The 55,973-nt window shown below is 63.4% G+C and carries 53 protein-coding genes and 3 pseudogenes (1 of these 56 running past the window's edge); 18 read left to right on the top strand and 38 right to left on the bottom strand.

What is annotated here, in order from left to right; genetic code table 11:
- Both tdh and NKI97_RS27345 read right to left on the bottom strand, forming a co-directional pair.
- Positions 1-43: the 5' portion of an L-threonine 3-dehydrogenase gene (gene tdh, locus NKI97_RS27350; protein WP_352452270.1), read on the bottom strand. The gene continues 992 nt to the left of window position 1, outside the view; only the first 43 of its 1,035 coding nucleotides appear in the window; its start codon is at positions 41-43; its stop codon lies off the left edge, out of view.
- Between the two features lie 96 nt (positions 44-139).
- Positions 140-1,327 (bottom strand): glycine C-acetyltransferase, encoded by a 1,188-nt coding sequence (locus NKI97_RS27345; protein WP_352749505.1) that lies wholly within the window; start codon positions 1,325-1,327, stop codon positions 140-142.
- A gap of 265 nt (positions 1,328-1,592) precedes the next feature.
- Here NKI97_RS27345 and NKI97_RS27340 point away from each other — a divergent pair, with 265 nt between their 5' ends.
- Complete coding sequence (locus NKI97_RS27340; protein WP_352837679.1) at positions 1,593-3,665, top strand: putative bifunctional diguanylate cyclase/phosphodiesterase; 2,073 nt, start codon at positions 1,593-1,595, stop codon at positions 3,663-3,665.
- A gap of 5 nt (positions 3,666-3,670) precedes the next feature.
- Here NKI97_RS27340 and NKI97_RS27335 read toward each other — a convergent pair whose 3' ends face one another.
- Together NKI97_RS27335 and NKI97_RS27330 are read right to left on the bottom strand one after the other, a co-directional pair.
- Complete coding sequence (locus tag NKI97_RS27335; RefSeq protein ID WP_352452273.1) at positions 3,671-3,913, bottom strand: type II toxin-antitoxin system Phd/YefM family antitoxin; 243 nt, start codon at positions 3,911-3,913, stop codon at positions 3,671-3,673.
- A 20-nt stretch (positions 3,914-3,933) separates the two neighbouring features.
- Positions 3,934-4,362, bottom strand: coding sequence for a MarR family winged helix-turn-helix transcriptional regulator (locus NKI97_RS27330; RefSeq protein ID WP_023674397.1), 429 nt, complete (start codon positions 4,360-4,362; stop codon positions 3,934-3,936).
- A gap of 117 nt (positions 4,363-4,479) precedes the next feature.
- Between NKI97_RS27330 and NKI97_RS27325 the strand changes: the two genes are divergently transcribed.
- Positions 4,480-4,887: a hypothetical protein gene (locus tag NKI97_RS27325; protein WP_352837677.1), complete on the top strand. Its 408-nt coding sequence runs from the start codon at positions 4,480-4,482 to the stop codon at positions 4,885-4,887.
- 139 nt (positions 4,888-5,026) lie between these two features.
- Here the strand turns inward: NKI97_RS27325 and NKI97_RS27320 are convergent, their stop codons facing one another.
- A complete protein-coding gene (locus NKI97_RS27320) occupies positions 5,027-7,072 on the bottom strand; it encodes an oxidoreductase (protein ID WP_352452274.1) in 2,046 nt (681 codons plus the stop codon).
- Positions 7,073-7,186: 114 nt separating this feature from the next.
- On the opposite strand from NKI97_RS27320, the gene queF reads away from it, so the two are divergent.
- Complete coding sequence (gene queF / locus NKI97_RS27315) at positions 7,187-7,648, top strand: preQ(1) synthase (protein WP_352452275.1); 462 nt, start codon at positions 7,187-7,189, stop codon at positions 7,646-7,648.
- Between the two features lie 14 nt (positions 7,649-7,662).
- Here queF and NKI97_RS27310 read toward each other — a convergent pair whose 3' ends face one another.
- The 6 genes from NKI97_RS27310 to NKI97_RS27285 form a co-directional block, all read right to left on the bottom strand.
- On the bottom strand, positions 7,663-8,448 hold the full coding sequence (locus NKI97_RS27310; protein WP_352837675.1) for an alpha/beta hydrolase: 786 nt from the start codon (positions 8,446-8,448) through the stop codon (positions 7,663-7,665).
- A 110-nt stretch (positions 8,449-8,558) separates the two neighbouring features.
- A complete protein-coding gene (locus NKI97_RS27305; protein ID WP_352837673.1) occupies positions 8,559-9,743 on the bottom strand; it encodes a mandelate racemase/muconate lactonizing enzyme family protein in 1,185 nt (394 codons plus the stop codon).
- An 11-nt stretch (positions 9,744-9,754) separates the two neighbouring features.
- The gene (locus tag NKI97_RS27300) at positions 9,755-10,288 is read right to left on the bottom strand and encodes a hypothetical protein (protein ID WP_352837672.1); all 534 of its coding nucleotides are present in this window, start codon (positions 10,286-10,288) and stop codon (positions 9,755-9,757) included.
- Positions 10,289-10,292: 4 nt separating this feature from the next.
- On the bottom strand, positions 10,293-10,772 hold the full coding sequence (locus tag NKI97_RS27295) for a DUF3828 domain-containing protein (RefSeq protein WP_352747026.1): 480 nt from the start codon (positions 10,770-10,772) through the stop codon (positions 10,293-10,295).
- Positions 10,773-10,877: 105 nt separating this feature from the next.
- Positions 10,878-12,527 (bottom strand): ABC transporter substrate-binding protein, encoded by a 1,650-nt coding sequence (locus NKI97_RS27290; RefSeq protein WP_352747024.1) that lies wholly within the window; start codon positions 12,525-12,527, stop codon positions 10,878-10,880.
- Between the two features lie 41 nt (positions 12,528-12,568).
- Entirely contained in the window at positions 12,569-14,119 is a 1,551-nt protein-coding gene (locus NKI97_RS27285; RefSeq protein WP_352837670.1) for a trimethylamine methyltransferase family protein, read from the bottom strand.
- 91 nt (positions 14,120-14,210) lie between these two features.
- Between NKI97_RS27285 and NKI97_RS27280 the strand changes: the two genes are divergently transcribed.
- The gene (locus NKI97_RS27280; protein WP_352616948.1) at positions 14,211-15,113 is read left to right on the top strand and encodes a LysR substrate-binding domain-containing protein; all 903 of its coding nucleotides are present in this window, start codon (positions 14,211-14,213) and stop codon (positions 15,111-15,113) included.
- A 17-nt stretch (positions 15,114-15,130) separates the two neighbouring features.
- Here NKI97_RS27280 and NKI97_RS27275 read toward each other — a convergent pair whose 3' ends face one another.
- Entirely contained in the window at positions 15,131-16,120 is a 990-nt protein-coding gene (locus NKI97_RS27275; RefSeq protein WP_352837668.1) for a zinc-dependent alcohol dehydrogenase family protein, read from the bottom strand.
- A 103-nt stretch (positions 16,121-16,223) separates the two neighbouring features.
- On the opposite strand from NKI97_RS27275, the gene NKI97_RS27270 reads away from it, so the two are divergent.
- Together NKI97_RS27270 and mutL are read left to right on the top strand one after the other, a co-directional pair.
- Complete coding sequence (locus NKI97_RS27270) at positions 16,224-17,126, top strand: LysR family transcriptional regulator (RefSeq protein ID WP_352837666.1); 903 nt, start codon at positions 16,224-16,226, stop codon at positions 17,124-17,126.
- A gap of 615 nt (positions 17,127-17,741) precedes the next feature.
- Complete coding sequence (mutL, locus tag NKI97_RS27265; RefSeq protein WP_352837664.1) at positions 17,742-19,592, top strand: DNA mismatch repair endonuclease MutL; 1,851 nt, start codon at positions 17,742-17,744, stop codon at positions 19,590-19,592.
- A 205-nt stretch (positions 19,593-19,797) separates the two neighbouring features.
- On the opposite strand, the gene NKI97_RS27260 is transcribed toward mutL, so the two are convergent.
- Positions 19,798-20,691, bottom strand: coding sequence for a DMT family transporter (locus NKI97_RS27260; RefSeq protein ID WP_352749479.1), 894 nt, complete (start codon positions 20,689-20,691; stop codon positions 19,798-19,800).
- Positions 20,692-20,780: 89 nt separating this feature from the next.
- Here NKI97_RS27260 and NKI97_RS27255 point away from each other — a divergent pair, with 89 nt between their 5' ends.
- From NKI97_RS27255 to NKI97_RS27245, 3 genes are all read left to right on the top strand, one after another.
- A complete protein-coding gene (locus tag NKI97_RS27255; RefSeq protein ID WP_352749476.1) occupies positions 20,781-21,707 on the top strand; it encodes a LysR family transcriptional regulator in 927 nt (308 codons plus the stop codon).
- 79 nt (positions 21,708-21,786) lie between these two features.
- Positions 21,787-22,020 carry a DUF2093 domain-containing protein gene (locus tag NKI97_RS27250; RefSeq protein WP_031211156.1) on the top strand — a complete coding sequence of 78 codons (234 nt, stop codon included), beginning with the start codon at positions 21,787-21,789 and terminating at the stop codon, positions 22,018-22,020.
- A 302-nt stretch (positions 22,021-22,322) separates the two neighbouring features.
- Positions 22,323-22,742 (top strand): NUDIX domain-containing protein, encoded by a 420-nt coding sequence (locus tag NKI97_RS27245; protein ID WP_352749473.1) that lies wholly within the window; start codon positions 22,323-22,325, stop codon positions 22,740-22,742.
- A gap of 142 nt (positions 22,743-22,884) precedes the next feature.
- On the opposite strand, the gene lpxK is transcribed toward NKI97_RS27245, so the two are convergent.
- From lpxK to epmA, 7 genes are all read right to left on the bottom strand, one after another.
- Positions 22,885-23,913 (bottom strand): tetraacyldisaccharide 4'-kinase, encoded by a 1,029-nt coding sequence (gene lpxK / locus NKI97_RS27240; protein ID WP_352452289.1) that lies wholly within the window; start codon positions 23,911-23,913, stop codon positions 22,885-22,887.
- A 1-nt stretch (position 23,914) separates the two neighbouring features.
- Complete coding sequence (gene waaA, locus NKI97_RS27235; protein WP_254817457.1) at positions 23,915-25,231, bottom strand: lipid IV(A) 3-deoxy-D-manno-octulosonic acid transferase; 1,317 nt, start codon at positions 25,229-25,231, stop codon at positions 23,915-23,917.
- A complete protein-coding gene (locus NKI97_RS27230) occupies positions 25,228-26,007 on the bottom strand; it encodes a lysophospholipid acyltransferase family protein (protein WP_023717166.1) in 780 nt (259 codons plus the stop codon). The genes waaA and NKI97_RS27230 overlap by 4 nt, the downstream gene beginning before the upstream one ends.
- A gap of 5 nt (positions 26,008-26,012) precedes the next feature.
- Positions 26,013-26,258: a DUF4170 domain-containing protein gene (locus NKI97_RS27225; RefSeq protein ID WP_023674378.1), complete on the bottom strand. Its 246-nt coding sequence runs from the start codon at positions 26,256-26,258 to the stop codon at positions 26,013-26,015.
- Positions 26,259-26,332: 74 nt separating this feature from the next.
- Complete coding sequence (locus NKI97_RS27220; protein ID WP_352569792.1) at positions 26,333-27,139, bottom strand: 3'(2'),5'-bisphosphate nucleotidase CysQ; 807 nt, start codon at positions 27,137-27,139, stop codon at positions 26,333-26,335.
- Positions 27,126-28,469 (bottom strand): TldD/PmbA family protein, encoded by a 1,344-nt coding sequence (locus NKI97_RS27215; protein WP_352747000.1) that lies wholly within the window; start codon positions 28,467-28,469, stop codon positions 27,126-27,128. Before NKI97_RS27215 ends, NKI97_RS27220 begins: the two co-directional genes overlap by 14 nt.
- A 168-nt stretch (positions 28,470-28,637) precedes the next feature.
- Positions 28,638-29,684, bottom strand: a complete 1,047-nt coding sequence (epmA, locus tag NKI97_RS27210; RefSeq protein WP_352452292.1) for an EF-P lysine aminoacylase EpmA — start codon at positions 29,682-29,684, stop codon at positions 28,638-28,640.
- Positions 29,685-29,798: 114 nt separating this feature from the next.
- Here epmA and efp point away from each other — a divergent pair, with 114 nt between their 5' ends.
- Positions 29,799-30,365 (top strand): elongation factor P, encoded by a 567-nt coding sequence (efp, locus tag NKI97_RS27205; RefSeq protein WP_352457103.1) that lies wholly within the window; start codon positions 29,799-29,801, stop codon positions 30,363-30,365.
- A gap of 132 nt (positions 30,366-30,497) precedes the next feature.
- On the opposite strand, the gene NKI97_RS27200 is transcribed toward efp, so the two are convergent.
- The gene (locus NKI97_RS27200; protein ID WP_352746995.1) at positions 30,498-31,505 is read right to left on the bottom strand and encodes an AraC family transcriptional regulator; all 1,008 of its coding nucleotides are present in this window, start codon (positions 31,503-31,505) and stop codon (positions 30,498-30,500) included.
- A gap of 226 nt (positions 31,506-31,731) precedes the next feature.
- Here NKI97_RS27200 and NKI97_RS27195 point away from each other — a divergent pair, with 226 nt between their 5' ends.
- The 4 genes from NKI97_RS27195 (at position 31,732) to NKI97_RS27180 (ending at position 35,720) form a co-directional block, all read left to right on the top strand.
- Positions 31,732-33,114: an FAD-binding oxidoreductase gene (locus NKI97_RS27195; protein WP_352452295.1), complete on the top strand. Its 1,383-nt coding sequence runs from the start codon at positions 31,732-31,734 to the stop codon at positions 33,112-33,114.
- Positions 33,115-33,579: 465 nt separating this feature from the next.
- Positions 33,580-34,620: a glycosyltransferase family 2 protein gene (locus tag NKI97_RS27190; protein ID WP_352452316.1), complete on the top strand. Its 1,041-nt coding sequence runs from the start codon at positions 33,580-33,582 to the stop codon at positions 34,618-34,620.
- Complete coding sequence (locus tag NKI97_RS27185) at positions 34,595-35,287, top strand: class I SAM-dependent methyltransferase (protein ID WP_352746992.1); 693 nt, start codon at positions 34,595-34,597, stop codon at positions 35,285-35,287. The genes NKI97_RS27190 and NKI97_RS27185 overlap by 26 nt, the downstream gene beginning before the upstream one ends.
- Complete coding sequence (locus NKI97_RS27180) at positions 35,280-35,720, top strand: GtrA family protein (RefSeq protein ID WP_352707211.1); 441 nt, start codon at positions 35,280-35,282, stop codon at positions 35,718-35,720. Before NKI97_RS27185 ends, NKI97_RS27180 begins: the two co-directional genes overlap by 8 nt.
- On the opposite strand, the gene NKI97_RS27175 is transcribed toward NKI97_RS27180, so the two are convergent.
- Both NKI97_RS27175 and NKI97_RS27170 read right to left on the bottom strand, forming a co-directional pair.
- Positions 35,717-36,349: a hypothetical protein gene (locus tag NKI97_RS27175; protein WP_352837661.1), complete on the bottom strand. Its 633-nt coding sequence runs from the start codon at positions 36,347-36,349 to the stop codon at positions 35,717-35,719. The genes NKI97_RS27180 and NKI97_RS27175 overlap by 4 nt on opposite strands.
- A complete protein-coding gene (locus NKI97_RS27170) occupies positions 36,336-37,493 on the bottom strand; it encodes a putative hexosyltransferase (RefSeq protein ID WP_352749453.1) in 1,158 nt (385 codons plus the stop codon). Before NKI97_RS27170 ends, NKI97_RS27175 begins: the two co-directional genes overlap by 14 nt.
- A gap of 308 nt (positions 37,494-37,801) precedes the next feature.
- Here NKI97_RS27170 and NKI97_RS27165 point away from each other — a divergent pair, with 308 nt between their 5' ends.
- On the top strand, positions 37,802-38,542 hold the full coding sequence (locus NKI97_RS27165; RefSeq protein ID WP_352837659.1) for a gamma-glutamylcyclotransferase: 741 nt from the start codon (positions 37,802-37,804) through the stop codon (positions 38,540-38,542).
- A 116-nt stretch (positions 38,543-38,658) separates the two neighbouring features.
- On the opposite strand, the gene NKI97_RS27160 is transcribed toward NKI97_RS27165, so the two are convergent.
- The 8 genes and pseudogenes from NKI97_RS27160 to NKI97_RS27125 form a co-directional block, all read right to left on the bottom strand.
- Complete coding sequence (locus NKI97_RS27160; protein ID WP_352837688.1) at positions 38,659-39,036, bottom strand: hypothetical protein; 378 nt, start codon at positions 39,034-39,036, stop codon at positions 38,659-38,661.
- Between the two features lie 122 nt (positions 39,037-39,158).
- A pseudogene (locus tag NKI97_RS27155) lies at positions 39,159-39,356 on the bottom strand (methyltransferase domain-containing protein); the annotation flags it as partial.
- 378 nt (positions 39,357-39,734) lie between these two features.
- Positions 39,735-40,241 carry a hypothetical protein gene (locus tag NKI97_RS27150; protein WP_352837657.1) on the bottom strand — a complete coding sequence of 169 codons (507 nt, stop codon included), beginning with the start codon at positions 40,239-40,241 and terminating at the stop codon, positions 39,735-39,737.
- 14 nt (positions 40,242-40,255) lie between these two features.
- On the bottom strand, positions 40,256-40,711 hold the full coding sequence (locus tag NKI97_RS27145) for a methyltransferase (RefSeq protein WP_352837686.1): 456 nt from the start codon (positions 40,709-40,711) through the stop codon (positions 40,256-40,258).
- 355 nt (positions 40,712-41,066) lie between these two features.
- Positions 41,067-41,237 (bottom strand): annotated as a pseudogene (locus NKI97_RS27140) (methyltransferase family protein); the annotation flags it as partial.
- A gap of 238 nt (positions 41,238-41,475) precedes the next feature.
- A complete protein-coding gene (locus NKI97_RS27135; RefSeq protein WP_352837684.1) occupies positions 41,476-42,807 on the bottom strand; it encodes an ATP-binding protein in 1,332 nt (443 codons plus the stop codon).
- A gap of 12 nt (positions 42,808-42,819) precedes the next feature.
- A complete protein-coding gene (locus tag NKI97_RS27130; RefSeq protein WP_352837656.1) occupies positions 42,820-43,992 on the bottom strand; it encodes a DAHL domain-containing protein in 1,173 nt (390 codons plus the stop codon).
- Positions 43,989-44,903, bottom strand: a complete 915-nt coding sequence (locus tag NKI97_RS27125) for a cytochrome-c peroxidase (RefSeq protein ID WP_352837655.1) — start codon at positions 44,901-44,903, stop codon at positions 43,989-43,991. The genes NKI97_RS27130 and NKI97_RS27125 overlap by 4 nt, the downstream gene beginning before the upstream one ends.
- Before the next feature lie 233 nt (positions 44,904-45,136).
- On the opposite strand from NKI97_RS27125, the gene NKI97_RS27120 reads away from it, so the two are divergent.
- The gene (locus NKI97_RS27120) at positions 45,137-45,916 is read left to right on the top strand and encodes a response regulator (protein WP_352837653.1); all 780 of its coding nucleotides are present in this window, start codon (positions 45,137-45,139) and stop codon (positions 45,914-45,916) included.
- 18 nt (positions 45,917-45,934) lie between these two features.
- Here the strand turns inward: NKI97_RS27120 and NKI97_RS27115 are convergent, their stop codons facing one another.
- From NKI97_RS27115 to NKI97_RS27085, 7 genes and pseudogenes are all read right to left on the bottom strand, one after another.
- The gene (locus tag NKI97_RS27115; RefSeq protein WP_352837651.1) at positions 45,935-47,920 is read right to left on the bottom strand and encodes a glycoside hydrolase family 127 protein; all 1,986 of its coding nucleotides are present in this window, start codon (positions 47,918-47,920) and stop codon (positions 45,935-45,937) included.
- Between the two features lie 27 nt (positions 47,921-47,947).
- Positions 47,948-48,805 carry a carbohydrate ABC transporter permease gene (locus NKI97_RS27110; protein ID WP_254817449.1) on the bottom strand — a complete coding sequence of 286 codons (858 nt, stop codon included), beginning with the start codon at positions 48,803-48,805 and terminating at the stop codon, positions 47,948-47,950.
- Positions 48,805-49,734: a carbohydrate ABC transporter permease gene (locus NKI97_RS27105; RefSeq protein ID WP_352837649.1), complete on the bottom strand. Its 930-nt coding sequence runs from the start codon at positions 49,732-49,734 to the stop codon at positions 48,805-48,807. The genes NKI97_RS27110 and NKI97_RS27105 overlap by 1 nt, the downstream gene beginning before the upstream one ends.
- A gap of 174 nt (positions 49,735-49,908) precedes the next feature.
- Complete coding sequence (locus NKI97_RS27100) at positions 49,909-51,162, bottom strand: ABC transporter substrate-binding protein (protein WP_352837647.1); 1,254 nt, start codon at positions 51,160-51,162, stop codon at positions 49,909-49,911.
- 83 nt (positions 51,163-51,245) lie between these two features.
- Complete coding sequence (locus tag NKI97_RS27095; RefSeq protein ID WP_352474416.1) at positions 51,246-52,307, bottom strand: LacI family DNA-binding transcriptional regulator; 1,062 nt, start codon at positions 52,305-52,307, stop codon at positions 51,246-51,248.
- A gap of 316 nt (positions 52,308-52,623) precedes the next feature.
- Positions 52,624-54,066 (bottom strand): DUF6600 domain-containing protein, encoded by a 1,443-nt coding sequence (locus tag NKI97_RS27090; RefSeq protein ID WP_352837645.1) that lies wholly within the window; start codon positions 54,064-54,066, stop codon positions 52,624-52,626.
- 187 nt (positions 54,067-54,253) lie between these two features.
- Positions 54,254-54,448: pseudogene (locus tag NKI97_RS27085) on the bottom strand (LacI family DNA-binding transcriptional regulator); the annotation flags it as partial.
- 224 nt (positions 54,449-54,672) lie between these two features.
- Here NKI97_RS27085 and NKI97_RS27080 point away from each other — a divergent pair.
- Both NKI97_RS27080 and NKI97_RS27075 read left to right on the top strand, forming a co-directional pair.
- Positions 54,673-55,101, top strand: a complete 429-nt coding sequence (locus NKI97_RS27080; protein WP_352452313.1) for a YybH family protein — start codon at positions 54,673-54,675, stop codon at positions 55,099-55,101.
- Between the two features lie 330 nt (positions 55,102-55,431).
- Positions 55,432-55,869: a curlin gene (locus NKI97_RS27075; RefSeq protein WP_352452314.1), complete on the top strand. Its 438-nt coding sequence runs from the start codon at positions 55,432-55,434 to the stop codon at positions 55,867-55,869.
- The last annotated feature ends 104 nt before the right edge of the window (positions 55,870-55,973 follow it).

Raw genomic sequence — 55,973 nt, 5'->3', positions numbered from 1 at the left:
GCTCGGCCTTGGCCTTGACCAGCGCCTTCATCATGTTCGACATTCTCTTGTCCCCTGAACCTTAGTCGCCTGAACCTTAGTCGCCTGAACTTAGTCGCTTGAATCTTTTGATCCGGAATCGCTTTTCGGTCCCGGCCGCTCAGGAAATCACGCCGAGTTCGCGACCGACTGCGGCGAACGCCTCAACCGCACGATCGATGTCAGCGCTGGAATGGGCGGCCGACATTTGCGTGCGGATGCGCGCCTGGCCCTTCGGCACCACCGGGAACGAGAAGCCGATGACATAGATGCCGCGCTTCAGCATCCGCGCCGCCATTTCCTGTGCCAACGTCGCGTCGCCCAGCATCACCGGGATGATCGGATGGTCGGCGCCGGCCAGTGTAAAGCCGAGCCTGCCCATCTCGGAGCGAAACCGCGCTGCGTTGGCATATAGGCGCTGACGCAACGCATCGCCATTGCGGACCAGTTCGAACACCCGAATCGAGGCGCCGGCGATCGCCGGCATCAGCGTGTTGGAGAACAGATAGGGGCGCGAGCGCTGGCGCAGCCAGTCGACTACCTGCTTCCTGCCCGAAGTGTAGCCGCCCGACGCGCCACCCAACGCCTTGCCAAGCGTGCCGGTGATGATGTCCACCCTGCCCTCGACGCCGCAATGTTCGGCCGAGCCGCGGCCATTCCTGCCGACGAAACCAACTGCATGGCTGTCGTCGACCATCACCATCGCATCGTATTTGTCGGCGAGGTCGCAGACGCCCTTCAGATTGGCGATGATGCCATCCATAGAGAACACGCCGTCGGTGGCGATCAGCCGGAACCGGCAGTCGCGCGCCTCTTTCAACCGCGCCTCCAGATCGGCCATGTCGTTGTTGGCGTAGCGGAAGCGCTTTGCCTTCGACAGCCGCACGCCGTCGATGATCGAAGCGTGGTTCAGCGCATCGGAGATGACCGCATCCTCCTCGCCGAGCAGCGTCTCGAACAGGCCGCCATTGGCGTCGAAGCAGGAGCCGTAGAGGATCGTATCCTCCATGCCGAGGAAGCCAGAAATCGTCGCCTCGAGCTGCTTGTGTTCTTCCTGCGTGCCGCAGATAAAGCGCACCGACGCCATACCGTAGCCGTAGCGGTCAAGCGCCTGCTTGGCCGCTTTCCGCAGTTCGGCGCTGTCGGCGAGGCCGAGATAATTATTGGCGCAGAAATTCAGCACCTTCTCGCCGCCGACCTCGATCTCGGCCGATTGGGTCGAGGTTATCACCCGTTCGGATTTGTAAAGGCCGGCCGATTTCAGTCCTTCAAGCTCGCTGTCGATGTGGGAAAGGAATGCTTCGGTCATGATCAGGCCCTGTTGAGATCGACGAGGACTGTCGCGCCGCGCGGACGAAAAATCCATCGCAAAAGCGACCGCTTCGGTGGCGGCAATGGCACGGCAGAGGCCACGATGTTCAAATGCGGAGGCGCCGCGAAAGATTGCAATAACCACTTTGCGGGTTTCCCGCCGCGGTCGTCGCCGCCGGCCTGCTGCCGTCCCAAACCTGTTAACACTTTGAAGCCAAAGGTTGTCGGACAAGAATTCGTTGGCGAGAGGGCCGCCTCAGAAAATGTCGCAGCAGCCGGTGCACGCCGTTTCAGGCAGGCTCATACTCCTGATCAAATCCGGCTACTGGCTGGCTCTGTTGATCATAGCCGCCATGGTCGTGGCCTCCTTCATCCTGCTGCAACAGGTGATGTCTACCCAACGGCACAATCAGGCGCTGCTCGATATCGTCAGCACACAGAAAGCCCTGTCGCAGCGCATCGTCTTCCTCGCCGGCGCGACAGGCAGCGCTTCACGCGACCAGCAGCCGGCCCTGGTTAGCGCGCTCAAGCAAGCGACGGTGGAGTTCGAGAAGAACTACGATCTGCTGCTCGAACGGACCGCCGCCGATCCGGCGTCGCCGGCAAGGTTCGATCCGAAATCGATCGAGAGCGTGCTTTTCGCCAAGCCGTACCATCTCGACTATTTCTCGGTCGGGCTTATCGCCAACGGCGAACGCCTGATCTCGTCATTCGAATCGCGGCTCAACATGGCCGGCAATGGTGGCTACAAAGGCGGAGAGGAGCGCGTCAACCTGAACGCTTCCGTTGCCAACGCAACATTGTCGGGCTATGCCGCACTTGGCCAGCGCATCAGCGCCTTTGCAGACCAGCGATCCGAAACACTTCTCGATCTTAACCGCACATTGTTCTACTCGACCATCGGCGTCATCGTGCTGGTGGCGCTTTTCATTTTCAGGCCAATGTCGAATGCCATCCTGCGCAGGACGCGCGAGCTGGTCGATGCGCGCAATTCCATGGCCTTTATCGCCGTGCATGACGGGCTGACCGGCCTGCACAACCGCACCTTCCTGACCGAGCATTTCGATACGCTGATCAATGCGGCGCGGCGACGGCGTGAACGGGTTGCCGTTGTGCAGTTCGATCTCGACCGGTTCAAGCAGATCAACGACACGTTCGGCCACGCCGCCGGCGATTATGTGCTGGTGGCGGCTGCGCAGCGCATGCGTGATTCGTGCCGTACGTCGGATCTCAACGTGCGGCTCGGCGGCGATGAATTCGTCATGATTCTCAACGGTGCCGGCAGCACCGAGGACATCGATACCGTCGCCCGGCGCATCCTGACCAAGCTCAACAAGCCGATCGTCTTTCGAGGCACGACAATCCATCCGGGCGTAAGTGCCGGGATTGCGGTCTACCCTGTCGACGCCGACAATGCGCAGGATCTGCTCGTCCATGCCGATCTGGCGCTGTATTCCGCCAAGAAGCAGGGCGGCGGCAGCTTGTCGTTCTTCTCCGAGGAGCTGAGGCACGAACTCGATTATCGCAAGCAGCTCGAGCTCGACATCAGGACCGCCATCTCGGAGAAGGCGTTCGAAGTCTATTTCCAGCCGCAAGTCTCGCTGTGGGACGGCGGCATCAGCGGCATCGAGGCTCTGGTTCGCTGGAGACATGCCGAGCGCGGCATGATCGCGCCGGGCGAGTTCATTCCGATCGCGGAAAAATGCGGACTCATGCCCGAGATCGGCCGCATCGTCATTGCCAAGGCGATCGACGAAGCAGCCGAATGGAACCGCGCAGGCATCGCCTTCGGGCGGATCGCCGTCAATGTATCCGGCTCGGAGCTGCGCGAGACAGATTTCGAAGTCTTCCTGTTCGACATGCTGGAGAGGGCTGGCCTGCCAGCGCACAAACTGTCGCTGGAGATCGTCGAATCCGTCATCCTCGACGACGAGAAGACCGGTATCGCGGCAAAGCTGCGGCACATTCGCGCCGCCGGCATCCATCTTGAGCTCGATGATTTCGGCACCGGCTACGCATCGCTCAGCCATGTCAATCCAAACGAGATCGATCGGCTGAAGATCGACCGCCGTTTCGTCCAGAACATCAACGAGAACAGCGGCAACACCAAGATCGTGCGTGCCCTCACAGAACTCGCCCGCGGTCTCGGCATCTCGATCGTTGCCGAGGGCGCTGAAACCGAAGCCGAGCTCGACTCGCTGATGGCGATCGGCTGCGACCAGGTGCAAGGCTATTCCATCGCTTTCCCGATGCCGCCGGACAGCGTGCGCGAATGGCTGCTGGCGCGAACGCCCAAGAAGGCCAGGCTGACGGTGCTGCAGGGCTGCCGGGCGTAGATCCGTCATGGTTCGGACTTGCGAACCGACCTGATCTGCCGAGGCGGAAGGTCATCCTCATCACCGGGAAATCCTGCCAGCAATTGTCCAAAGCTGGGCACACGCGCCAGTCTTTCGTAGTCCTGAAACGACAGAATGACCGCCTGCTTGCGGCCGTGCCGGGTGATGATGGCGGGTTCTCCCGCGACGACCTGATCGAGTAGCGCCGAGAGTGTAGCCCCGGCATCCTTCAGCGAAATTTCGCGCATGGCGTTTCCTATCCTAATTTCTAACCCTCGACATTGGCCCGCAACGCGGCCAGCACCTGTGCAAACTCCGCCAGCCTGTCGTCGGACAGTCCTTTCCGCAGCCGCTTGTCGAAGGCTAACGCGGCGGTGCGCAATTTCAGGAACAGCGCTTCTCCGGCTTGGGTCAGCTCCACCTGGTGAACCCGGCGGTTCTCGGGATCGCGGCGGCGCATCAGCAGGCCTTGCGTCTCCATGGCGTTGAGGTGGTGGGTCAGCGTTGCGCCCCGGATGCCGATCATGCCGGCGAGCTCGCGTTGGTTGGCCAGCTCCCGCGACTTGACCGACAGCAACGTGACCCAGACCGGCAGCGTGCCGCCTGCCTCGACCAAGGCAGCGTCGAAAGCCTGCGCAACCAGCTTGGCGGTGCGCGCGAGATTCATCCCGATCGGCGGGCGGTCAAAGGGCGTCATGATCCGACACTAGAACAAGGGCAAAGCCTAAGGAACCGGCTCGAGCTTATGCGTTGACATCTAATCATTTGATATCTATCAATATGCCTGGCGGTGGGCAAGAGAGGATATGCGGTCATGCAATATGTCTACATCATCGTCCTCGGCCTTCACGTCATGGCGGGCGTGTTCTGGGCCGGCACCACCATCGCGGTCGCCCGCGAACCGGAGATCAGGGCGGAACGTTTCTTCCGGCCGCAAATGGGCGCAGCCGGCGTGGTTTTCCTCACGGGCTTGCTGCTGTGGTATTTCTTCCACAACGGCTCTTTCGGCTCGATGGAGAAGGTCTTGGCGCTGGGCATCTTGACGGCGTTAATCGCCGCCGGGGTTCAGGGCGCGCTGGTGGGTTCCGCCAGCAGGCAGTTGGCCGGGGCCGATGCGGCGAAGCAAACCCAATTGCGCGCCAAGATGACAAAAGGCGAACGCATCGCTGGCGGCCTGCTGGTCATCACCGTGTTCTGCATGGCCACCGCCGGGATGTTTTGAGCGTCCTGCCGCAATCGCAAGATCGTACGGTGCCCGGCGATAGCCGGCGGCGTGCGCGGCGCGCAGACCGGACCGACGTGCCTGGTGGCTCTCCGTACGGAGGTTCGGCTGCGCGCCACCAATCAATCCAAAATATTCCTCAGATCCGCAAGCCGAACCTGATGCCGTCATAGATTGCGGCGTGGATGTTGCGCGAGGCTACTGCATCGCCGATGCGGAAGAGCACGAAACCACTCTGCGGATTGCGCACCGGAAAGATGTCGCCGCCATTGACCAGTTTTTCGTAATCGATCGCGCCGGCGTTCTTCGACAGCGGCTTCAGCGCCAGGTAGAGATCGTCGAGCGGCAGCGTGCCGTGCTCGACCACCACCTGGTCGACGCGCCGCTCGCCGCGCCAGCCATCGGCGAAGTCGGAGGCGAGCTCGGCGATCAGCTGGTTGCCTTCGCGCCGCACAGAACGTAGCCGTGTGTTGATGGTCACCGTGACCCCCTTTTCCTGGAAGGCGCGCATGTAGGGCACATGATTCATGCCGCCCATTTCCGGGGCGAAGAAGCGCTCTGGTGAAACCAGCTCCAGCCTGGCGCCGCTATTGGCGATCAGTTCGGCGGCACCCATGCCCTGGTGGCCGCCGTTGTCGTCATAGAGCAGCACGTTCTCGGCCGGCTTGACGCTGCCGGCCATGATGTCCCAGCTCGAGGTGACGAGATCGTCGCCCGCCGTCAGAGGCGGGTTCTGCGGCAGGCCGCCAGTGGCGACCACCACCACGTCCGGCGACAGCGCCAGCACGTCGTCCGTCTCCGCCCATTTGTCGTAGCGGATCTCGACGCCCAGCCGGTCGAGTTCGGCCAGGCGCCAGTCGATGATGCCGATCAATTCCTTGCGGCGCGGGTTTTGCGTTGCCAGCCGCACCTGGCCGCCGGCCTGGCTCGATGCTTCCAGCACCGTCACCTGGTGCCCGCGCTCGGCGGCGACGCGCGCTGCCTCCAGCCCGCCGGCGCCGGCGCCGACGACGACCACCTTCCGCTTCGGTCCCTCGGTTTTCGGAATAATATGCGGGATATCAGCCTCGCGGCCCGTCGCCGCATTGTGGATACACAGCGCCTCGCCGCCCTCATAAATGCGGTCGAGGCAATAGGTGGCGCCGACGCAAGGGCGGATCTCGTGCTCGCGGCCTTCCATCACTTTTTTGACGATATGCGGGTCGGCAATGTGGGCGCGCGTCATGCCGACCATGTCGAGCTTGCCGGTGGCGATGGCGTGACGCGCGGTGGCGACGTCGGAAATCCGCGCCGCATGGAAGGTCGGGAATTTCGTCGCCGCTCTCACCTCCCCTGCGAAGTCGAGATGCGGTGACGAGCGCATGCCGGTCACCGGGATGACCTTGGTCAGCGCCGCATCGGTCTCGATCGAGCCACGGATGATGTTGAGGAAATCGACCTTGCCGGAGCCGGCCAGCCGCCTGGCGATTTCGACGCCCTCCTGTTTCGACAGGCCTTTCTCGAAATCCTCGTCGGCGACCATGCGGATGCCGACGACGAACTTTTCGCCGACCGCGGCACGCACTGCGTCGAGCACCATTCCGGTGAAGCGCAGCCGGTTGTCGAGCGAGCCGCCGAAATCGTCGTCGCGCTGGTTGGTGGCCGGCGACCAGAAACCGTCCATCAGATGGCCGTAGGCTTCGAACTCGATGCCGTCGAGGCCGGCAGCCTGGCAGCGCTGCGCGGCCGCCGCATAGTCGGCGACGATGCGCTCGATATCCCAGTCCTCGATAGTCTTGGGAAAGGCGCGATGGGCCGGTTCGCGCACCGGCGAAGCCGACAGGACGGGCAGCCAGTCGGCCTTGTTCCAACCGGTGCGGCGGCCGAGATGGGTGATCTGTATCATCACCTTGCAATCGTGCTCGTGGCAGGCATCGGTAAGCTCGGCGAGCCACGGCACGATGCGGTCGTCATAGACATGCAGATTGCCAAAAGCGGCCGGGCTGTCGCGCGAGACGATCGCCGAACCGGCGGTCATGGTCAGCGCCATGCCGCCCTTGGCCTTTTCGGCATGGTAGAGCCGATAGCGTTCCTTCGGCATGCCGTCCTCGGAATAGGCCGGCTCATGGCTGGTCGACATCACCCGGTTCTTCAGCGTCAGATGCTTGAGCTGATAGGGCTGGAGGAGCGGGTCGTTGCTAGTCATCATCTTCCTGCTGTTTCAAATTGTGCTAATGAGCGGCAAATTTCTGTTTTTACGCATGTCGCTGTCCCAAAATCGCTGCGCAGTTTTGGGCGACATGCAGCAAGGAACCTGCTCATGACCGATACGAAAAACCTCACCCAGCTCGGCACCAACGTCGAGGCGCCACAGAGCCCTGAAGCCGCAGTCCTGGAAACCGTGCCGTTTTCGCGTGGCGACGGCCCGCCGGCCATCGTTCGCTTCACCTGCCCGGAATTCACTTCGCTCTGCCCGGTCACCGGCCAGCCGGACTTCGCCCATATCGTCATCGAGTACGCACCCGATGCGCTGCTGGTGGAATCGAAGTCGCTCAAGCTGTTCATGACCTCGTTTCGCAACCATGGCGCCTTCCACGAAGAATGCACCGTCATGATCGGCCGCCGCATCATCGCCGCGACCAAGCCATTGTGGTTGCGCATCGGCGGCTATTGGTATCCGCGCGGCGGCATTCCGATCGACGTGTTCTGGCAAACCGGCGCGCCGCCGGAAGGTGTGTGGCTGCCCGACACCGGCGTCGCCCCCTATCGCGGGCGCGGCTAATCGGACGGAGCGGCTCACCTGATCCCGGTCCGGCACAGGTTGGTCCCCAGGAAAGGCATCACGGCGTCGCGGTACCGCTGTTGGTCATAGCGATAGAGATCAACGCGCCGCGCGCCGTCGAACCAGACCAGCTTTGCGTCAGCGCCTGCCGCATCTTTCAACGCCAGTGTCTGGCTGCGAGCGACAAACGGATCCGAATTGCCTGCTAGCAGCAATATCGGCCGATGAATCTCGCCGATGCGATCGACCGGCCTAACATCATCTACCCCGAAGCCAAGGCGGAGCTGCATCTGCGCCAAGAGGATGGTCGCCTGTACGTCGCGCAACATAGGCAAGGGCGCTCGCAACGCCGTGGTTTCCAGCAAAGTCGCGTAGATCTGCTCCAGGACATAGGCATCGGCATGCTCCTGCTGAGCGCCAAATACAAAAGCAGCCGCACCGAGCGACGAGCCGATGGCCGCCACCTTGCGACCGGCGAAGCGTTGCCGCGCAAAGGCGAGGATGCGGCTGGCGTCCTGCCGTTCGATGTAACCAAAGCCTCTGATATCGCCGCCGCTTTCGCCATGTCCCGACAGATCGAACAGCACGATCGAGTAGCCGCTTTCGAAAAGCAGCTTCGCTCTTGGAACCATGGCCAGCTTGTTTGAACCGCGTCCGTGTAACAGCACGATTGTTCCGCAACTGTCCTGCCGATCCGCCACCCAACCGGCGAGGTCGGGCGCGCCCTCCTGCTTCAGAACGATGCGCTCCACCGGTAACCCCACAGGCAGCGTGAAGCTTTGCTGAGGCACGCGGGCCACCGCGCGGCTTCCTGCCTCCCAGGTGACAGCGCAGGCCAGGACGCAAACCGCCGCGAATAAAGCAACCACGACAGGACCTCTTCTCATCGATCGGTCACGTGCACTTCGCATCAGTTGAGCGGCAGCCGCCGGTAGCGGCTGGGGTTGTTCGGGTCGCTGAAATGGTGCATCGGCCCGTGTTCGGCAAAGTGCGCTGACCAGCGTTTCATTGCCGCCGGATCGAGTTCGACGCCCAGCCCGTCACCCTCCGGCACACGCACCGTGTTGGCGATCTGACGGAATGGGCCATCCTTGATGACGTCGCCGATCTGCCAGCGAAACAGCGACTGCGACGCTTCCGTGATCCACGGCGTCGCCGCTACGACGTGCAGATAAGCCGATGTCATGATGCCGAGATCGTTCGAATAGCACCAGAACCCCTTGCCCATCGCCTCACAGGCGGCGATGAATTTCAGAGTTTTGGACAATCCGCCGAGTGCTGCGAAATTGCAGACGAAGTAATCCGGCGCACCGAGCGCGACTGCCCGTCTGATATCCGGGATGTGGGTGGAGAACGGAATGCGCGAATGCTGGCGCAGCGCAGCCATCTCGTCGAAGGTCGCGACCGGATCCTCGTAATTGCGGATGTTGAACGGCTCGATCTCGCGCAGCACCCAGCGCGCTGTGGTCAGCGACCACTGCATGTTGGAATCGAGTTTGATCTGCGCTTTATCGCCAAGCGCCTCGCGCAGCATGCGCACTGTCCTGATCTCGAGCTCGGGATCGCCCATGATCAGCTTGCCCTCGAAGATCGTCGAGCCGTGCTGTTCTCGCATGCCGAGACAGTAGTCGACGATCGCTTCGGCGGTCATCTCGCCGCCGGCTCCGCCTTGAGCGGGGCGAAAGGCGAAATATTCCGAAAACGGAATGTCCTTGCGCACCGCGCCGCCGAGCAGCTTGTAGAGCGGCATGCCGAAGACCTTGCCTCTTATATCCCACAGCGCCAGTTCGACGGCGCCGAACGCCACCGTGGCTGCGTTCTCGCCGGTGTTGGCGGTGATCTGCCAGGGCGGCACACAGCGCGCCTCGCAGTCGGCGATGTCGAGCGGATCGGCGCCAATCAGCGCCGGCGCGATCTCGGCCTTGATCACCTCGCCGAAATGCCACCATGGCGCCTCGCCCAGTCCGACCACGCCTTCGTCCGTCTCGACCTCGATGATCGATTTCGAGGCGCCGCCGTAGAGACCAGCCGTCCACCAGAACGGAGCATCGAGCGGGACGTTGACGTGGGTGACGCGGATGTTGGTGATCTTCATCGGTTCCGTTCTCACTCGCACTGGTATTGGCTGAGCGCCCATTCGCCGGTCACCGAGAGAAGGTCGGATATCTTCCAGTCGCCATCGACTTTCCTGAATTTCCACTCCAGCCGGTGCGGGTTGCCGGCGACGACGAAGGCGACGACGACCTTGGCCTCGTCGCCTTTGATCGCTTCGATGGTCTTCAGGCTGTTGTCGATCTCCGCCTTGTCGTATTCGGAATTGTCGAGTGCCATGTTGGGATCGAGGCACTCGCCCTGCCCCGACTTGCGGAGAGCATCGCTCTTGTCGAGCACCGACTTTGCCGGGTCGGTGAAATGGCCCCGCTGAGCCGGATCGACCTCGAGCCCGGCATGCTCGTAGAACGGCTTCACCACCGCAGTCGGCGAGCCCGGCTGCACGGGTGCGTTTTCTGCCGGCGGAGGTGCCGCACTGTCGGCCGGCGCGTTTGCGGGCGGCGCGCCGAACAGGCCCTGAGCGGCGGCGCTGCTCAATCCGGCCAGCAGGCACGCAGTCGCCAGAACCCAGGGACGGCAGCGGAGCACGGCATCACTCCGGCGACTGCCCGGCAAGGCATTCGAGCGCACTCAGGGTCCAGCCGCTGGTCTTCGAGGTGATGTCGGCGATCTTCCAATGGCCGTCGATCTTCTTCAACGACCAGACCATTTCGCGTTTGGAATCATCGCCTTCCGGAAAAAGGTTGAACGTCGCCGTCACCTCGGCGCTGTCGCCATCCAGCGTTTCGGCCAGCGTCAGCGTCTTGGCCACGGTCTTCTCGTCATAGTCCTGCGCATCGAGACCAGGGGCGAAGTCGATGCAGGGAACTTCATCCGGATGGTTCTTTGCGGCATTGTCGTTCAGTTCGAACAGTTTCGTCACCGGTGCGGTGAAGCGGTCGCGATATTGCGCATCGGCCTCGAATTTGACCGACGGGACATAAAAGAACTTCACGGCGTTGGCAGCAGGGCCGGCAAACGCGGCCGCCGGCACGGCCATCGAAAGCGCGGCAACAAAAAGTGGCAGTTTCATGGGTGTCCCCGATTGTTCACTGACGGAAGCTATCAGTACCACGCATCTTGCCCGTCGGCTTTCTTGCGGTCCATGAAATCCTGCAACGTCTCGTCTGCTGGCAACTCAGGCGTTCAGCCAGACATCCTGGAGATCCATCTCGAAGGTTTGGTGGACACCGTAGTTCTTCACCTTCTCATTCATGTGGCTGAACAGCTTCTGCCAAAACGGCTGAATGATGACGCCCGAATCCTGCAGGATCTGCTCGATGTCCTTCATGACCTCGCGGCGCTTTTCCACGTCGATGAGCGAAAGAGCCTGCTTGAGCTTGGCGTCGAAATCAGGGTTCGAGTAGCCGGTTTCGTTCCAGGCCTCGCCGGTGCGATAGCCGAGCGCCAACACCTGTACGCCAAGCGGGCGCATGTACCAGATGGTCATCGAATAGGGGTATTTCGTCCAGTCGTTCCAGAAGGTCGACCCCGGCAGCACGGTGCGCTTCACCTTGATCCCGGCATCGCGCAACTGGCCGGCAATAGCGTCGCCGGTGTTCTTTTGCCAATCGTCCTCGACGGTGATCAGTTCATGCTCGAAGTCGTCCTGCCCGGCATCGGCCATAAGCTTCCTGGCGCCCGCGGCGTCGCGTGTCTTCTTGGGCAGCGCGTAGTATTCCGGATGAATCGGGCTGACGTGGTGGTTTTCACCAACAGTGCCTCGCCCGGCGTAGCCAAGTTCGAGCACCGCTTTGTTGTCGACGGCCATCTGGAGGGCGTTGCGAACCCGCTTGTCGTCATAGGGCTTGTTCGTGATGTTGGTCCGGGCGACGAGCGTGGTCGCTGTCGCGACCTCCGATTTGACCAGCCCCATCTTGTCGAGGATGTCTATGAAGTCGGCCGGCGTCTCGAAGTTGAGGTCGATTTCGCCGGAGTCGAATGCATTTATCGAGGCGTTGAAATCGGTTCCGTAGTCGATGAATTCGACGCCGTCGAGAAGCGCTTCACCGCCCCACCATTTGCCATTCTCACGACGCTTGACGACCGCTTTCTGGCCGACCGCATAAGACACCAGTTCGAACGGCCCGGTGCCAATCGGCTTCTCAATCGGATTGGCGCCGTCGGCGTCGAAGTTGCGATGGACCACCAGCGCCGGATAGTCGGTGAAGTTCGGGATCAGCGAGATGTCCGGTTCGTTCAGCTTCAGCTTCACCGTGTTGTCGTCGACCTTGGTGATCGCCCCTTCCCTGGCCTTGCCGGTCTTTGCATCGATCAGCGCACCGACGCGCGCGGCCATCGAATTGCCGGCGGCAGCCTTCTCGCACCAGCGCGTCAGATTGTAGGCCACGTCATCGGCGTTGAAAGCATCGCCGTTGTTCCAGGCGATGCCCTTGCGCACATGCAGCACGTATTCGGTGGCGTCGTCGTTGACCTCCCAGCCTTCGAGCAGAACCGGCTCGAATGTGAACTGGCGGGTGTAGCGGACAAGCGGCTCGAGCCAGCAGCGTGAAATGTTCGCAAGTTCCACCCAGTCGTAGGTGCGCGTGTCCTTTTGCGCCTTCACCGACATCGAAACGTGCAGCGTTCCGCCTTTCTTCGGCTCTTCAGCCAAAGCCCGCTCCGGCACGGCAAGTCCAATCATGCCGTAGGCAAGGGCCGTCGATGCGCCGAAAGCGCTTGCCAGGGCCAGAAACTCCCGCCGGTCGACGCGACCGGCGCGCGCCTCGCTGGCCATTGCTTCGATGGCGCTCGGTACGCGATCGCCGTTGCTTCTGAAGAGTGTCATTTTTTCCTCCCTTATGGTTCGCATCGGGTCTTCGCCCGTGATCAACTAACGCTGTCCGGCAGTTTCTCCTCGCGCCGCGCAATCAAATCTTTGAGACCATCGGCGATGCCCTCATCGAGCTTCGGCTCCTCATAATCGGCGAGCATGTTGCGCGCTTTCTCGCGGCCGCGGGTGTCGTGGTCCTTTGCTCCTTCCGCCTTCCACTGTTCGAACGAATTGAAGTCCATGATGCTCGGTATGAAGAAGGCGGACTCGAAATGTTCAAGCGTGTGCTGGGTGCCGAGGAAATGGCCCTGCGGTCCGACCTCGCGGATAGCCGCCATAGCCTCCTTGAAATCGTCGAATGGCAGCCCGCCAGCATATTTGTACCAGCCGACAAGCTGCTCGCAGTCGGTGGCAAATTTCGAATAGCCGCAGGTCAGGCCGGCCTCGAGCCAACCGGCGGAGTGCCAGATGTAGTTGGCGCCGGCAAGGATGGCGGCATGCATCAGCATGTTCGCCTCGTAGCCCGCCTGGGCGTCGTTCAGCTTCGAGCCGACATGGAAACCGGACGTGCGCCACGGCAGACGATACTTCCGCGCCAGCGCGCCCATGAGATACATCATCTGGGCCGCCTCCGGCGTGCCGCCCATGGGAGCGCCGGTCTTCATGTCGACCGTCACCATGAACTGTCCGTAGATCTGCGGCGAACCCGGACGCAGGAGCTGTGTGAACGCGACGCCCGCCAGCGCTTCGGCATTGACCTGCGCGACCGCACCGACGGCAGAGGCCGAAGTCGAGGCGCCGCAAAGGGCGAAGGGGGCGAGGATCAGCGGCTGGTTGTGGCGCGCATAGACTTTCATCGCGTCCAGCATGGTGGCGTCCCACACCAGCGGCGAATTGCAGTTGGTGATCGACACCAGGACCGGGTTGTCGCGGACATAGTCCTCGCCGAACACGATGCCTGCCATCGCCATCGTGTCTTCGGCTCGATCCCTGGAGGTCACGATGCCCATGAACGGCTTGTCGGAGTGCTTCAGCGCCGAATGGATGATGTGGAGGTGACGTTTCGGCACCGCGATTTCCATCGGCTCGCAGATGATCGAGCTCGACGAATGCAGCGCCGGCGCCATGTAGGCGAGCTTGTGGAAATTGTTGAGGTCGGCGAGTGTGCCGTAGCGCCTGTTGTTGTCGAGGTCGCGCACGTAAGGCGCCCCGTACATCGGCACGAAGATGGAGTTGTTGCCACCCACACGTACGGAACGCTGGGGATTCCTCGCATTGAGCGTGAACTCCGGCGGGACCTTCGAGATGAGCTCCATCAGCAGGGCGCGGTCGATCCGGACCCTTGTCTCCGAGACATCGGCGCCCGCCGCCTTCCACATTGCGATCGCCTCGTCGTCGCGGAACTCGCATCCCACTTCTTCGAGGATGGAGAGCGACTCCTGGTGGATCAGCTCCACCGCCTCGTCCGGAACCATCTGATAGACGGGGATCTGGCGGACCAGGGTTGGAAACGACGCTATGGGTGCGCCCCGCAGCGCCTTGCGCCCCAGGCGGCCACCGCTGCGGCGGTTGGTGTGTTCGCTCACTTCAACGGCCGGTGCGTTCATGGAGGCTCCATCTTCCTGTCTCGACCAATCTAGCCAGACAAAATGCGGCTGTGACGCTGGAAAATCCTGATCTCTTGTATAAGCTCAGCTTATGCGAAGCTTGCGCCATCTGCTGCCGTCGGCCGGCAGCCTGATCGTTTTCGAGGCCGCCGGGCGACTGTCGAGCTTTACCGCCGCCGGGCGCGAGCTCGGCATGACGCAGGCTGCCGTCTCCTATGCGATCCGTGGGCTCGAAGAGCAGCTCGGCGCGAAACTCTTCCAGCGCCGCCACCGGCAAGTCAGCCTGACCGAGGCCGGCGACCGCTTCCATGCCGACGTCTCGCTCGGCCTGTCGCACATTCGCAAGTCGGCGGAGGATCTGCGCCAGATCGCCGTCGGCGCGCACGTGACGCTCGCCGCCTCGACCGCCTTCGCCTCGTTCTGGATGATGCCGCGCCTGCAGCAGTTTCGCGACGAATTGCCGGGCATCGACCTGCGCATCCAGACCGCCGACCGCGATCTCGACATCATCGCCGAAGACATCCCGCTCGGCGTCCGCGGCGGCGAGCCCAGGGAATGGACGGATTATCATTCGCTGCCGCTGGCCGATGAGGTGATATTCCCCGTTGCCGGCGTTAGTTACGTTGCACGGTTCGGGCTGCCGGAGCGTGTCGCGGACCTTCAATCGCACCGCCTTATCCATCTTGAAGAGCCGTTTCGCGAGGCCGCGAGCTGGGACGAATGGTTCGCCTCGGCCGGTGTCGACATCGCCGATGCCGGACGCGGCTTGCGCATCAACGACTATGCGCTGGTGATCCAGGCAGTCATGGAAGGGCAAGGCATCGCGCTCGGCTGGGGTCACCTCGCCGAGCGGCTGCTGGCATCAGGGCTGCTGGTGCGCGTCACCGGCCACACGATGACGACCGGCAAGGGCTTTCATGTCATCTGGTCGAAGAACCGCGAGCTCAGCGACAACGCCCGCAAGGTGCGGGACTGGCTGGCGGCGCAGGCGTGAGGCCGATAAATGCCCGGTCAAACGGTCACGACGATCTTGCCGAATTGCTCGTTCGATTCGAGATAGTGGTGCGCCTCGACGATCTGGTCGAACGGAAAGGTTCTGGCGATTGCCGGCTTCAGCGAACCCGAGCTCAGTCCGTCAAGGATGAACGCCTTGGCGGCCTGCAGCCGGACCGGATCGCGCACGATCTCATGGACGAGATAACCGCGCAGCGTCAGTGTCTTTGCCAGCACTGCAGGTAGTGGAAAGGGTGTCGGGTCGAGGCTCAAGCCGCCATATTCGATGAGAATGCCACCCGGTGCCATCGCTGCCGTCAGAGGCTTGAAAATCGGGCCGCCGACGGCATCGAACACCACGCGCACGCCGTCCGGGCCGGCGATTCGCTTCAGCCTGGCTTCCAGGTCCTCCTCTGCCGAGGCGATGACGTGGGCCGCGCCGAACTCAAGCAAAGCCCGCTTCTTGGCAGATGTCCGTGTGACCGCGATCGGCATCGCGCCAATCATGTTGGCGATCTGGATCGCGGCAAGTCCGACGCTGCTCGAGGCCGCGGTAATGACAACAAAGTCCTCGCTTTGGAGGTTGGCAATGTCGATCAGCGCGCCGTAGGCGGTGAGATATTGCATCCACGCTGCGGCGGCTTCTTCCCAACTCAGCGATGGTGGATGCTTGACGACGAGCTCGGCGGGATATGTGGCAATCTCACCATAGGCAGGCCAGCGGGCCATCGACAATGGCGGCACGATGCTGACGGCATCGCCAGGCGCAAACCCGTCCACGCCTTCGCCGACCATCTCGACGATACCCGCCGCCTCGAGCCCAAGACCGGAAGGCAACGGCGCGGTCTGGATGTAGGTCCCCGAACGCAGCAGCGCCTCGGCGCGGTTTATACCCAACGCCTTGACGCGGATCTGAATCTCACCGCTCGCGGGCGCAGGCGTGTCAACATTCTCGATGCGCAGGACCTCGGGACCACCGAGCTCATGAAAGCGAACGACACGTGCCATCGGTCACAACTCCAAAATATTTGAACTGAATCAGCTATGCCAGCGCTCATCAGGCGGATAAATAGCCGCTTGAGTAGATCAGCAGAAACTGCAGGTTTTGAATATGGATCGCCTTACGAGCATGGCCGTGTTCGTCAAAGCCGTCGACCTGGGCTCGTTCGCAGCCGCGGCGGCGGCTCTCGATCTGTCCGGGCCGATGGTCGGCAAGCATGTCCGGTTTCTCGAGGAGCGCCTGAGCGTGCGCCTCATCAACCGGACCACGCGCCGCCAAAGCCTGACCGATTTCGGGCGCGCCTACTATGAACGCTGCCGGTTGGTGCTTGCCGAAGCGGAGGCCGCGGATGCACTCGCCGCCGACCAGCTTGCCGAACCGCGCGGAAAGCTGCGTGTCCTCATGTCGGTGCATTTCGGCCGGCGCTGCGTTGCCCCGATCCTGTTCGGGCTTGCGCAGCAATATCCGGCGCTGGAACTTGACCTATCGTTCAGCGATGCCATCGCCGATCTGGCAGAGGACGGCTGCGATCTTGCCATTAGAACGGGCGACCTGGAGGACCAGGCCGGGGTAATGGCGCGTCGCATCGCGCGTCAGCACATGGTCGTCTGCGCGTCGCCGTCCTATCTCGACCGGCACGGCGAGCCACATGAAATAGATGACCTCGGCAGCCATCACGCGATCATCTACCGCCGTTCCGGGCGTGCCGTTCAGCCGTGGCTGTTTCCGCGCAACGGCCAGCCCGCGGCGGAGGTCAGGCCCGTCAGCAGATTACGGCTCGACGATCTCGATGCCATCGCCGATGCCGCGGCCGCCGGCATGGGGCTCGCCTGGCTGCCATACTGGATGGTTCGCGAGCGCATCCAGGTGGGCGCGCTTGTCCTGCTATTGCCGGAACAATCCCGGTTTCTCTACGACGTTCATGCCCTGTGGTTGCAGACGCGTCATCTGCCGATGAAAGTCCGCCTTGCCGCCGATGCACTGTCGGCAGCGCTGCCCAAGCTCATGACTTGAAGTGCACGGCCGCGGTCGGCTGCGTGGATTTCCTCGAGAACGACTCGACGCAAGCGCAAGCCGTTCGAGGCGAGGCTTCGTCGATCGGCTCGGCAGCGCCGCTGTCGATCCGCTCGCGCCTCGCATTGGGCGACAGTGCCCCCGAGATCCGCATCGAGGGTGTCCGCGATCAAGCCTGCGGCGGCACCTGCGGCGCAGTGGTAGAAACACGAAACTATATGGTCAGGTTTCGAATATACAGGAGATAAAATAGAAAAACTGTTAGCAATATCGAAATAACCGTCCAAATAGTAAACCAAATTATTCTCGCAATACGACTCTTTCGACGCTGTATCCATCGAGCGAAATTTACCATCAAGTAATCTAGGATGACGTCCAAATGTCGCCTCCAACGGCCATTCGCTTCGGATTTTGGCCTTCGTCCGACTAATTCTAATAAGTCAATTGGGGGCCAAGCCCACTCACTTCAACAATATTCCTATCTCTATATCGTGGCGGGACAGCACCCGGACAGCACCCCCCTCTGGCGGAGCAACGGAGCAGTCTCACTGCCTTGCAACGGTCAACGCTATTCTCCCTCTCCCGCATCGACCACGAATCCGCCTATAGTGCCCCATGCCCATCCGCCAGCTTTCCGAAACGATGATCAACCAGATCGCCGCCGGCGAAGTCATCGAGCGTCCGGCAAGCGTGGTCAAGGAACTGGTCGAGAACGCGCTGGATGCAGGCGCTGCCAGAGTCGAGATCGTCACCGCCGGCGGCGGGCTGAACCTGATCCGCGTCAGCGACGACGGCTCGGGCATTCCGGAAAAGGAACTGGCGCTGGCGATTGCGCGCCATTGCACCTCCAAGCTCGCCGACGACATTCACGACATCCGCTCGCTCGGCTTCCGCGGCGAGGCCTTGCCGTCGATCGGCTCGGTGGCGCGGCTGTCGATCCGCTCGCGCACCGCGTCCAGTGAAAACGCCGCCGAGATCGGCATCGACGGCGGCCGCGTCTCCGCGGTCAGGCCGGCGGCGGCCAATCGCGGCACCACGGTCGAGGTGCGCGACCTGTTCTTCGCCACGCCCGCAAGGCTCAAATTCATGAAGGGCGAGCGCGCCGAAAGCTCGGCCATCGGCGACGTGGTCAAGCGCATCGCCATCGCCTTCCCCGCCGTGCGCTTCACCTTGGCCGGCCCGGACCGCTCGACGCTGGAACTGCCGGCGACCGACGACAGCCCGGAAGGCCGGCTGCGCCGGGTGGCGCAGGTGATGGGCGCCGACTTTCCCGACAATGCGATCGCCATCGACGCGATGCGGGACGGCGTGCATCTCGCCGGCCATGTCTCGGTCCCCTCCTTCACCCGCGCCAACGCGCTGCAGCAATACGCTTATGTCAATGGCCGCCCGGTGCGTGACAAACTGATCGCCGGCGCCATTCGCGGCGCCTTCGCTGACGTGCTGCCGCGCGACCGCCATGCCGTCACCGTGCTGTTCCTGACGCTCGATCCGGTGATCGTCGATGTCAATGTCCATCCGGCCAAGGCAGACGTGCGCTTCCGCGACCCGGGGCTGGTGCGCGGGCTGATCGTCGGCGCTATCCACGAAGCGCTGGCCAATGCCGGCATCCGCGCCGCCACCACCGGGGCCGCCGGCATGATGGCGGCGTTCCGGCCAGGCGCCGCATCCTATGCGCATGGTGGCCCGGCCAACGGTCACCGCAGCTACGAGGCCGCCTATCGGGCATCGGGCTTTTCCGGGTTCGATCCTGCCCGTTCGCCGCAGCGGCCGCTCGACATGGGCGACGGCTTCGGCGAGGACGAGCAGGCGGCCTTCGACGCCGGGCCGCTGCACAGCGCCGATGCGCGCGCCGGGCAAAACGAAGCGGCGGAAACGCTGCTCGGCACGGCGCTGGGCGCGGCGCGCGCGCAAGTGCACGAGAATTATATCGTCGCCCAGACCAGGGATTCGCTTGTCATCGTCGACCAGCATGCGGCGCATGAGCGGCTGGTCTACGAGGCCTTGAAGAACGCCCTCCACTCACGCGCGGTGCCGTCGCAGATGCTGCTGTTGCCCGAGATTGTCGATCTGCCGGAAGAGGATGCCGAGCGGCTTGCCAGGCATTCCGAGACGCTGGCCCGCTTCGGCCTCGGCATCGAGCGCTTCGGCCCCGGCGCCGTCGCGGTGCGCGAGACGCCGTCGATGCTCGGCGAGACCAACGTCCAGCAGCTGGTGCGCGATCTCGCCGACGAGATCGCCGACAACGATACGGTCGACACGCTGAAGGAGCGGCTGGACAAAATAGCCGCGACCATGGCCTGCCACAGCTCGGTGCGCTCCGGGCGGCTGCTCAAGCCGGAAGAGATGAACGCGCTGCTGCGCCAGATGGAGGCGACGCCGGGCTCCGGCACCTGCAACCATGGCCGCCCGACCTATATCGAGCTCAAGCTGGCGGATATTGAGCGGTTGTTCGGGCGGCGATAAGAAACTCGCAGGGCGCAGCCCCCACCCGGACCGTCGGTCCGACCTCCCCACAAGGGGGAGGTAGGGAGCCTATCCGCCGACGCCTCGCGAGGAGCTTACCCTCGCCCTTGTGGGGAGGGTCGCTGCGAAGCAGCGGGGTGGGGGTACGAAAAGAGCCGCTGTACAGCGGCTCTTTTCGAGTCAGGCACAGCCCCAAACCCTTTGCTCATCTCTTCAAATTCACCACAATGACGCCGCCCAGCGCCAGCGCGCCGCCGAAGATGCCGAGCAGCGTCGGCACCTCGCCCAGCCAGAAGAAGCCGATCAGCGTCGCCATCGGCGACACCAGATAGAGGAAGTTCGAGGCACGCGCCGCGGGCAGCCGGGAAAGCGCTGTTGCCCATGCGGCATAGGCGATCAGGCTGGGCACGATGCCGAGAAAGATGACGGCGCCGAGCCCGGCCGCATCGGCGACCGCCGCCTGCGCCAGACCGCTCGGCAGGAACGGCGACAGGCAGAGCGCGCCAAGCACCATGTTCGAGGCCGAGATCGTCAGCGGGTGATGGCGGGCAAACAGCGGCTTCTGGACGATGGTGTTGACGGCCGAGCACAGCGCCGAGCCGAGGACAAGCAGCGCACCATTGTTGAAATGCAGCCCTTGCCCCTCGCCCATGGCGATGATGCCGATACCGGCGAAGGACAGGAATGTGCCGGCCCAGGCCAGGCCCGAGAAGCGTTCGCCGAGCAGCGCCATGGCCATGATGGCGGTGAAGATCGGGCTGACATTGATGATGAAGCCGGCCGCACCGGCCGAAACGGTCAGCTCGCCGAAATTGAGCATCACCGTGTAGAGTGCGACGAAGACGGCACCACCGAAGACAAAGCGCCAGAATTCATCGAGCCTGGGCAATGCCGGCCGCTTGACCGCGAGGAAGATCGCCGCCGGAACCGCGGCGATGGCAAAGCGCAGCGCGCCAAGTTCCAGCGGCCCGAAAGCGGCAAGGCCGGCGCGGATCGCCGGAAAGGCGGAGGCCCAGCCGACCACCGTCAGCGCCACCGCGATGGCCGCCGTGGCATCCATGCGCTGTGTCGTATTCAACGTGCCGGTGTAAGCGCTCATCTGGGTGTCCTCGCGATCCATGCCATGAAGTAGAGAAACGCTATTGCGGGTCGGTTGACAAACGAACAAATCAAGGATCACCTGTGACTATGGATCACAGCTTAGACCCGATGCTGCCGCTCGAAACGCTGCGCGCCTTCGACGCCGCGGCTCGGACCGGCAGCTTTTCGGCGGCGGCCGAGAAGCTCAACATCACCCACGGCGCCGTCAGCCGGCAGATCGCCAAGCTCGAGGGCTGGCTTGGGCTGAAAGTCTTCGATCGCGGCGCCCGCGGCGTCTCGCTGACCGTCGAGGGCAATCGCCTGCATCTGCGCACCACCGAAGCCTTTGCCCTGATCGCCAGCAATTCGGACCGTTGGGTCGAGCCGCGCGGCACGGCGGTGGTGCGGCTGACCTCGATCCCCTCGGTCAGCGGGCTGTGGCTGATGCCGCGCATGGCGGCGCTGGAGAACCACCCGTCCAAGCTGCGTATAGTGCTCGACGTTGACATCCGCCAAGGCGATCTTGCCGACGAGGGCATCGACCTGTCGATCCGCTGCGGGCGCGGCCGCATTCCGGGCCGGATCTCGGTGCAGCTTTTCGAAGAATATGTGTTCCCGGTCGCCTCGCCGGAATTGGCCAAGGAGATCGGCCGCGGAGATCCTGCCCGGCTGCTCAAATTTCCGGTGATCAACGATTCCGACGCTTCGGCCTGGCGCGCCTGGTTTGCGGCGCAGGAGATGGACTATCGGCCGCGGCCGCACGACCGCCGTTTCGAGGACTACAACCTCGTGCTCGACGCCGCCGCGCACGGGCTCGGTATTGCGCTGGCACGTCCGCCGTTGACGGTGGACCAATTGAAATCGGGCCGCATCGTCGCCGTAGACGAGCGCAGTGCGCTAAGCCCGATATCCTACTGGCTCGACCGGCCGCTGGAGCGCCCGCGCGCCGCCGCCGCCGAACTCGCCCGGCGCATCGCCGTCCAGGCCGGGCTGGCAGCGGAGAAGATCGAGCAGTTTATCACGGCCGAGGAATGAGATGCCGGCATCCGCTTTGCCGGCTTGACCTCGCCGCAATTTGTGGCGATGACATCGTCATGAATTTCGGCACCACCCCATGATGAACCGTTTCGAAGGACCCGGCGGCAAGGAAGCCCGCATCCGCTATCTCGACGGCGACTTCCAGGTGACCAGCCCCGGCGCCTTCGTGCGCTGCGCGGTGACCGGCGAGAGCATCCCGCTCGACGAGCTCAAATACTGGAGTGTCGCCAGGCAGGAACCCTATGTGAACGCCGCTGCCTCGCTGCGCCGCGAGATCGAAGCGCATCCGGAACTGCGCCGCCGACGCTAGTCCAGCGCAAATGGAAGCCGCCCCGTTGCGATCCTTCGCGCGCCGCCTCCTGCCGCGACGTCAAGCCGGCGACACCGAAACCTTAGAGGTTATCTTGAAATAAAAAACCCGCCTCGGGGCTCGAGGGCGGGTCTCGGTGAATCATCACCATAGCCGAATTAGTAGCATAGCTGCCGGCACAAAGCAAGAACAAAAGTAAGCGTCCGGCCTGAGGCGTCGCGCGAGTTGTGCTTGTCGACAATCTGTTGTGATCTTAGGGTGAGAAAGCACGGCCTAACCACGACGACGAAGGTGTTCAAGGGATGCGCGAAGTCGCCTGTGCCATCCTGGTCCGCGATGGCACCTTGTTGCTTGGGCGGAGGTCTCCGCATCGTCGGTCCTATGCAAGCTGCTGGGATGTGATTGGGGGACATCTTGAGGGCGCGGAAAGGCCAGAGGATGCGCTCGTTCGGGAAGTGCGAGAGGAAGTTGGCGTAACGCCGACGGGCTTCATACCAATCGGAGGGTTCGTCGAGTCTTCACCCGAAGTTGGACCCGGCCGGCTTCATTTCTTTGTTATCACGGAGTGGGCCGGCGGCGATCCGGAGATGCGGGGTGATGAGCATACCGAGCTCCGTTGGTTCGATGTTGAGACGGCCTGCGCTTTGCCTGACCTCGCTTTGCCGCAATACCGTTCGATCTTCAGGTCACTGGAAGGCATCGTGACCGCATGCACCGGATAGTAGATGACATCGGGGAGATGACGTCGCCGGATCAGCGCCACAGCAGCAGATCTTCGATCAGGTTGATCGAAACAAAATATGCCGCGACCAGCGGAAAGCTGCAAATTCCAGTCCTACATCGCCTCGGTGCTCAAGCTGCTGGTCAGCCCCTCAGCCTGCGCTGCCGCCAGGCATCCAGCGTCTCGTCGATGATGCGTTGCGGCACATGGTCGAGCTCGAAGACGGTGTCGATCTTCAGCACATCGAGCCCGTCGAGGAATTCCGGCGGTGCTGCGCCGTGACGCAGGCGGGCAGCGTCCTTCGCGGTGGTAATGAGGCCAAGCCCGGCTTTACGTGCTGTCGCCGCCAATTCGGCAAGCTCGTCCGCAGTGTAGAAATGATGGTCAGGAAATGGTCGGGTCAGCGCAAGCTCGCCCCCGGCCTCGCTTACGGTGTCGAAAAACTTATCGGGATGACCGATGCCGGCGAACGCCAGGAACCGCCTGCCGGCCAGCGTCATCTTGCTGCTCGGCGCGGTATGCGCCTCGAAGATCGGCCTGCCGGCGCGCGCTGCCTGCCGCACGACCGTATCGGCCGCGGTGCCCTCGCCCATCTTCAGCAACGCGCTGGTGAAGACCAGCTGGTCGACGATGTTCGCCCGCAGCGGTCCGCCGGGGATGACGCGGCCATTGCCGATGCCATGGCGCGCGTCGACGACGACCAGCGCATAGTCGATGTGGATGCGCGCGCTCTGAAAACCGTCATCCATGATCAGGAAATCGCAGCCGAGCTTGTCCAGCAGAAGCCTGGCGCCGGCGGCCCGGTTCGGCGTCACCGCGACCGGCGCATGTTCGGCCAGAAGCAGCGGCTCGTCGCCGACATGCTTGGCGGCGTCATGGTGGGGATCGACGATATGCGGCTGCGCGAAGGAGCCGCCATGGCCGCGCGACAGGAAACCCGGATTGAGCTGCATGCGCCTGGCCTGCTCGGCCAGCGCGATCGCCACCGGCGTCTTGCCGGTGCCGCCGACGGTGAAGTTGCCGACGCAGAGCACCGGCGCCTCGACCTTTTCGCGCGGCGCGTGCCGCATGCGGCGACCGGCGACAAGCGCATAGATGGCGGAAAGCGGCGACAGCGCCGTGACCCGCCAGTCCGGCTCTTCCCACCAGAAGGGTGGCGCTTCCGAGGTCACGTCAGCGCCCGTTCGCGCCCTTCAGGCGCGACTTGACGACCAGCGGCTGGATATAGGGCTCGAGCGACCTGAGCGTATGCGCCAGCGCACCGCGCATCTCGTCGACCGTCGCCGCACCCGCCGCCATCATCTCATGGCGGGCCGCCTCGTTGGTCAAAAGGAAATTAACGGCGCCGGCCAGCATATCGCGGTCGCGCACCAGCTTGGCGCCGCCGCTATCGAGCAGGCGCTGATAGGCCTCGCGAAAATTCTGGACGTTGCGGCCGGCAAGCACCGCTGTCTCCAGCATGGCTGGTTCCAGCGGGTTCTGGCCGCCCTCGGAAGTCAGCGAACGGCCGACAAAGGCAATTTCCGTCAGCCTCAGATAAAGCCCCATCTCGCCGATCGTGTCGCCGAGCAGAATATCGGTGTCGGCGGTGATCCTGTCGCCCTTGCTGCGCTGCGCCAGCTTCAGGCCCATGCCGGAAATCTGGGCGGCCAGCTGCCCGGCGCGATCGGGATGGCGCGGCACGATGATCGTCAAAAGCCCGTGGTGGCGCTTGTGCAGCATGGCGTGAACTTCGGCGGCGACCGCCTCTTCGCCGTCATGGGTCGAGATCGCCGCCCAGGTCGGGCGACCGCCGATCTGGCGTTTCAGCGCCGCCAACGCCCGTTCGTCGGCCGGCGGCGGCGCGGTGTCGACCTTGAGATTGCCGGATACAGTGACCGGCCGGGCGCCGAGCGACAGGAAGCGCTCGCCATCGAGATCCGACTGGGCGACGACATGGGCAAGATTTTCGAACAATGCTTCGGCAATGTTGGCGCGCTTCTTCCAGGACTTGAAGGAGCGGTCGGACAGCCTGCCGTTGACCAGAACCTGCGGCACGCGGCGGGCGCCGAGTTCCAGGATGGTCATCGGCCAGATCTCCGATTCGGCGATGATCGCCAGGTCCGGCTGCCAATGGTCGAGGAAGCGGCTGACCGCCGGCTTGAGGTCGAGCGGCACATATTGGTGGATGATGCGGTCGCCCAGCCGTTCTTCGGCGACCTGCGCCGAGGTGACCGTGCCCGTGGTCAGCACGATGTTGACGCCGTAATCGAGAATGCTCTCGACCAGCGGCACGACGGCGATGGTCTCGCCGACGCTGGCTGCATGGATCCAGATCACCGGGCCTTCGGGACGCTCGCGTCCGGCGACGCCGTAGCGTTCACGCCGGCGAATGCGGTCCTCCTTGCCTCTGGAAGTGCGCCAGGCGACGTAAGGTCCGACCAGCGGGTAAGCGGCGGCCCCGGCGAAGCGGTAGGCCGTCAGGAAGGCGCGGGCCCAGCGCATACTCATTTCGAACCGTCCACAAGGCGATAGGCCTCGGCGGTCGCGGCATTGAGCGAGGCCGTGACCTCCTGGCGCTTGCGTTCCATTTCCGCGGCGTCGGCGTTGGCCGGCACGAAGACAGGCGTGCCGACGACAATCGAGGAGCGGCCGAAGGGCAAGTTGATCGTCGTCTTGTCCCAGCTGCCCTCGATCACCTTGCGGCGGCTGGTGGCTATCGCGGCAGGCAGGATCGGCCGGCCGGACAGCCGCGCCAGAAGGACGACGCCGAGCCCCGCATCGCGCGGCGTGCCGTGGGGAATATCAGCAATCATGGCGACATTCTTGCCGGTGGCGAGCGACTTTTTGAGGGCGATGAGCGCCTTGGCCCCGCCCTTGTCGAGATGCCTTGCGCTTTCGCGCCCGCCAGAGCCGCGCACCGCCTCGATGCCGAATTTCTCGACCATCAGCGCGTTGAGCTCGGCATCGGCGCTGCGCGATACCATGGCAACCAGCGGCCGTCCCTTGGGATAGTAGGCCGGGGTCAGCAGGTGCTGGCCGTGCCAGAGCGCGATTATGCCAGGCTCGAGCTGCGCATAGGCACCGCCGGAAAACTTGGCCGATCCGTCAACCATGCGGTTGGTCAAGCGGACAAGGCGGACGAAATACGCAAACAGCGCGGCAAGCGCATTCTTGACGAATCGCGACTGCGCCAGCGGTTCGCGGATCTTGCGCCAGAACGTCTTCGGCTTGCGACGTCTGACCGCCGACCGCGGGGCTGATCGCTTGACCGCTTCATGGTTCATCGATGTCAACCGACAGCCTTGTTTTCGGGGTCGAGCAGGCGGTGCAGGTGAACGACGAAATAGCGCATATGGGCATTGTCGACGCTAGCTTGCGCCTTGGCCTTCCAGACGGCGTGCGCCGATTGATAGTCCGGATAGATGCCGACAATATCGAGCGCGTCGAGATCGCGGAATTCGGTGCCGCCCAGCTTCTTGAGTTCGCCGCCGAACACCAGGTGCAAAAGCTGTTTCTTTCCGTCTTCAGCGGCCATGTCGATCCTTCACATATCGTGAGTTTGGGACAGGTCTAGACCAAAGCCGCCGACTTTGGAACTATTGATAGTGGTCAATTGTCCAGCCCGGCGATGACGCCGGCGAGCACGGCGAGGAGTTCGCCGCTGCCGGCGGCGAGCGGTCCGTGACGGATCACTTCGCCGGCATAGAGCGGCGCGCGGCCATGCCGATCGAGCAAGGCGCCGCCTGCCTCGCGCAGGATGAGATCGGCCGCGGCGATGTCCCAGTCATGCGCGTTGGCCTTGACGAAGGTGGCATCGAGCTGGCCGCCGGCGATCATCGCCAGCCGGTAGGCGAGCGAAGGAATATAGAGCACGCGCTTCAGCCGTTTGTGCCATTTCGCCGGCATCAGGTCGATCATCGCCTTCGGTCCGGCGATTTCGGCCGTTTCCGACGGCGGACGCACGCTGATGCGCCTGCCATTCAGGAACGCGCCCTCGCCGGGCAGCGCCCAATAGATTTCGCCCTTCGCCGGGCAGTCGAGCACGCCGGCAAGCGTTCGGCCGTTCTCGACCACAGCGACGCTGACGCACCATGTGGGCAGCCCTTCGAGGAAGCCGCGCGTGCCGTCGATCGGATCGACGACAAAGGTGCGGCGCGCGACGAGCCTTACCGGGTCGTCGACGGTTTCCTCCGACAGCCAGCCATAATCCGGCCGGGCCGCCAGCAAGGTCTCGCGCAGATATTTGTCGGCGGCGTGATCGGCTTCGCTGACCGGCGAGGTGCCGCCCTTCATCCACACCTGCGGATTGTTGTTGAAGTACTGCATGGCGATGAGCCCCGCCTCGCGGGCGGCATCGCGCAACAGCTGCAGGTCTTCAGTAGCGCCGGCCGAGACGGCCGGGTCAAGCTCCGGCAAGGGTCATTCCTTCGATCAAAAGCGTGGGCGCGGCAGTGCCGAAATTGCGGTCGAGATCGCTCGCCGGAACCATGTTGAGGAACATCGTCTTCAGATTGGAGGCGATGGTCACCTCGGCGACGGGATAGGCCAGCTCGCCATTTTCGATCCAGAAGCCGGAAGCGCCGCGGCTATATTCGCCCGTCACCATGTCGACGCCCTGGCCGAACACTTCGGTGACGTAGAAGCCGGTCTTGAGCGACTTGATCAGCTCTTCCGGCGTATTTTCCCCGGGCTCGATGGCGAGATTGGTCGACGACGGCGAGACCGACGAGCCGCTGCGCGAGCCGCGCCCATTGGTGACGAGGCCGAGTTCCCGAGCCGCCGAAGTCGACAGGAACCAGTGGTTGAGCACGCCCTTGTCGACCATGAACAGTTTTTCGCCCTCGACGCCTTCGCCGTCGAACGGGCGCGAGGCCTGTCCACGGCGCCGGAGCGGCTCGTCGGTGACGGTGATTGCGGCCGAAGCCACCTTCTTGCCCATCATGTCGCGGAGAAAGCTGGTCTTGCGCGCGACCGCGGCGCCATTGATGGCACCGGCAAGGTGGCCGGCAATGCCGCGCGCCACACGCGGATCGAACACCACGTCGACCGGCCCGGTCGCCGCCTTGCGCGCGCCAATGCGGCGTACAGCGCGCTCACCGGCCTTGCGGCCTATGTCTTCCGGCGCGTCGAGATCGGAAAAATGCTGGCGCGAGGAGAATTCGTAGTCGCGCTCCATGCCGGTGCCCTCGCCGGCGATCACGCTGGTCGAGCGTGAAAAACGCGAGGCGAGGTAATGGCCGACGAAGCCGTGCGAGGTGGCGAGCACCAGGCCGCCGAGCCCGGCACTGGCGCCACTGCCGGCCGAATTGGTGACGCCCTTGACGGCAAGCGCCGCCGCTTCGGCGGCAAGCGCTGCTTCCTTCAATTGATCGGCCGACACCTCGGTGGCGTCGAACAGATCGAGGTCGCGCGGCGTCTTGACCAGCAAGGCCGGGTCAGCGAGGCCTTGATAGGGATCTTCGGGCGACACCTTGGCCATGGCGACGGCACGCTCGGCCAGCATATTGGGGTCGGATGCCGCCGTTGCCGAAACGCTCGCCACGCGTTTGCCGACGAAGACGCGCAGCGAGACGTCCTCGCTCTCGGACGCCTCTGTGCCTTCGACCTTGCCAAGCCGCACCGACACGCCGGTCGAGCGGCCGCGTACCGCAACGGCATCGGCGGCATCGGCGCCGGCCCGTTTGGCAGCCTCGACCAGGGCCGCGACGCGATCGGTCAGTTTCGCTGCGTCGAGCGTATCGGTCATGCGCATGATCCTGTTATTTTCGGCCCGCAATAGGGCAGCCGCTGCTGCACCATCTATTGTCCCGATGCGCCTTCTGCAATGGGAGAAGCGGACAAACCGGGTGCATCAAGCGCCCAAACAGGACCGCAGCCCGCAGGCGGATGAACGGCGAGCGAGATCGACAATCCCTCAGGAAGCGGCCACCGGCGTCCAGATCACGTCGTCGATCCTGAGCGCGCCGGTGGCGAGCATCACCAGCCGGTCGAAGCCGAGCGCGGCGCCGCTCGCCTGCGGCATGATGGCGAGCGCGGCGAGGAAGTCCTCGTCGATCGGGTAGCGTTCACCATAGACGCGCTGCTTCTCATCCATTTCGGCGGCAAAGCGCAGGCGCTGCTCGGCCGGATCGGTCAATTCGCCAAAGGCGTTGGCGAGTTCGACGCCGCAGCAATAGAGCTCGAAGCGCTCGGCGGTGCGCGGATCGTCGGCGCTCGGCCGGGCCAATGCCGCCTCCGAGATCGGATATCCGAAAAGAATGGTGTTGCGCCCCTGCCCCAGCGCCGGCTCGATTTTTTCGACCATCACCCGGCTGAACAGGTCGGCCCAATTGTCGTCGGGCGCGGTCCGCAATCCGGCCTGGACCAGGGCGGCATGCAACTCCGCGCGGTCGGTGCTGCCATCGGCTGCGACCGTCGCCAGCAGATCGATGCCGGCATGGCGCATGAAAGCTTCGGCGACGCTCAACCGTTCCGGCTCGGCGAACGGATCGGCTTCACGGCCGCGGAAGCTAAAACGCTTCGCTCCGGCCCGTTCGGCCGCCAGCGCTACGAGCTCGGCGCAATCGCGCATCAGGCTCTCATAGGTCTCGCCGACGCGGTACCATTCGAGCATGGTGAACTCAGGATGGTGCAAGGGGCCGCGCTCGCGGTTGCGCCAGACAGCCCCGAGGCTGAAGATGCGCTCCTCGCCGGCGGCAAGCAGCTTCTTGCAGGCGAATTCCGGCGACGTGTGGAGGTAGAGCGGCTGGCGCTGCCCGTCCGGCCCGATCGCCTCGGTGGCAAAGGCCGACAGGTGCGCTTCATTGCCGGGCGAGACCTGCAAGGCCGATGTCTCCACCTCGACGAAGTCGCGGCGGGCGAACCAGTCGCGCATCCCGGCGGCAATGGCATTGCGCAGGATCAGCCGCGGCCGGCGGTCGGCGTGGACATGCGGCGTCCACCACGGCGAGGCGGCGGTCATCGGCTTCAGGGGAATTGCACAGAGGGCTGGCGATTGCGGCCAAGATGCGCTAGGCCGCACGCAACGGCCTCTCCAGCCGATTTGCGCCAACAAATTTTATCAGGATGGAAACCCGTGAAGGTCATCGCCAGCTCCTTACGCAAAGGCAACGTCGTCGAAAAGGACGGCAAGCTTTATGTGATCCTCTTTGCCGAAAACATTCATCCTGGCAAGGGTACGCCGGTCACCCAGCTCGACATGCGGCGTATCTCCGACGGGGTAAAGGTTTCCGAGCGTTACCGCACCACCGAGCAGGTCGAGCGCGCCTATGTCGAGGAGCGCGAGCACACGTTCCTCTACCGTGACGGCGAAGGCTTTCACTTCATGAACCCGGAGACTTACGACCAGGTCGCGGTGCCGGAAAGCGTGGTCGGCGACATGGCGCCTTATCTGGTGGAAGGCATGCCGGTGCAGATCTCGCAATACAACAGCATCGCCATCTCGCTGGTACTGCCGCAGCGCGCCACTTTCGAGGTGGTCGAGACCGAGCCGGTGACCAAGGGCCAGACGGCGTCCTCGTCCTACAAGCCGGCAACGCTGTCTAACGGCGTGCGTACCCTGGTGCCGCCACACATCAGCGCCGGCACCCGCGTGGTGGTGATGACGGCCGATGGCGCCTATGTCGAGCGCGCGAAGGATTGAGGCGCGAAGCCTGACACGCCTCGCCGAAAGCGTCGCGGCGGCCGGTCATCGTCTACCGCTTTGTGCCAGGGGCTTTCGAGCATTGGGACGCTGCACGCAGACTGAAGCGTCAACGCCCCTGCCGGTTCTTTCCTATTGTACGACGTCAGCGGGCAATCTCTGAGCCTCGAGCAACGCCGACCGTCCCTTTCGCCAAGTGCCAGGTGGAATGCCGACGAACTTTTTGAAGGCGCGATTGAAGGCGGCTTCCGACTCGTAGCCGACCTCGGCACCCGCTTGCGCGATGCTCATTTCGGGCCGTTCGAGCAGACGTCCCGCCAGTTGCAGACGCCAGCGAGCAAGATAGTGCATCGGCGAGACCTCGACATAGTGGGTAAAGCGGCTCGCAAACGCCGTGCGCGAGAGCCCCACTTCGCGGGCGAGCCGGTCCAATGTCCATTCCTCCCTTGGGCGAGCGTGGATGAGCCGAAGCGCCTCGCCGACATGTGGATCCCGTAGGCCTGACAGCCAGCCGCGCGAATCGTCGGGGAGGGTCTCGAGATGGCGGCGGATGATCTCGACAAACATCAGCTCGCTCAGCTTGGCGAGTATCGTTTCACAGCCCGCCCGCCCACTGCCACCTTCGGCCAGCGCCAGCCGAAAAAGGTCGATAACCCAACTGCTTCCATCGGCGGGCTTGCGGGCACACAGGATGGCCGGCAATGCGGCCAGGAGAGGATTGAAGGGACGTGCATCGCAGCCAAGATACCCGCAAATGAACCGGGTCCGCTCGTCTCCGCCGCCACCATGGATCACCGCGAACGGCAGGCTCTCGTCTATCGGCCGATAATACATCGCCATATTGGGTTCGCCCCGCGCCCCCGGCGAGGAGCTCAACACGTTCGGAACACCACCGGGGAAGACAACGACATCACCGGCGTTGACGAGCACCGGCGGCACCGAATCGTCTCCCAGCGCGGCCCAGCACGAGCCCGACATCACGGCATGAAAGGAAATGATGTGCTCTGCCTCCGGCATGACGGCGGCGGCAATGTCGGCCGTGCCCGGCGACTCGCCAACCCAGGGAGAGCTGGCGTCGACGTCGAAATAGATCGCACCGGTGAGGCGAACGGCTCGGAGCACATCGGAAAGGACATCCATGCACTACACCTCCGGAAACGATCGGCTACTCCCTTTGACAACGAGTTTTTCCGCCAGGCATCTCGAACTATCCGGCAATATGGCCGCCCGGGCAACTATCCATCCGGTCTAATCCTACTCTGAACGATCGGGCAACAGAAATGGACGATGTGACATTTGCGGGAACAGCGGACGGGATTAGCGTTTCATCGACCGGCCGACAGGTCCAATAACAGGGAGGAATGTCATGAACGATGAAGACATCACCAAATTCGCAGCAAGCCTGCGAGGCGAAGTCATCCGCGCCGGCGACGCCCGCTATGACGAGGCCCGCAAGCTCTACAACGGCATGATCGACAAGCGGCCGCTGATCATCGCCCGCTGTGTCGACGTCGCCGACGTAATCACAGCGGTGAATTTCGGCCGCGACAACAATTTGCTGGTTGCGGTACGTGGCGGCGGCCATAACGGACCAGGATTGGGGAGCTGCGACGACGGTCTGGTGATCGACCTGTCGGCGATGAACGGCGTGCGCGTCGATCCGGATGCCCGCACGGCGCGGGTAGGCCCGGGCTGTACTCAGGGCGACCTCGATCATGCCACCCATGCCTTTGGCCTGGCCGTACCGGCGGGCATCATCTCAACCACCGGGGTCGCCGGACTGACGCTGAGCGGCGGCCATGGCTATCTGACGCGCAAATATGGCCTGACCATCGATAATCTGATCGAGGCCGATGTCGTGCTTGCCGATGGAAGCTTCGTCACCGCCAGCAAGGAGCGGAACCCCAACCTGTTCTGGGCGCTTCGCGGCGGCGGCGGCAATTTCGGCATCGTCACCAGCTTTGTGTTCAAGCTCCACCAGGTCAGCATGGTCTTTGCGGGGCCGATCGCATGGGATCAGCGCCACGCCCGCACCATCATGCAGCATTATCGCGAGTTCCTGCCAAACGCGCCCGAAGAACTCGGGATCTTTCTCGGGCTCAAGACCGTCCTCTCGAGCGCACCCTTCCCGGAAGAGTTTTGGGGAAAGCGGATGTGTCTGCTGATGTGCTGCTACAACGGCCCGGAGGAAAAGGGCAGAGAGGCGCTGGCCCCGCTGCTCGATGCGCTGCCCGCGCCCTGGTTCAACTGGATGGGAACGATGCCCTATCCCGCGGTGCAGAGCATGTTCGATGGGCTCTACCCGAAGGGAATGCAGTGGTACTGGCGGGGCGATTTCGTCAAGACGCTGTCCGACGAGGCGATCGACGCCCATCTCAAGCAGGCGGCGAAGACGCCGAGCGAGCTATCGCTCATGCACCTCTACCCGATCGATGGTGCGGTCCATCGCGTCGGCAAAGACGAGACACCCTGGAATTACCGTGATGCGACCTGGTCGATGGTCATCGCCGGGATCGATCCGGACCCACAGAAAGCGGGGCCGGTGACGCGCTGGACCAAGGCCTACTGGGAGGCCGTGCATCCGTTCGATCTGGGTGGCGCCTACCTGAACTTCATGATGGATGACGAGGGCGATGCAAGGCTCAAGGCGGCTTATGGCGACAACTATGAGCGCCTGGCTACGCTGAAGAAGAAATACGACCCAAACAACCTCTTCCGGGTGAACCAAAACATTCGACCGGCTGCTTGACGGCGGCCCTCGTCAGGCCGGCAAGCGTACCGGCCGGCCCAGCTAAGGCTCGGCCGGTACGATAGCTTGCCGGTCAGGACGCTCGCTGGCCGGCAAGCGGGATACTCGGCCGCGCTCGCCGACCGTGTTCCATGAGCGATGTCCGGCATGCGTCAAAAGCGGTCTGCCCGCACCCTTAGGGTGACCCGCAGCCCGCTTCAACCGGCAAGTCCGGGAGTAGGCCTCGCGGTCAACGCGTTATGCCTCAACGACTGTTTCTCGCCAGGCCGATCGCGCCAGCAGCCACCGATAGTTTACGCCTCGATGTGGACGTCCGACCTCACGACGACACCCTCCAGTGCTCATCGAGAACCGGTATTCCCTCCAGAATTAGATAAATTAGCAGTTTCTTAAGTGCCTTTGGAACTTTGTAGCTTGCGTTCCATTTTCAACCGCATGCGAGAGTCTGTGGTCCACGACCCTGGAATGACGGTGAACAGGTCACCGCCTCGCTACTCGCTGGTCCTGCCCATATACAATGAAGAACAGGTGCTGCCTCGGCTGATCGAGCGGATCAGTTGCCTGATCGGCCGGTTGGACGGAGAAACGGAGGCCATCTTCGTCGATGACGGAAGCCTCGATGGAAGTGTCGAATACCTGAGAAAGGTGGTTGCCGCCGAGCCGCGCTTTCGGCTGATCGAATTTTCCCGCAATTTCGGCCACCAGATGGCCATTACCGCCGGTATGGATGCCGCTGCGGGCGATGCCGTCATCGTCATGGATGCCGACTTGCAGGACCCGCCGGAGGTCGTTCTCGATCTGGTGGCAAAGTGGAAGGAAGGCTTCGAGATCGTCTATGCCCGCCGAGTCAAGCGCGACGGCGAATCCTGGTTCAAGCGCTTTACGGCAAGTCTTTTCTATCGCCTGCTGGAGAAAATGACGTCGGTCGATATTCCGCGCGACGTCGGCGACTTTCGCCTGGTCGGCCGCAAGGCGCTGGAAACCTTCAAGCATATGCCCGAACATGACCGCTTCGTCAGGGGCATGTTCGGTTGGATGGGCTTCAAGCAGACGGCAGTGCCATTTGAGCGCCACGCGCGAACCCTGGGCCAGACCAAATACCCATTCTGGAAGATGATGCACCTTGCGGTTCACGGCATCGTCAGTTTCTCCGAGAAGCCGTTGCGCCTGGCGCTCTGGGGCGGATTGGCCATTTCCGCGCTTGCGGTGGTCTTTGGTGCCTACGCCATGTTTGCCTGGTTTTTTGAAGCCGGCATCATTGCCGGGTGGACATCCACGGTGGTGATCGTGTCGCTCCTGTGCGGCATTAATCTCTTCATGACCGGCGTGGTCGGGCTCTACGTTGGCAGCATCCACGCCGAGGTGAAACGCCGCCCGCTGTACGTGATCGATCGGCTCACCGGTTTCGACGAGGCGATGCGTGCCGTCTCTGGTGAGCGCGGCCGATCGTTTCACAAGCCCAGGAGTGGAGTCCCCGCCAATGGGCGAACTCTTCGACAACTATAATTCCAACTACGGCGAGGCGGTCGAAGGGTCCATCCGGTTTTCCGGACTCAGGCACGACTTCTTCCTTGTCGCCAAGGCGGACCTGCTGCGGCGACTGGTGGTCGAGCGAAAGCTTCGGCAGGGTGGGTCGGCTGTAAGGGCGCTGGATGTCGGCTGCGGCGTCGGTTCGCTCCACCGCTATCTCGACGGCGCTTTCGACAGCCTCGATGGCTGCGACGTCTCGCAAGACTCGATTTTGCGCGCCAGCCAACACAATCCGCGTGTGGCCTACAGGACCTGCAGCACGCAGGGGCTGCCTTATGAGGACGGCACGTTCGACCTGGCTTTCGCCAGTTGTGTCGTCCATCACGTTCCGCCCTCCTCCTGGCTCGATTTCTTGCTGGAAATGCGGCGCGTCGTGCGGCCAGGCGGCATCGCCTGCATCATCGAGCACAATCCCTATAATCCGATGACGCGTCTTGCGGTGTTCCGGTGTCCGTTCGATCACGACGCAGTCCTGCTCAACGCCGCCAAAGCAAGGTCCCTTTTTCAGGAAACAGGCTTCAGGGACATCCGCTCCGAGCATTTTCTGCTGCTGCCCTCGGCAAGGCCCTTGGCCAAAAAGGTCGAGCGCCTGCTTTCTGCCCTGCCGCTTGGAGCCCAGTACGTGTGCAGCGCTTATGTCTGAGCGCCGTTCGACCGGCGACGCCGGGCTGAGGCTGCTGGCGCGCTTCGGGTCGGTCGGCATCGCTGCAACGATCCTATATGCAGTGATGGCCACCGCTTTGGTCGAATGGCAACGGTTCGGCCTCTCGCCGGTCGGTGCCTCGCTCGCAGCTTATACCGCTGCCGCCCTGTTTTCTTATCTCGCGCATAAGTTCGTGACCTTCGCGTCGAGCGGATCGCATCGATCGGAGGCTCCGCGTTTTCTCTTGCTGACGGCAACCGGCTTCGCGGTGGCTTACGCGGCGCCGGCGCTTTTGACGGCGAAACTCAGTCTGCCGCCGATCATTGCCATCCTGGTTACATGCTTGCTTGTTCCAGCGGTCAATCTCCTCATGCTCGACCGCTGGGTTTTTGCGCAGCGAAGACGCGGCCAGCAGCGCGATCGCCCGCCCTAATCCGCGTCAATGGGATCGAGCCGGAGCGACAACAATTTGATGGAGCGCTTATAGATGTTGCTGGCGGCAGGAGTTTGCGGAATGCCGTCGAGGTAGTCGAAGGCGATGTCGAGTGTCTTGGCCTCGGCGAGAGCCGCCGGTGGGATGACGAACGAGACGGTGCGTGACTCTTTGCCGGACAGCGTCACCGCATGCACCCGAACGCCGTTCACTGAGATCACAACCCTTTGCGTGATCTGTGGCGGACGAATGACGGCGGCCATTTGCAGCGTGGCAGTCAGGCCGTCGCGAAGCGGCGGTATGTCCAGGCGAAGCCGCGAGGTCTCGCCCAGCGAATGGGTGCCGTCGGCTACCGGCCCCGACCAGCCACAGACCATCATGCCGGTTGCCTTTTTGGCTCCGTCGGACCGGAACGACACCGTCTGGCCAAGTGTGTAGCTGCCGACCGCATCGCGATTGAGGCAGGTCGTCGTCCGGTCGATGTAATAGGCGCGATAGTCGGCATTGACGTCTGGATTGAGAGCAAGCGCAAGGATGATGATTTCCGCCCCGGCCAGAACCGCCGCCAGCGTGTAGCCGCCAAGCGAGGCCGCGCGCCGATGCGGGCCCGGAGTGCTAGACCAGGGCAAGATAGCCCCCGATCCACGCGACGGTCATGAAATAGCAGGCGCCCAGGAAGAGACCCAGAGCCGCAAGAAAAGTCAGCTTCGACGCCGACAACAACGTGGTCAGCAACATTGTCAGAGGCGCAAGCCCAACGACGTATCTGACCATCGAGGCCAGGTTCGTGATCAGCGGCGAGATGATGCAGCAGGCGCAGAACAGCGCGGCGCCATATTGCCTGCGAACCGCCAGAACCGCCGATAATGCCAGTCCTATGAGTGCGGCGAGCGCGCTCCATTGCGGCGCCGTAGGCAGCCATCCAGTCGTCGGAACGGCCGAGAGTCCATCCCATATGAAGGCGAGCGGATTGCCCGCCACCCGTCCAAACGCGCGCTGGACGTGCAGGAAGGCAAAGCCGTCCCCGACCGTCAGATAGAGGAACAGGATGTAGGCGAACAAGCCGGCAGGCGAGATGAGAATTGCAACGAGCAGATCCGGTCGGCCAAGCACCCAACGTGGGAACGAAAGCGCCGATCCGCCCTTTGCGCGGTAATCCCTGAACATCTGAATGACGGTCGCAAATACAACAAGCACTCCGACGAGCCTGGTTGCCGACAGCAGAGCCGATGACAGCCCCGCGGTCAGATAGCTGGAGCGTTTGAGTGCCAGAAAAACGCACGACGTCAGGAGCACGAAAAGAGGTTCGGTCAGGAAGGTCGTGAAGTGAAAGGAGAACGGGCCGCTGAGCAGAAAGGCGCAATACAGCACATAAGCGCGCATGTTCTTCTCGAGCAACGGCCACGCCACCAGACAGGCCGCGTAGCTGCACGCAATCGATGCGATCGACGCGAGCAGTATCGTCGGCAAAGGGAAAACAGACCGGATTGCCGCCACCAGCATCGGATAGAGCGGGAAGAAGCCCCACCGTCCGACATTGCTCTGGCCTGGAATGGGAAAGCGCTCATAGCCATGTTCGGAAATGCCGACATACCACGCGCAATCCCAGCGGCAGAGCGCCTGGGCATAGGCCGCGAAGCCGGGTTCTGCCGAAACCGAAGCAAATGCGGCATAGCGGATGGCCAGTCCACTGACGGCGAACAGCAACGGCACCGCCACGACGGCGACCGCAATATAGCGACCGCCGGGACGCGCGACAGCTTCGAGCGCCAAAATCTGCCTCCACCCGTTCAAGTGGCTGGCGCCACTCAAAGCTAGATGACGCGCGCCCTGGCGAATTCAAGGCATGCAACGCGGCTCAAAAATTGGCGATACCGCCTATCCGGCGTCCCCCCAGACCAGCATCTCGCCGCATCACACGTTGAAATGGGTTCAGTCGACGCTTTTAACCCGTCGCGTAGGTATTTGTGCAGTCAAGCTGTTGGACACGATAGTTCGAATCCCGATACCGCGCTGGTGTACTCGGCCCTTGAGAATCCTTCAGCCTTCGGCAACATGGCGGCAAGGCTGAGAGCATGAGGATGAGCAAGGTCATTTCCGCCGCATCACGGCGTTCGCCGCGCAAGACACCGATGGCGCTGACCGAGGCGCTGGTCGCCCGCACCTTGCGTGCGGTCGAGGATGCCGGGCCGACGCCGGGCATGGTCTACATGACCGATGCCGATTACGCGCGCATTCGCGACGAGGTGCTGGCCGGCGCGCCGGGCGGGCCGGTGAAGCTGTTCGCCTATGGCTCGCTGCTGTGGAAGCCGGCCGACGAGGTCAGGGGTGGCGAACGGGCCGTGGCGACGGGCTGGCACCGTTCGTTCTGTTTTACGGTGCAGCGCTTCAGGGGCACCGTCGAGCAGCCCGGCCTGATGATGGCGCTCGACCGCGGCGGCCAATGTCAGGGCATGGTGTTCGAGGTCGCCGAGCCAGTGGGGGCCAATCTCGAAACGCTGCTGCGCCGTGAGATGACCATCCTGCCGGCCGTCAACGTGCCGCGCTGGCTGCAGGTCAGGACGGGCGACGGCACGGGCCAAGCGCTTGGTTTCATTGTCGATCCCGCCAATCCGCGCTATGCCGGCAAGCTCGAAAAGCGAGCGATAGCGGCGACCCTGGCCACGGCCGTCGGCCATTGGGGTTCGGGCGCCGAATATCTGTTCGAGACCATTCGCCATCTCGACGCCTGCGGCATCCGCGACCGCAATCTCTGGCAGTTGCAGGAACTTGTGGCCGAGGAGATCGGTCGGGCGCTGCGATCGGGCTTAATTCGTCCCTGAGCCAGACCAGCATCTCGTCGGGCTCCCAGGCGAAATCGATGTTGTGCAGGTCGACGAGATGTCCCTCGCGCTCGCCGATGGCAGTATCGAGCATCGTGTGTCCTCCCTTCGGTTCGTTATCCCGGCGTATTCACCCATGCGCCGACAAAGGGCGGCAGCATGATGCACGTCTGCTGCTCGACAGCCTCGTTGCGCAGCCGCTCGGCGAGGGTATCGACTTCCACCTCGGCGGCGGTTGCGGTACCGACTGCCTCGGCCATCGGCAACAGGCTGCGCAACGTGCCGGCAATGTAGTCGTAGATCGGCGAGTCGGGTCCGCTGCCGGCGAGGCCGGCGGAGTTCATCCGCGGCGCCGGCAGCCCTGCGCCGGCGAACACCATGGGCAGCCTGCCACCCATGTCGACCTCGAAACCCGCGCGCTCGATCGTGTCGATGATCCAGCCGCGGCATTTGCCGAACAGCGGCGCCTCTGGAAAACTGCGGGTGAGCGGCATCGCCATTTCCTGGACGGCGACGATGCCGCCAGGCCGCAGGAAACCGGCAAGCCTGCGCAGGGTTGCGGCCGGTCGGGCAGATACATCAGGACAAGCCTGCCGATCACCGCATCGAAGCTCCCGTCGGGCGAGAATGTATCAAGCTCGGCCGTCGTGAAACGTGTCCAGTAACACTGGCCGGATTCAGTGGCGCGCCGTTCGGCAATGTCCACAGCCTCTGCCGAGCGATCGACACCAAGCACCCTTCCCGCCGGTCCGACCAGCCTTCCGGCCAGCAAGGAGACGTCGCCTACGCCGCAGCCAATGTCGAGCACGCGCATGCCGGGTCCTATGCCCGCACTGCGCAGGACATGCTCGGTAAGGTCGTGAATGAGCGCTCCCTGCAGCTCCAGGCGCTTGAATTCGCTTTGCGTGTAACCCAACGCATAGGGACGCGGATCCACGGTGCTCTGATCACGGCCGGTCTTCGGCGCATATTCGGCAAGCAGATTGTACATGTTTGACTCCATGATCGATTTATCCGGGATTTGTGACCGCTGGGCAGCCTGATGACCGCCCAGGGCCCGACCGTCACGATCGGAGATCGGTGCTACAACGTGATTTCCGGAATCGGGAATTGCGTTACGACTGAAACAGGCGCCCGTGCCTGGCATACCACGCAAGCGGAGAACCACCCTGCGCCCGGCGTTCGGACGCCACTATGATTTCGGCGCCCGCGGAACGAACACGATATGCGGCGTCTTCGGCGGACGACCGGGCGGCACATAGTCCGGAACCGGCGTATCGTCTGCCGGGAGCGAAAGCACATATCGGTGGATGGCGCGCAGGTCGGGCTCGCTCATGGCACGCAGGTTGAACCATGGCATGGGCGGGCGCGTCTCGATCGTGCGCGCGAACTGTACCCAGTCGTCCTCGTCCATGGTCCGCAAAAATTGGCGAAGATTGGTCGGGTAAGTCGTACCCCACGGCCCGTTGAAGCCGAGCGAGTCGCCGATCAGCCATCGATCCTGCGGAACGTTGCCGGCCTTCTCCAGGAACCCTGGCGTGTGGCAGTCGTTGCAGCCGCCGATTTTCACCAGGTATCGACCGTGCTCGATCGAAGCGGTCGCGGACGCCGCGCCGACCTCACCCTGGTTGAGCGTTGCGGCGGTGAATGCTGCGGCCAGGCCAAGGGCGGCAATTGCGATGAGAGCTCTTCGTGTCATCAGCTTCTCCGCTGCTATTTGACGCCGACGATCATCGAGTGAGGCCCGGCGAGATGCTCGCAGCGGACCTCCGCAAAGCCCGCCTCCCGCATCCAGCCCATGCCGTCGGCGCGCGTGTAGTCGAACCCGCCATTGGTGTTGACCAGCATGTTGAGGCTCATCAGCAGACCCGCAGCGTTCTCCCGTCGCTCGTCATCGATGATCTGGTCGTAGACGATGAGCACGCCTTGCTTCGGCAGCGCGGAATGGGCCTTTGCCAGCAGCGCGCGCTTCACCTCCAGGTTCCAGTCGTGCAGGATATGACCCATCACCAGCACGTCGGCGGAAGGCAGCGGCTCGGCAAGGAAGTCGCCGGGATAAAACCGAAGCCGGTCTGCAAGTGCGTGCCGCTCCACATAGGCCTCGAACACCGGCCGCATCGGCGGCAGGTCGAAACCGCCGCCGGTGAGATGCGGATGGGCGCGGCCGATCTCGACCGGAAGCCTGCCTTCGGCTGTGCCGATATCGATGGAAGGTACAATAGTCCGCCCAGGGAAAATGCCGGGCGAGCGCCTCCGCCACCTGGAGGCTGCCGCCGGTCATCGCCTGCGCGAACATCTCCACCTTGTCCGGGTCCGAAAACAGCATGTCGAACAGATCTTCGCCGTCCTGGGTGCCGTTTTGCGGTTTGCCCGTCCTGAGCGCGTCGGTGAGCGAGCCCCAGTTCGCGTAAAGCAGCTGACCGGCCCTGGCGAGCATCCCGCCAACATAGGTCGACTTGTTGCGGTCAAGGTAGCGGTCAGTCACGGGCGTGTTGCAGTAGACGTTGCCCTCGCGCTCAAGCATGCGCAGCGCAACCAGCGCGTCGAAGAAATCCTGCGCTCCCCGCTCATGCAGTCCAAGCCGGTTTCTCAGTGTTTCCCCTTCGAGGGGTCCCGCCGTCAACTCCGTGAAAAGGTCAAGTTCGACGGCGCTCAGCAACGTCTTCGATGCCCAGAAGCCGAGGCCGAGTTGCATAAGGCTTTCGGGCGACAGTTCTGCGACGTCCTTCGCCTGTTTCGTTACCTCGGTGATGTTTGCGTCCATAAGATTTCTCCTTCCTCAAGAGACCATGACCTTTCCAAAAAACCGGTTCCCGGTTTTTCGGGATCATGGTCTGGGCGCGGGAGGACCATCGACTGGCCCGGCTACGGGTCGATTTCAGCCAGGTGGGATTTTGGTTACGGTTGTAACGAAGAAATCCGGCCGGCCGTGATCAGCCTGAATGCAGATGGCGGGCAAGGCATTGTGCGACGGCGGCCGACAGCAGCGGCTTCTTGATGACTTCGCTTATGCCGGCCGCCGTCAGTTGGCGCGACCGCAGCTGACGGCCGTAACCGGTCATCAGCACGACCGGAAGGTCGGGCCGGATCTTGTGCAACCGGCCGGAGAATTCGATCCCTGTCAGGTCGGGCATGACCTCGTCCGTCAGCACCAAGTCGAAGCGTTCCGGATCGGTGCGGAATGCGCTGAGAGCCGCGGGGCTGCGGTCGAACCCGACCGGCTCGTAGCCGAGCGCGGCGAGCATTTCCTCCGCAAGTTGCATCAGCGGCGTGTCGTCGTCGACGACGAGGATCGTCTCGCCGTTGCCATGCTTGATCGGCACCTCGGCGGCGTCGCTCTCGTCCTCGTTCTGGGTTGCTTCGGCGGCCTCGATCTGCGGAAAATAGATCTCGAAGGTCGTGCCTTCGCCGGGCTTGCTGTTCACGTCGACCGCGCCTCTGTGCGCTATGACGATGCCGTGCACCGTCGACAGGCCGAGCCCGGTGCCTTGCCCTGCCGGCTTGGTCGTGAAGAACGGCTCGAAGATGCGCTCGAGCGTCGCCTGATCCATGCCGCTGCCGGTGTCCCTGACGGCAAGGCGGAGATAGCAGCCGGCAGGCAGGTTGCCGTGCGACAGCATCCGCGCCTCGACGAATTCCGTCGTGTCGAGACCGATTTCCAATGCGCCGCGGTTGTTCATCGCCTGCGCCGCGTTGGTGCCGAGGTTCATCACCACCTGCTGAAGTTCGGTCGGATCGCCCGTCATCGCCGCATCCGCGGCTGCAAGATGCGTCTGCACTGAAAGCGTGGCGGGGAACGAGGCGCGCAGCAGGTCGACCGCTTCGGCAACCACGGCTTCCGCCCGCAGCGCGTGATGCTGCCGCTCGTGACGACGGCCGAAGGCGAGGATCTGCTCGGTGACGTCCTGCGCCCGCCTGCCGGCCTGCATGATCTGCTGGACGTAGCGCCGCGCGCGCGACTCCTTCAGCAGCACCGCCAGCGCCATCTCGCTGTAGCCAAGGACGGCACCGAGGATGTTGTTGAACTCGTGCGCTATGCCGCCGGCGAGCGTCCCGATCGCTTCCAGCCGTTGCGACTGATTGAGCCGCGCCTGCAGTGCCTCACGCTCGCGTTCGTTGTGCTCGCGCACGATGGCATTGGCGAAAATCTCGGCCGCGGTGCGCAGCAGTGCAATGTCGTCGTCGGCCCAATGCTTTTCGTGCGTGACGGTATCGAGAGCCAGAAAACCCAGCCGCTCGCCGGCATGCCACATCGGTATGCACAGCCACGATCGAAACTAGTGCGCCTGCAGGGATGCCTTCTCCCGCCCCTCGGGAAGCTCGCCGACGCGGGGAACGTCGATGCAGCCCTGCCGCTCGTGGTCGGCCAGCGTCCAGCGTGAAGCCAGCTCGATCATGTCCTTCGACAGGCGGGCCGGCCTGCTCCCGCCCGGACGGCGATAGAAGTAGCCGCCGGAAGGATCGGCGATGTGGCTGACGAAAATCTGGGCGCCGTCGAGCCCGGCATGTTCGACCAGGCGCGCGAGGCCCTTGCTGATGCCGGCGCGGATGCGGTCACGCGGCAGATTGATGAACTGCGTGGAGATCGAGGCGATCAGGCCCTCGAATTCCAGCCGCTCGCGCAGGATCCGCGCGTTGCGGCGCAGGCGGGCGAACAGGTAGGCGACATAGCCGACGAGGCCCAACGCGGCGACATAAAGCAGCGTCTGGAACAGTTCGGCCCGCGCCGCGGCCCGCCCATGCGCACCGAGATAGACGTCCTGCAGCGCGCGAGCCCGCTCGCTCGTCGGCGCGGTCTGCAGGCGGGCGACGAGATCGTCGACCGCCGGAAGCCTGGTGACGATAAGCCGGCCGTGGGAGACGAGCGAGAGCACATCGCTTGCAGGCACGGCATCGACGGAGGGCCTTGCCAGCCGGTCGAGTGCGGCGGTTACTGCTTTTGCCGCATCCGGCTGGGGATCGCTGATAAACCGCGACATTGCGACCATCAGGGCTCCTATCTCGACCGCTCGAAGGCCGTCACCCTCGCTCGTGAGACGACCGCTCATATAGTTGAAAAAGTTCAGCGAGTTCTGCAGCAGCGCGTTATCGGACTTGAACCTCTCGACGAGCGCTTCCTCGTCGCGGATCGCGGCGATGACTTCGGCGATCCGCTTGTCGATGTCCGCCCGTGTTTCGCCGCTTGCTGCGTCGCGGGCAGCCGGCAGCGTCTGCGTCGCCTCATCCAGGTTCTCGATCGACCGCACAAGCGGATCGTAGCTGCGCAGCAGTCCCGCGCGTGCCCTTAAAACATCGCGTTGGAGTGCGGCGTTATAGAGGATGACGGTCCTGAGCGCATCGAGCGTGCGTTCGTGACGGGCCGCATCGGGAGCCGTGCCCTGCACCAGGAGGTAGGTCAGGGCGATGAGCAGGCAGGCAACGATCGGCGCCAGGATGCGTAGCGACTTCATTGCTGCAGACGATCGGCTGCGCTGGTCAACGGCCGGCCGCGATACTCGCCCGTCAGTGTCCCGAGGAATTCGACGATGAGATCGGCATCGCGCTGGTCGAGCTCCCGGCCGAGTTGGTTGCGCGCCATGATCTTCACCGCGCCTGCGAGCGATGCGGTGCGGCCATCGTGAAAATACGGCGCCGTCACCGCGACGTTGCGCAGGCTGGGAACGCGGAACACATGGCGGTCGCTCTCGGCGCCGGTAACGGCGAAGCGGCCGAGATCCGCCTTGGTCAGGGTCTTCTGGCGAGCGAAGGGATCCTGGAAGATGCCGAATTTCTGAAACAGATTGCCGCCCACGTTGGCGCCCTGGTGGCAGGCGACGCAGCCATACGCTTTGAACAGTTGATAGCCGTGCTCTTCGTCGGTCGTGATGGCGTCGCGTTCGCCCTTGAGATAGCGGTCGAAACGGGCATCGGGCGTGATCAGCGACCGTTGAAAGACAACAAGCGCGTCGAGCACGTTTGTCCGGTCGGGAATGGAGCCGTAGACCCTCGCGAACCGCTGCGAATACTCAGCATTCGAGCGCAGCTTGGTCAGCAATTCCTCCCAGCTCGTATTCATCAGCCTGTCATCGAGCATGGCTGCCTCGTTCTGCTCCTCGAAAGTGCGGAAATTGCCGCGCCAGTTCAGCCGAAAATCGAGCGCCGCGTTGAAGACGGTCGGCGTGTTGAAATCGAGCGGCTTGCCATCCGCCGCCATGGAACGGGCCAGACCGTCGCCGCCGCTGAGATCGAGCCTGTGACAGGAACTGCAAGCGACGACATCGCCATGCGACAGGCGGGCATCGTTGAACAGGCTCTCGCCAAGCGCGATCCTCGCCCGGTCGGAGGGGCCGCTGGCCGTGATCGGTGCAATCGGCTCGCCCATCGGCGGGGCCGGCTGATTGCTCTGGGCCAACGCAAAAGGTGCCGCCATTGCCAGGCAAAGCGGAACAAAAAGCCCCGCCCGAACCTTACCAATCTGCTGATGTGCCATCGAGCGAGCCTGTGGCAGGGTGTGCGATTACGAAGATCATCGCGCTCACCAATAAATCGCCGAAAATCGACGTTTAATAAAAGCAACGGCTCGGTCATGAGTTCCACGCTTGCGGACGGTGCGAGATGTCAGCCGAACAAAACATTCGCCACGAACAGCAGTCGAAAGGCAGTATCGAGCAGGCAGCGGCGCCGAAGCATATTCTTGTCGTCGACGACGACCCCGAAATTCGCGATATGCTCACCAATTACCTGGAGAGCGAAAACTTCAGGGTCAGCGCAGTCGCCGACAGCCGGGCCATGTCGCGCGTCCTCAATGAAAAGCCCGTAGACCTGATGATCCTCGACATGAGGCTTGCCGACGAGGACGGGTTCGACGTCATGCGGCAACTCGGCAGTCCGCCGGAAGCGCCCATCATCATCATCACCGGCCACAGGCGCGACGAGGTGGATCGCGTCGTCGGCCTGGAACTCGGCGCCGACGACTACATCACCAAGCCCTTCAGCCTCAGGGAGCTGCTGGCGCGTGTTCGCGCCGTGCTGCGGCGATCGGGGTCGGCGCAGCCGCAGCCGCGCGGCAAGAAGCACATACGCTATCGTTTTGCCGGCTGGGAGCTCGACATGCGGATGCGGCGCCTGAGGTCGCCGGCGGGCGAGGCGACGCCGCTGACCGCCGGCGAGTTCAATCTGCTGGCAGCCTTCCTGAAATCGCCGCAGCAAATCCTGAGCCGCGAGCAGCTTCTCGCTGCCAGCCGCGTGCACGACGAAGAGGTGTTCGACCGCAGCATCGACGTGCAGATATTGCGGCTGCGCCGCAAGCTCGAGGTCAATCCGAGCGAGCCGAAGCTCATTGTTACGGAGCGTGGCGCCGGCTACATATTCGCGACTGCGGTCGAGGTACTTTGAGCCGCTGCCGCGCCCAGCCTACCCCGCGCTTCTGAGCCAGACCAGCATCTCGCCGGGGTCGCGGTTGTCCCAGGCAAAGTACGGCACGGCGGTGATTTTCGCGCCCTCGAGCGCCGGCGGTTCGGTGCGGTAGAGCCCCTCTTCCCAGTTTTCGAAAGCCTCCTTTTTGGCAATCGCCGAAAGTGTCACAACGCCGCCCAGAAGGTTCGGCTGCTGATGCGCCTCGATGTCGGCCGTGCGCGGCAGAGCGATGCGGTGCAGCTGGCTGGAATTGTCGGTCTCCTCGACGCAATAGATCAGCGGGCCGCGCGCCAGCGCGACACGGCCGATATCCTGCCGCACCTGCGGGTTGGCGTAGAGGCGGTCGACGGCCATTTCGAGGTCGAGCTCGACGCGGTCGCCTTTGCGCCATTCGCGGCGGATCGCGGCATAGCCGTCGCTGGTGATCGCCTCCAGATCGACATCGGCGCCGTTGACCTTGAGCGCTGCCTTGCGGCACCAGGCCGGCAGGCGCAGGTGCAAAGTGAACGCGGTCGGAGCTTCCGGTTCGACAGAGATCGAGACCGCGCCGTCCCAGGGATAGTTACTGGTCTGGGTGAGCTCTATTTGCCGGCCCGCGATATCGAAACGAGCCGTGCCGTTTCCATAGAGATGGACGGCGAGTGCGTCGTCCGACAGGCCGTAGAAATAGCTGCCGATCGAGGCGACCATGCGCCCGACATTGGGCGGGCAGCACGGGCAGCGGTGCCATTTCCAGCGGTGGTGGGCGCCGCGGCTTTCGAGCGGATTTTCGTAGAAGAACAGCGAGCCGTCGAGCGACAAGCCGGAGATCGAGCCGTTGTAGAGCGCCCGCTCCATGATGTCGGCGTAGCGCGCATTGGGACCCATGCCGAGCATGCGGCTTGCCCAGAACACCAGGCCGACCGAAGCACAGGTTTCGGCATAGGCGGTGTCGTTGGGCAGGTCGTAATCGGCGGTGAAACCCTCATTGTGCGACGACGGCCCGAGGCCGCCGGTGACGTAGAGGTTCTTGGTCATGAGGTCGTCCCACAGCCGGTCGAGCGCCACCCGCAGCGTGTCGTCGCCATATTCGGTGGCGATGTCGGCCATGCCCGAATAGAGGTACATCGCCCGCACCGCATGGCCGACGACTTTGTCCTGTTCGCGCACCGGCTTGTGCGACTGGTTGTATTCGTAAGTCTTGAAATGATAGGCCTTGGGGTCGGCGCCGCGGGCCCGCGCCTCCTCGTCGAAATAATGCGGCTGCTGGCCGCGCTGATCGATAAAATATTTGGCAAGCTCCATGTATTTGCGCTCGCCGGTCACCCGTGCCAGCTTGACCAGCGCCAGCTCGATCTCCTCATGGCCGCAATAGCCCTTCTTCTTGCCGGGCTCGGGACCGAACGTCTCGGCGATGTGATCGACATAGCGGCACATGATGTCGAGCAGCTTGCGTTTTCCGGTGGCCTGGTAGTAGGCGACCGCGCCTTCGATCAGATGGCCGGCGCAATAGAGCTCGTGGCAATCGCGCAGATTGGTCCAGCGCAGGCCCGGCTGGATGCGCTGGTACCAGCTCGACAGATAGCCGTCGGGCTGCTGCAGCTTGCCGTACATGTCGATGACGGCGTCGATCTTCTTCTCGAGCTCGTCGTTGCGGCGGCGGTAGAGCGAGTAGGCGGCGGTCTCGATGGTCTTGCCCCAATCGGAGTCCCAGAACATCTGCGTCGTCACCGTCGATCCGGTGAACTCGTTGCCGGCGGTGGCTGCCTCGTCCGGTGAAGGTGAGTGGAACGGAATGACGACGCCCGGCGATGGCCGGTCCGGGTCGATCTGCTCCAGCATGCGCGCCTCGACGCAGCGGTCATAGAGGATGCCGGCGGTTTTTGAGGCGACGGCATCGACACGGTCGCCCCAGAAGCCGCGCACGTCGACCTGCGGCACCGGCAGCGGGCGGAAGGCGAGTTTCGGCTTGGCGCCCTGACTGGCGGATTGGGATGCGGTCATCGATTTACTCCGGTTCGGTTCGATTGGTCACTTCACGGCCCCTGCCATCAGGCCGCGGATGTAGAAGCGCTGCAGCAGCAGGAAGAGCACCAGGCACGGCACCATCATCACGGTGACGCCGGCCTGCACGGCGCCCCAGTCGATCGCGCCGAAGCGGCCGGACTGCAGCGCGGTCATCATGATCGGCAGCGTGAATTTGGACTGGTCGGTCATCAGCACCAGGGCCGCCAGAAACTCGTTCCACGCGCCGAGGAAGGCGAACAGCGCGATGGTGACGATGCCCGGCCAGACCAGCGGCAGCATCACCCTGAGCAGCATGGTGACATTGTTGGCGCCGTCCATGCGCGCGGCCTCCTCGATCTCGCGCGGCACCGCGTCGAAGGCGTTGCGCATCATGAAGATCGAGAACGGCAACTGCAGCGTGACGTAGACGCAGACCAGCCCGGTCAGCGTGTTGTGCAGGCCGATCTTGGTCAGCACCAGGAAGATCGGCGTCAGGATCGACTGGAACGGGATCATGATTGTCGACAGGATGACGACGAACAGCAGGTTCTTCAGCGGAAAGCGGAAGCGCGAGAAACCGTAGCCGGCGAGCACGCTGACGATCACTGACAGCACCACCGTCATCACCGAGACGTAGATGCTGTTTTGCGCCGGCAGCCACAGGCCATCGCCGAAGGTGTTGAGCGTGGCGTAGTTCTCGAGCGAGATGCCGCTGGTCGGCCACGGCGGCAGCGGCGGCTGGCGCGCCTCCTGCGCCGGCTTGAAGGCCGAAAGCACCGTCCAGGCGATCGGCGCCAGGAACAGTATGGATGCGATGATGCCGGTCGAGTGCTCGGCGATCTGCATGCCGATGCGGCGTTTGCGGCTCCTTGCCTGCGCCATCAGTCGACCCCCTCGGGATTGCGCAGCAGCCGCAGCTGGATGAGGCTGAGCGCCACCAGGATGACCAGCAGGACCATCGAAAGGGCCGCGCCATAGCCGAGCTTGAACGACACGAAGGACTGGTTGAAGATCCAGTAGACGGCGGTCAGCGTCTGGTTGCGCGGCCCGCCGCGCAGGATGATGTAGAACTGGTCGAAGGCGAGGATCGAGCCGGCGACCGACAGGATCAGCGCCAGCGCCAGCGTGCGGCGCATCAAGGGCAAGGTAATCGCCCGGAACCGCGCGAATGGCCCTGCCCCGTCGATCATCGCCGCCTCCTGCAGGTCCGGCGGGATCGACTGCAGGCCGGTCATCAGGATGATCATGGTGAAGCCCGCCACCTTCCACACCACCATGGCGATGATCGACCAGAAGGCCGGCTGAAAGGTCGCCAGCAGGTTGAATTTCTTCTCGGTCAGGCCGAGCTCGAAGGCGGCCGGGCTGAACAGGCCGGAATCGACATTGAGCAGCCATGACCACAAAAGGCTGGCCGAAGCGAAACCGATGACCGCCGGCATGAAGAAGGACGTCCGGTAGAAGCCGGTCAGCTGCCGCGGCCTTTCGATGAACAGCGCCAGCGGAAAGGCGACGGCGAAGATCGCGATCGTCACCACCACCGTGTAATAGCCGGTGAACTTCAGCGCGTTCCAGAAACGGGTATCGCGCAGGATCGCCCAGTAATTGTCGAGCCCGATAAAGCTATGCGCGCCCATCAGCGGCCAGTTGTGCAGCGACATCCAGGCGGTCATGCAAAGCGGCACGATGAAGAAGACGACGACAAGCGCGACGGCCGGCGCCACATAGAGCAGGCCGATCCACTGCCGGCGCCCGGCGCCGACCTGTTTGTATGCGCGCGCTGGCGCGGCGGTGGTTGCTGTGATGGTGGTCATGCCGTGGTCTTCCGTTAGCGCTACGTCCCCCTCCCCCTTGAGGGGAGGGTCCGGCCGAAGGCCGGGGGTGGGGTCCTCTGCGAAGTGCGCCGACGGTTCTTTCTGTCGGCGCGTTTCACGGAGGACCCCACCTTCGGTCCGACCTCCCCTCGAGGGGGAGGTGGGCGCCGGCGCCTACTTCTGCGGCGCCGAATCGATGATCGACTGCATGGTTTCCTGCGCGTTGGCGATGGCGCCGTCGACGTCTTCGCCGAAGAAGACCTCGTTCATCATCTGGTTCCACGGACCGTTGGCCGAGTTGATCAGGTCGTTAAACACCACCGAATAGGGCGTGCGGCCCTTGGCCATGGCTTCAGCGGCGACCTTGTAGCGCGGGTCGAGGTCTTTCAGCGCCTCATTGGCGATGTCGCCGCGCACCGGCAGGCTGCCGTATTTCGCCAATATGGTCTGGCCCTCGAGCGAATAGGCGAAGTCGAGGAACTCCTTCACCACCGCGACCTTGGTGGTGCCCTTGGTGACGACGAAATTGTCGCCGCCGGCAAACGACGACCAGCTGCCGTCCTTGCCAGGCAGGAAGGTGATGCCGTAGTCGATATCGGGATATTGCGTGTTAAGCGCGCCGATGGCGAAGGCGCCGGACGGCGAGATGCCGATATTGCCGGTGGCGAAGGCGGCAAAGAAGTTGGAGCCGGTGTCGGTCTGCGCGCCTGATGGCACCAGGTCCTTCTTGACCATCGAACGGTAGAGGTCGATGGCGCCGCGCATCTGCGGCGTGTCCAGCGTCGCCTTGGAGCCGTCCTCCGTCAGGATGTCGCCGCCCGACGCCCAGATCAGCGGCGTGAAGGTGAAGATGTTGCAGCCGCCGCAATTGCCGGAGAAGTAGAAGCCCTTGATGTCGCCGCCGAGCGCATTGACCTTTTCGGCGTCGGCTTCGATCTCGGCCCAGTTGGTCGGGCCCTTTTCCGGGTCGAGGCCGGCCTGCTTGAACAGCTTCTTGTTCCAGATCAGCACCGAGGAGTCCGCCGAGAACGGCAGCCCGTAGATGCGGCCCTTATAGGTGCCGGTCTTGACATGCGCCGGCGACAGGCTGGCGAAATAGGGCAGCGATTTCGCCCAGTCGGTGATGTCTTCGAGCTGGCCGGCGGCGGCGAAGGACGGCGTGTAGATCAGGTCGAGCGACAGCGCATCGGGTGCCGTGCCGCCGGCGGCCGCAGCGCCGTATTTCGGGATGATTTCGGCGTTGGGGATGATGTCGAGCTTGATCTGGTTCTGATGCCCCTTGTTGAAGGCATCGACGATGCGCGGCATGAAGTTCGAGCCGTCGGCGCGCACCCAGATGTTGGCGGTGTCGGCGGCGGCCGAGCCGACGGTCGCCAGCGTACCCAAAATGCTCGCGGCGATGGCGAGCCCGGTAATGGTGGTTCTCATGCTTCTCCTCCACATGGTTTTAATTTAGCGTTTTAATTTAGCCGCGCCCCCAAGCGGGTGACTATCGACACGGCCCGTTTCGTTCAGCCGTCCGGCGGACGGCCGCATGACTGACGCACCACCAGCCGGCACGGCAGTTTTCTGATGCCCGGCAGAGCGGGTTCGCCGCCGACGAGCGAAAGCAAGGCAAGGCCGGCCTCGCGGCCAAGCGCTGCCAGATTCATATCGACGGAGGTCAGCGGCGGGCGGGTCGCCTCGGCGACGATCTGCCAGTTGTCGAAACCGATGACGCCGACCTCGTCCGGCACGCCGATACCGCGCTCGCGCAAGGCGTCGATGACGCCGCGCGCGATCTGGTCGTTGCCGCAGAAGACGGCATCGGGCTTTTCGCGCGTGCCGTCGAAACCCTCACCGTCGAACAGCTTCTTGACCGCCTCATGGCCCCAGGCCTCCGACCACGGGCCGAGCAGCGGCTCCATGACCGGCAGGCCGTTCTCGGCCAGCACTGCGCGATAGGCCTCGGCCCGCGCATGCACCACGGCAAAGCTCGCGGGACCGCTGACATGGGCGATGCGGCGCCGCCCAAGCCGGCAAAAGTGCTCGACCGCCAGCCGCGCCCCGCCGGCATCGTCGGAGACGAAGGCGATGGCGCCCGGATCGGGCTCGGTGAAGGCATAGATCGCCGGAATGCCGAGATTGGCGAGGTCGACCGGCAGATGGCGGTCGATGCGCTTGCCGGTGGCGATGATGCCGTCGACGCGCTTGTCGAGCATGGCATCGACATGCAGCTGGGCCAGGCGCGGGTCGTCCTCGACATTGCACAGGAACACCGAGACGCCGGCATCGACCAGCGCATCGGAAACGCCGGCCATCAGCGGCAGCGAAAAGCGGCCATAGGTGTCGTTGGTCAAAAGCCCGACGGTAAAGGAGCGCCGCCTGAGCAGGCTCTGCGCCAGGCTGTTCGGGCGAAAGCCAAGCCGCTGCGCCGTCTCGCGAATACGGGTCCGCGTCTCGGCCGTCATCCGCCCCTGCCCGTTCAGCGCCTTTGAGGCCGTGGCCACGCTGACGCCGGCGAGCGCCGCCACCTCACGCAGGGTGACGGGCTGCTTGGCAGAAACAGGCGTTGGCTGCGCGTCGGACGCCATGATTTGGATATCGATCCTCCCATTTGAGAAAAGCTTTTCTCTTACCGGCCTGCGAGGCGCTGAATGGTGAAGTCAGCGGATGCCGGCAGAGTTGGGAAAAGGTTTTCTCAAAAGGAAGATTAGGGGAAGGATGCAAGGATGGCAAGAGGGAATGGCCTGGTTACAGGCATGTTCGGCAGTCAACTACGACTCGCTGCCCTGGGTCCAGGATCTGCCATGGCGGCCCGAAGGAAAGAGGGCGAGCACCTTTGGCGTGCATTGCCGTTCAGCGGGCACCGCGATGGAATAATCGCGGTGCCGCAGTCTACCCGCAGAGCTAGCAGTTCTCAGTCTGTGGATCGCACGCCTTGTTTTTCTGTTTCTGTGGCTTGGGCTTGACCGCCTGCTCGGGCTCGGCCTGCTGCTGCTCGGCCGCTGGCTGCTCCTTGGCCTTCCGCTTCTCAGGCTTGGCAGCCTGCTCCGGCTCAGCCTGCTGCTGCTCGGCAGCGGGCTGCTTCTTGGCCTTCCGCTTCTCAGGCTTGGCCGTCTGTTCGGGCTCGGCCTGCTGCTGCTCGGCGGCGGGCTGCTTCTTGATCTTCGGTTTCTTAGGCTTGGCCGTCTGTTCGGGCTCGGCCTGCTGCTGCTCGGCGGCGGGCTGCTTCTTGGTCTTCGGCTTCTCAGGCTTGGCCGTCTGTTCGGGCTCAGCCTGCTGCTGCTCGGCGGCGGGTTGCTCCTTGGCCTTCGACTTCTCAGGCTTGGCCGCCTTGCCGGGCTCGGCCTGCTGCTGCTCGGTGGCCGGCTGCTCCTTGGCCTTCGGCTTCTCAGGCTTGGCGGTTTCTTCGGGCTTGGCCTGCTCGGTCGTTGCAGCGCCTTCGGTCGGCTTCGATTTCCGGCCAGCCTGAACCTGCTTCACCTCTTCGATGTCCTTGAGCTTAGCTGGTTTGGCCTTAGGGTCGGCTTTCACCTCGCCCTCAAAGACAGCGACCGTATCGTTTTCCAGTTTGCCGGACTGCTCGGGCGCGTCGGTCTTGCTGACCTTGACGGCAGTCACCTTCTGGTTCGTCTCCTTTTCGATCACATCGACATCAATGACTTTGTTGATCACCACGTTGTTCTGGATCGTCACGTCGCCGGCCGGTTCGGCCGCCTCGACAATGCGCACAAACTCCGGCTCATCACGAATAACGACTACAGAAATGTCCGCGGCAAGGAATTCGCGGGTGGGGACCACAACCCAGTAATAATCCGGCGTCGTGTCGAAGGTCACCTCGATTGAAATCAAATCCGGATCGCGGCGGGGCGGCAGCGGCGCCCAAATGATGTGCTCTCTGTCACGACGCCAACTCACCCATGCTGGCGCCCAGCGGGTGCCCGGAACCCAGTACCAGCCGATGTCGTCGGCATAGCCCCACCGGCCGTAATGGTACGTCGCCCAGCCGAATGGCTCGTCGGACACCCAGAGCCAGCCATACTGCTCGGTATAGACCCAGTGTCCAAGCGTATACGGACGCCAATCGTCAGGCACATCAACCGGCACGAAAACGGTCGCTCCGTGATACGAGACCCAATCACCATAGGAAGACAGGTCTTCGTAGAACGTGCTGATCGAAACGGTGGTGGCAGCCCTTGCCTCGGACACGAGCGACAATGGCGCAATCGGGTTGGGAATCTCGACGACCGTGAGCAGGCAGGCGGTTACGCCGCCGAGCATCAGTCGCACCGCATGTTGGGCAAGGACGCGTTTCATCGTAATCTTCCTCCGAAACAGATCGCCCTTCATCGTACAAACCCGCCGGCTGCCGGATTGTTCCACTTTGCTGACGTTACCCGCATCCCCTCCCGCAACGACTTGGCATCGCACAATGATACGAAATATCAAAGTTGCTTCATGAGGGCGGTGACCATCACAAATGCGCGCCGAAGGCGCGGCGATAGGTCGTTGGTCAGCGGGCCCGACGGTAAGGGAGCCGCCGCAACAGGCTCTGCGCCAGGCTGTTCGGACGAAACCCAAGCCGCTGCGCCGTCTCGCGAATACGCGTCCGCGTCTCGGCGGTCATCCGCCCCTGCCCGTTCAGCGCTTTTGAGGCGGTGGCGACGCTGACGCCGGCGATGGCCGCCACCTCACGGAGGGTGACTGGCTGCTTGGCGGGCGTAATTTGGATATCGGTCTTCCCATTTGGGACTGCGGGATGCTGAGTGGTGAGGTCAGCGGGTGCGGGTGGGCCACTAGAGCCCCCGATGATGCGATGTCCGGCAGATGAGGGGCTCATCACTCTTGATATCACGATGTAACAGCAGCTAGGACCGGCCCTATTTGTTACGAATGGTATCGATGTCGGATTGATCGCCCCGGCCTCGTCGTTCCAGAAAATGAAGGAGCAACGATATGTCTGAAAAGGAAGTCTTGTCTGTCATCCGGGGCCAGGAAGACGCAACTGCCAAGGGGGACGCCCGCGCCAACGTCGATGCCATGGACCCGGATGTCGTGGTTTTTGATCTGCCGCCGCCGCTTGCCTATCGAGGCGAACAGGCACGCGACATCGAAGGGATAAATGCTTGGTTTGCAACTTGGCGCAACGGCGTCACCGTTCACATGGCTGACCCGCAGCTCATAATCGACGGCGATCTTGCAGTGGCCTTCGGCCTGTCGCGCATGACTGGCATTAAGACCGATGGCACAAAGGTCGACTCCTGGAGCCGGCGAACCATCGTGCTAAGGCGCGTCGCCGGTTCTTGGAAAATCATCCACGAACATGCCAGCTTCCCTATGGCAATGGACGGAAGTGGGCGCGCTGTGACGGATCTCTTGCCGTAGTTCCGGAACGCCTAACGTCCTCAACAGGGATGTCGGCTTTCACGCGGCAAGGGTTCGTAGGTGAACGGTCGATTTGGCGGCCCGTTGCTGACAGTCAGCCTTTCGGCCGGAAGCGGCCAATCGCCAAGTATAGAATGACCCAACACCGGCCGCCCTTGGCGAGTGTGCTCCACCCATTGCCCTAGCGAATAGCGGCCTGACCGCCGCAGCCACGACCCGCGCAAGCCCTCCTGAACCCCAGCTGAACGCCGCCTTCAGCCTTAGTTCGAACGGCATCTCCTAAAAAGAAGCCGTTCAACCGCGGTCCCGTCCGCCAAAGGAGACGCTCTCATGATCCGCAATTCTTTCATCGCAACCGCGCTTGCCGCTCTTGTCGGTATCACTGCCGCCGCTCCGGCCATGGCCAATGACGTGCGCATCGAGCAATATGGCTGGTCGAACTCGGCCGGCGGCGCCCAGAACGGCTTCAAAAACCGTATCCGGGTGTATCAGAACGGCCGCTTCAACAAGGTGATCGGCCAGCAGCGCGGCCGCCACAACCTTTCGGCTATCGGCCAGGACGGGGCCGGCAACTACGGCGCCACCTACCAGAACGGCAACCGCAACGTGGCCGGCGTCGGCCAGTTCGGCTCCAACCACACCACCATTCTGACCCAGGACGGTAACGGCAACATTGCTGCCGGCGTGCAGGTGGGCCACGGCTGCGATGCCAATGTCAGCCAGGGCGGCAGCGGCAATGTCGCAGCTTTCGTCCAGGCCTGCCCATAAACACGGCAACGGCCAGGCGGGCCCGCGCATAAAACACGCCCCCCCCCCCCCCCCCCCCCCCCCCACAACACCCCCCCCCACCGCCCCGCCGCCTGGCCCTACGC

The organism is Mesorhizobium sp. M0296, assembly GCF_040321675.1.
In the GTDB taxonomy this organism is placed as follows: domain Bacteria; phylum Pseudomonadota; class Alphaproteobacteria; order Rhizobiales; family Rhizobiaceae; genus Mesorhizobium.
This window is presented reverse-complemented; position numbering and strand designations above follow the sequence as displayed.

What these genes read in the sequence shown, in the direction of transcription:
- NKI97_RS27185 (WP_352746992.1), top strand. Translation starts at nt 34,595, where the DNA reads ATGGGCGAACTCTTCGACAACTATAATTCCAACTACGGCGAGGCGGTC.
- epmA (WP_352452292.1), bottom strand. Translation starts at nt 29,684, where the DNA reads ATGACCGCCGCCTCGCCGTGGTGGACGCCGCATGTCCACGCCGACCGC.
- NKI97_RS27120 (WP_352837653.1), top strand. Translation starts at nt 45,137, where the DNA reads ATGTCAGCCGAACAAAACATTCGCCACGAACAGCAGTCGAAAGGCAGT.
- NKI97_RS27190 (WP_352452316.1), top strand. Translation starts at nt 33,580, where the DNA reads ATGACGGTGAACAGGTCACCGCCTCGCTACTCGCTGGTCCTGCCCATA.
- NKI97_RS27270 (WP_352837666.1), top strand. Translation starts at nt 16,224, where the DNA reads ATGGATCGCCTTACGAGCATGGCCGTGTTCGTCAAAGCCGTCGACCTG.
- NKI97_RS27290 (WP_352747024.1), bottom strand. Translation starts at nt 12,527, where the DNA reads ATGACACTCTTCAGAAGCAACGGCGATCGCGTACCGAGCGCCATCGAA.
- NKI97_RS27340 (WP_352837679.1), top strand. Translation starts at nt 1,593, where the DNA reads ATGTCGCAGCAGCCGGTGCACGCCGTTTCAGGCAGGCTCATACTCCTG.
- NKI97_RS27325 (WP_352837677.1), top strand. Translation starts at nt 4,480, where the DNA reads ATGCAATATGTCTACATCATCGTCCTCGGCCTTCACGTCATGGCGGGC.
- NKI97_RS27260 (WP_352749479.1), bottom strand. Translation starts at nt 20,691, where the DNA reads ATGAGCGCTTACACCGGCACGTTGAATACGACACAGCGCATGGATGCC.
- NKI97_RS27245 (WP_352749473.1), top strand. Translation starts at nt 22,323, where the DNA reads ATGCGCGAAGTCGCCTGTGCCATCCTGGTCCGCGATGGCACCTTGTTG.
- NKI97_RS27335 (WP_352452273.1), bottom strand. Translation starts at nt 3,913, where the DNA reads ATGCGCGAAATTTCGCTGAAGGATGCCGGGGCTACACTCTCGGCGCTA.
- NKI97_RS27100 (WP_352837647.1), bottom strand. Translation starts at nt 51,162, where the DNA reads ATGAGAACCACCATTACCGGGCTCGCCATCGCCGCGAGCATTTTGGGT.
- NKI97_RS27200 (WP_352746995.1), bottom strand. Translation starts at nt 31,505, where the DNA reads ATGGATGTCCTTTCCGATGTGCTCCGAGCCGTTCGCCTCACCGGTGCG.
- NKI97_RS27225 (WP_023674378.1), bottom strand. Translation starts at nt 26,258, where the DNA reads ATGGCCGCTGAAGACGGAAAGAAACAGCTTTTGCACCTGGTGTTCGGC.
- NKI97_RS27095 (WP_352474416.1), bottom strand. Translation starts at nt 52,307, where the DNA reads ATGGCGTCCGACGCGCAGCCAACGCCTGTTTCTGCCAAGCAGCCCGTC.
- NKI97_RS27215 (WP_352747000.1), bottom strand. Translation starts at nt 28,469, where the DNA reads ATGACCGATACGCTCGACGCAGCGAAACTGACCGATCGCGTCGCGGCC.
- NKI97_RS27160 (WP_352837688.1), bottom strand. Translation starts at nt 39,036, where the DNA reads ATGCCGCTCACCCGCAGTTTTCCAGAGGCGCCGCTGTTCGGCAAATGC.
- NKI97_RS27075 (WP_352452314.1), top strand. Translation starts at nt 55,432, where the DNA reads ATGATCCGCAATTCTTTCATCGCAACCGCGCTTGCCGCTCTTGTCGGT.
- NKI97_RS27105 (WP_352837649.1), bottom strand. Translation starts at nt 49,734, where the DNA reads ATGACCACCATCACAGCAACCACCGCCGCGCCAGCGCGCGCATACAAA.
- NKI97_RS27180 (WP_352707211.1), top strand. Translation starts at nt 35,280, where the DNA reads ATGTCTGAGCGCCGTTCGACCGGCGACGCCGGGCTGAGGCTGCTGGCG.
- NKI97_RS27115 (WP_352837651.1), bottom strand. Translation starts at nt 47,920, where the DNA reads ATGACCGCATCCCAATCCGCCAGTCAGGGCGCCAAGCCGAAACTCGCC.
- NKI97_RS27345 (WP_352749505.1), bottom strand. Translation starts at nt 1,327, where the DNA reads ATGACCGAAGCATTCCTTTCCCACATCGACAGCGAGCTTGAAGGACTG.
- NKI97_RS27195 (WP_352452295.1), top strand. Translation starts at nt 31,732, where the DNA reads ATGAACGATGAAGACATCACCAAATTCGCAGCAAGCCTGCGAGGCGAA.
- NKI97_RS27165 (WP_352837659.1), top strand. Translation starts at nt 37,802, where the DNA reads ATGAGCAAGGTCATTTCCGCCGCATCACGGCGTTCGCCGCGCAAGACA.
- NKI97_RS27230 (WP_023717166.1), bottom strand. Translation starts at nt 26,007, where the DNA reads ATGAACCATGAAGCGGTCAAGCGATCAGCCCCGCGGTCGGCGGTCAGA.
- waaA (WP_254817457.1), bottom strand. Translation starts at nt 25,231, where the DNA reads ATGAGTATGCGCTGGGCCCGCGCCTTCCTGACGGCCTACCGCTTCGCC.
- NKI97_RS27250 (WP_031211156.1), top strand. Translation starts at nt 21,787, where the DNA reads ATGATGAACCGTTTCGAAGGACCCGGCGGCAAGGAAGCCCGCATCCGC.
- NKI97_RS27080 (WP_352452313.1), top strand. Translation starts at nt 54,673, where the DNA reads ATGTCTGAAAAGGAAGTCTTGTCTGTCATCCGGGGCCAGGAAGACGCA.
- queF (WP_352452275.1), top strand. Translation starts at nt 7,187, where the DNA reads ATGACCGATACGAAAAACCTCACCCAGCTCGGCACCAACGTCGAGGCG.
- mutL (WP_352837664.1), top strand. Translation starts at nt 17,742, where the DNA reads ATGCCCATCCGCCAGCTTTCCGAAACGATGATCAACCAGATCGCCGCC.
- NKI97_RS27305 (WP_352837673.1), bottom strand. Translation starts at nt 9,743, where the DNA reads ATGAAGATCACCAACATCCGCGTCACCCACGTCAACGTCCCGCTCGAT.
- NKI97_RS27330 (WP_023674397.1), bottom strand. Translation starts at nt 4,362, where the DNA reads ATGACGCCCTTTGACCGCCCGCCGATCGGGATGAATCTCGCGCGCACC.
- NKI97_RS27110 (WP_254817449.1), bottom strand. Translation starts at nt 48,805, where the DNA reads ATGGCGCAGGCAAGGAGCCGCAAACGCCGCATCGGCATGCAGATCGCC.
- NKI97_RS27295 (WP_352747026.1), bottom strand. Translation starts at nt 10,772, where the DNA reads ATGAAACTGCCACTTTTTGTTGCCGCGCTTTCGATGGCCGTGCCGGCG.
- NKI97_RS27320 (WP_352452274.1), bottom strand. Translation starts at nt 7,072, where the DNA reads ATGACTAGCAACGACCCGCTCCTCCAGCCCTATCAGCTCAAGCATCTG.
- NKI97_RS27280 (WP_352616948.1), top strand. Translation starts at nt 14,211, where the DNA reads ATGCGAAGCTTGCGCCATCTGCTGCCGTCGGCCGGCAGCCTGATCGTT.
- NKI97_RS27285 (WP_352837670.1), bottom strand. Translation starts at nt 14,119, where the DNA reads ATGAACGCACCGGCCGTTGAAGTGAGCGAACACACCAACCGCCGCAGC.
- NKI97_RS27255 (WP_352749476.1), top strand. Translation starts at nt 20,781, where the DNA reads ATGGATCACAGCTTAGACCCGATGCTGCCGCTCGAAACGCTGCGCGCC.
- NKI97_RS27090 (WP_352837645.1), bottom strand. Translation starts at nt 54,066, where the DNA reads ATGAAGGGCGATCTGTTTCGGAGGAAGATTACGATGAAACGCGTCCTT.
- NKI97_RS27125 (WP_352837655.1), bottom strand. Translation starts at nt 44,903, where the DNA reads ATGGGCGAGCCGATTGCACCGATCACGGCCAGCGGCCCCTCCGACCGG.
- NKI97_RS27150 (WP_352837657.1), bottom strand. Translation starts at nt 40,241, where the DNA reads ATGACACGAAGAGCTCTCATCGCAATTGCCGCCCTTGGCCTGGCCGCA.
- NKI97_RS27275 (WP_352837668.1), bottom strand. Translation starts at nt 16,120, where the DNA reads ATGGCACGTGTCGTTCGCTTTCATGAGCTCGGTGGTCCCGAGGTCCTG.
- NKI97_RS27130 (WP_352837656.1), bottom strand. Translation starts at nt 43,992, where the DNA reads ATGAAGTCGCTACGCATCCTGGCGCCGATCGTTGCCTGCCTGCTCATC.